Genomic DNA, 49,022 nt, shown 5'->3' with positions numbered 1-49,022 from the left:
TTTGAACGAAGCATTCTTGAACACCTTCCCGATCTCATTTATTACCGTAATTATACAACATTAACGCGGTGTCGTGTTGAAATAAATGAATATAAAAATAGCTGTCGAGACTTTCTCGACAGCCTGAAGCCGCAAGGATTATTCCTTGCGGCTTATTCGTGTTCTAAGAATGAAACATCGAACAAACTCTAAGAAGTCTGCCGTTGGTTTCATTACGGTTCATGACATACACTAGCGATGTATTCACTATCAATCGGCTCTATTACTTCGAAGTAATAACGATATCAAGGCGGATATGCCGCAGATTACGCCTGCCGCAAGGAATGCACTATGGTAACCAGCTAGCTGTGCCACTACGGCAGTACTCCCAGATTCTACTTGTAGCGTGGTCACGGTATGAGAGAGTGTCACAAGTATAGCTATACCGAGCGCGCCGCCAAGTTGACGTGCTGTATTTTGCAAACCGGAAGCAAGACCTGTATCCTGTGCCGGAATGCCCGCAAGTACAGCTTGGATGGCGGTCATTAACATCAAGCCTAGTCCAGATCCAACAAGTAAACTTGGAAACAAGAACTCAGAAATATAGTCTGGATGAGCCGGCAGCCAATTGAACCAGACAAATCCTGCAGCGGCCAAGAGACCACCCAGAAATGGAAGCCTTTTAAAGCCAGCGGCACGAAGTGGCCGGGATATAATCGAAAAAATAGCAAGCATGGCCGCCATAGGCAGCAGCGCTAATCCCGTTTGCAGCGGACTGTATCCGCTGATTTGCTGTAAACTTAGGGATGAAAATAACACGTTGGCTGTTAGAGCTCCGCCAAGTCCAAGTACCATGAAAATGCCAATCCGTACATTCCAGTGGCGGAAAATGCTTAAACGAATTAAAGGCGCAGCTGTGTTCTTTTCAATAGCGATGAACATCAGCAATAGCACAAGCGCACCGGCTAACGAGCACAGTACAACTGGAGATTTCCAACCCCGTTCAAGCGTTTGAGTGATTCCAAAAATAAAGGCCGTCAGAGCAAGCGTAATTGCAGCAGCTCCTGGTATATCCAGCTTGGCAGGAGCATTTTCTTTCGACTGTGGAAGCAGGCAAATGGCAACCATACCGCTGAGCACAACCCCGATTGGAACATTAACAAACATTACCCAACGCCAGTTGATTAAGCTCGTTAGAACACCGCCAATCATTACTCCAAACGCAGATGCAATAGAGGAAGAGGCTGCCCATAACGATATCGCCCGATCTTGCTTGGCACCTCTCGGATATGCAGCAACGATTACGGTTAGTGTAGATGTGGCGAGCACAGAGCCTCCTAGTCCTTGTACAGCACGTGCCGCTAATAACATGGGGCCTGTTGTTGCAAGTCCGCCAGTGAGGCTGGCTAACGTAAATAGGATAAGTCCAGACTGAAGTATTACTCTTCTGCCATAAATGTCGCTGGCACGTGCCGCAAGCAGCATAAAACCGCCTAATGTCAGCAAATAGGCATCAATTACCCATTGCTGTTCAGCAACAGAAAGGCCCAGATCCGTTTGCATGGCCGGCAAAGCAACATTAACAATCGAGCTGTCCATGACGACCATAAAGGCGCATAAACAAGCAACTAATGCGGCAACCCATGCAGGTATGCCTTTTTTCAGTGGTGACGACACGATTGGGGTAGACAAATTCACAGAATTAGATGACATCGAGATCCCTCCATAAAAATATGCTGGTGAATTCAATCAATTAGACATGGTCTGTTCTATATTTTAGAATAGGAATAACGATGTACGATAACGCTAATTGGACAAAAAATAACGAGAAATGGCCAAAAAAAGGGGCGTTGCAAACTGAACTCAGAAGAGGTAGATAAGAGTGATTGGCTGGAAGGGCCTTCATTAATTGCCTTTTGGGGCAATGATGATTCCGACAACCCTTTCCGGCTTGGAACACGTGAATACGATTGGCACAGGCATCGGCGAGGGCAGTTTTTTTGTGTGGAAAGCGGGCTAATCCATGTGCGAACTGCAACCGGTTCCTGGTTGCTGCCTCCCCGCCGTGCAGGGTGGATTCCGCCGGATGTAGCGCATAAGGTCACAGTTAGTGGAGCCATGAGCGGCTGGAGCTTACTGCTTACACCTGAAATCAGCAGAGACTTATCACATACTCCGTGTGTCATCAATGTAAGTGAGCTCATGCGTGCGCTTGTGCAGCGAACGGTGTCGTGGAGGGATCAAGAAATCCTGGAACCTCATCAAGAAAGAATAATCGCGGTTTTGCTCGATGAGATTAAAATCGCTCCTCTTGAGCCATTACATTTGCCCTTACCGGTTGATCCGCGCCTTTTGCGCATAACGGACGCGATCCTGCAGCAGCCCGAAGATAATCGTACGCTTAACGAATGGGCCGTTTGGGCAGCATTATCTCCACGTACATTGCGCCGCTTAATATTGGCAGAAACCGGGTTGACCTTTGCGCAGTGGCGCCAACAGGCTCGTCTCACGCTTGCATTGGAAATGCTGGCGCAAGGGGATTCTGTAGGGATGGTAGCTGATGCGCTTGGCTATGGAACTCCGAGCAGCTTTATTGCGATGTTCCGCCGCGCATTCGGTGATTCTCCATCGCATTATTTGGCGGTCAGACGCGAATTGAAACATAACCTTCCACATACTCCTAATCACTGAATGGGGTATACGGACGGAAAATAACTAGAATTGTATTCTATCTTTATACTTTCCTTAGAATTCGCTGTTACGATGACTTTGCAAACAAAAGAGTAACGAGAATGAATTTCTAAGGAGGAGTATTTTCATCATGCAAGCAGTACAACGATTAAAAGGATTGATAGCTCTAGGTATGGCGTTTACGCTCGTTCTATCCCCGTTCAATGCCTCAGCGGCAGCGCAAAAGAATGACGGAGTGAAGGAAAATATACGGGAGATTACATCGACAACGTCATCGAATTATAAAGATTTAGAGTTTCTGAAGCCGATCTTGAAGGATAAGACGGTCGTCAGTCTCGGTGAGAACTTCCACCGTGTTGCGGAATACAGCAGCATGAAGACAAGATTGATTAAGTATTTGCACGAAGAGCTGGGTTATGACGTGATTGCATTTGAATCCGGACTTGGGGATGCCTTCATGACGAACGAGAATGCCCGCAACTTGACCCCGAAAGAGATGATGCAGCATTCGATATTCCCAATCTGGCACTCCAAGGAGACGCTGAATCTATTCGAATACATCAAGAAACAGCAGGGAACCAAAAACCCGCTCCATCTCGCTGGTTATGACATGCAATTCACTTCGGGCTATCTCACACAGTTTATTGCCGGTTGGATTGCCAAGGTGGACAAGGAACAAGGTCAGCAGTATTTCAACTTCGAGATGCAAGCAATGACGGATTTGTATAAGGTGTTTAATGAATATGGCATGGAAGACGGCCATCCAGAGGCAAAGGCAGCTGTTAAGAAGGTAAAGGAAACGTACGAGCCCAAATACAACGCCTTGATCCAATTCATCCAAGAGCACAAGAAGGAGCTCGCAGCGGCTTATCCAGCCAACCCGCATATGGTGGATATTGCGATCAAGACGCTCGGAGATCGAGTGAAGTTCATCGAGATGGGGATGTATAACACGAAGGAAAGCTATGAATTCCGCGACCGGATTATGGCTGACAACGTCGAATGGCTAATGAAGGTGATGTATCCCGGCAAAAAAGTGATTCTATGGGCACATAACGATCATTTGGCGAAGAATACATCTAAGATTCAGACCAAAGAGCAAGGAAAATGGATCGGCAGCTTCACCAGCATGGGCGAACTGCTCCATAAGAAGCTGAAGGATAAAGCTTATGTAGTCGGGCTCTATATGAACAGCGGCAAGGCAAGCACCATTACGACGCAGAAGCTCTTCGATATAAAGCCAATGCAGAAGGGAAGTCTGGAAGAGTTGATGATGCGTAGCGGGTATAAAATTGCATTTGCCGATCTATCCAAGCAAAAGTCCCCGAAGCAGAGCAACTCATGGATGTTCAAGCCGATCTATGCAGCGGAGGATGGCATGACATCCGAGATTATTGAGCCGATGTCAATGCGATTCGTTCCAAGAGAACAGTTCGACGGTATCATTGTCTTCGATCAAGTGAAGGAACCAACACCAACAACGAAATACTAATCTTATTCCATTGGAGAATTAATCGTTCCCCCTGTCGGTGACACCGCGCGTGTTGCTGCAGGGGGATTTTTGATGTCGGGCTTCGTTCTCAAGCCTCGTTAATCGAAGAAGAAGTAACCAATTAGTTGACTGACCTCATTACACGATAAATATAAATGTACAGTCTATTCTTTAAATATTATCGACATGATCTGCATCTTATCTTTATCTTTCTACATTAATCTATCACTTGTAAAAAGAAGAAATAGACATGAATGTATTCATCTCAATAAGTGAATGACAGAGAAAGGATCGATAACATGAGATCATCACGACACGGCAGAAGTAATAAACGCTTAATTATGAAAACAGGATTTTCAATAGGGATTGTCCTAGCAGTATCTTTTCTAATATTCCTTAATAATGGAAAATTATTCTCTACTGCAGCTGAGAGAGTCAAAGATGTCAGCCAAAATGCTGTACAACAGCAAAATAAGAGACCCTTACAGCCAACAAAACACAAAAAGCTAGACGGTAAACCGAAGGGAAAGGTAGTCTACCTCACTTTTGACGATGGGCCAAGTTCATTAACGGGGCAATTTCTAGATGTATTGCAAGAGCACAATGTAAAAGCAACCTTTTTCATGCAAGGAAGTAATCTAAAAAATACGGGGTACCAAGATAATGTCAAAAGAGCCGTAGAAGAAGGTCATTATGTTGGAGCCCATAGTATGACGCATGATGCTATCAAATTATATGACAATAAACAATTTGTCCCCGAAATGCTAGAAACATTACATTTGATCCGCAATATTACCGGTACGAATCCGAAATTGACACGTCCTCCATATGGCTCTGCACCAGGCTTAAAAGGAGAACAAATTCGTGATCAAATCGCAGATGCAGGTATTAAAATATGGGACTGGACGATTGACTCGTATGATTGGAAGTTAAAAGATAACCCAAGTAAGATTGTCGAAAATGTAAAAAAACAAACGACGGAGGATTTGGAAGTTGTCCTTATGCACGAGAAGCAGCAAACCTTACAGGTGCTGCCGGAAATCATTGAATTTTATAAAGAAAAGGGATATGAGTTCGCAGTATACCATGACGAAGAACATTTTCGTCTTAACTTCCAAAAGGATGACCGTTTATAACATCCACGTGTAGGTAATGATATTTATGCATGGAGTCCCCCTTAAAAAGGGGGAATTTTTCATATAATGAGGGATAATCATGGTAAAATCAATTTTAATTGTGGAAGACGAACAAATTTTACGAGAAATTATGAAAGACTACTTTCTTAACGAAGGATATATCGTTTTGGAAGCCGGCGACGGGAGAGAAGCATTATCAATCTTTCAGGAAAATGAAGTGAATCTGCTTATTCTTGATATTATGCTGCCAGAAATAGATGGCTGGTCTGTATGTCAACGGATTCGCAAAACATCGAGTGTCCCTATTATTATGCTTACCGCCCGCGTGGATGAAGAAGATACACTGCTTGGTTTCGAACTGGGAGCAGATGACTACGTGACTAAGCCCTACAGTCCTAAAATTTTGTTGGCGCGAGCAAAGAGACTGCTGGAAAACCGGCATATGCAAGAACCAGAAAGTTCAATCATCTCCAGCAGCGGCATTACGGTCTCCCTGTCTTCTCGTACGGTTACGGTAGATGGAATCCACATCAACTTAACACATACGGAATTCGAAATATTAACATACTTAATGAATCATAAAGGAATGATTATGACGCGCGAACAATTGATAACAAAAATATGGGGCTATGACTTCGCAGGCGACGATCGGACGGTCAACAGCCATATTCGCAACCTTCGCCACAAATTAGGGGACAAATCCAAATGCATCGTTACGGTTGTTCGCTCCGGATATAAATTTGAGGAATTGTTATGAAGAGAGGCATTGTTTTCAAATTATTTGTATTAACAACAGCATTATGTGTGTTGATTCTTGCTACCATCTTTATTGGTCAGACCGTATTTTTCAAGCTATATTACGTCCATCAAAAGGTAGAAAATGTTCAAGCGAGCCTTCATGCATTTGCTAAACAATATGTAAACCGTGACGACGCCGTAGCGATCGAAAGGCTGGAACAAGAGTTCTACCGTGAGCACAATACTTGGGTGACTGTATTGGATCAATTCGGAAATGTAAAGGAGAGCGCTGAGAATTCAATCGAAATAAAGATAAGAGATAGATCATATGAAACATTTGCAGGCAAATCCATTACGATCCCTTTATACAGCTTTGTAAACATTGAGGATATCCGTCAGGGGAACGAATTTCTACGTGCAGGGAATGATGTCATTATTCAAGCACTTAGGAAGGGATCGAACATCGTTCCTTATCGAATCAGCATATTAAACACCGGAGTTACGTGGGAAAATAATCAGATTGCAAAAAAGGAACACGAGATCCTGCCATCCAATAATAGAGCAGAAGAATGGAATGATGAGAGGTTTCCTTCCCTTTACCTATTTGGATCGATTGCGAAAACGACACTTCCAACAAAAAATGAAGCTTCGCGGTTCATTTATACGAACCACTTATTTTTGGATAGAATCAAAGCGTTTCAAGCGGAATTGTTGTTAAATAATGAGGAAGAGGCAGCCGCCACTTTAGAGACAACGTACGAGGAAAATGATATCAAATATAAACAGTTTGTTACTCCCATAAAAGACAAAGACGGCAAGCCCGCTTTTATTTTTGCAACGGCCTCCCTGCAGCCAGTCGATGAAGCAATACGGATGATTCAGGATTATTATGTATATCTCATCGTATTTGTCTTGGTGCTTATACTGTTGACTTCGTTCTATTATTCCAAGGGTATTGCAAGGCCTCTATTGCAAATCAATCATATGACAAAGAAAATAGCGGATCTGGACTTTTCTGAAAAGATTCCCATCACGTCCAAAGATGAGATCGGGGATCTGTCCCGGAATATCAATGAATTATCGGATACCTTGCATTCCTATATCCAGAAGCTCCAGCAGGATATTGAAAAAGAAAAACAGTTGGAGTTTACGCGAAAGGAATTTATCTCAGGGGTGTCGCATGAATTGAAAACCCCACTGAGTGTCATCCAGAGCTGTCTGTCGATTTTGAAAGATGGCGTGGCCAACCATAAGCGGGATTATTACTTTGCTGCCATGGAAAATGAAGTGAAGCGGATGGATCTTCTCATCGTAGACATGCTGGAATTAGCAAAATATGAATCGGGTACTTACAAAATGATGCTGGACACCTTCCGAATTGATGCCGTCATCGAGCAATCATGCGAAAAGCTGCATGCCGAAATTGCAAACAAGCAATTGAGTCTAAATGTATCACTTGCTCAGATTGAAGTCGTGGCCAATAAGCTTCGAATCGAGCAGGTTATTGTTAACTTTATCAACAATGCTATTCGTTACACTTCAGAGGGATATTCCATTAATATTTCCATGATTGAGGAGCAGGAAATCGTTAAGGTATGCATCGAGAATACAGGCGTCCATATTCCGCCAGCACAGATCGAAAAAATATGGGATCGCTTTTATCGTGGGGAAGCTTCCCGTCATCGTGCTACTGGAGGAACGGGCCTCGGACTCGCCATTTCCAAAAAGATTCTGGAACTGCACGATGTTCCTTATGGTGCAAGGAATACGCCGAATGGCGTCCTCTTCTTTTTTCACTTGAAGAAAGCAACTTATAAATGAGCCTCTACCAAGATTATCACGCCGATGTTGATGAAATTTGTTCCGAAAGAGCAGTTCGACGGTATCCATAACGAACTGATTGCAAAGGCTGCTAAAGTTACAATGAATGCTCTCCAGTGATACCTTTGCTGTCCATTCCCTTATAAAAGGCTATCTATTATGGTGGCACCTCATCGTATCAGACTAAAAACGCACAGCGCCGACAAAGGCGCTGTGTTTTTATTTTCACATGGTTCCTGTCGAACATACATTTCTAGAGTAGGATCAAATCCGTCTTAGATAATACAGCTCGGTTCCGTGTTCCCGGACTATTCAGCATATGCCATGCTGTGTATTGTTCAGCATACGGATTGGCAGCAGACATTCCGTCGACTGGAACTACAACATTAAATCCACGGAATGCAGCAGCAGTAGCTGTGTGTAGAACCGCTCCATTTGCCGCATAACCCGTTACAATAACCGTTCGAATATGATTCCTCTGCAAAATCTGCTCTAACTCCGTGTTATAGAATTTATCTACGTTTGATTTCACGATCGGCTCGTTCATCGCCGGGCGCAGTAGTTGAGTAATGTCTGATGCATTTCCTGTATGTGTAAGACTATAGACAACCAACATCCCTGCTTTGCGTGCTTCCGTCAATAAGTAATTAATTCTAGGAATGGATGCAACACAGCGTGGATTGTTACATATCGAATCCTCCATATCCAAGATGAGGAGTGCGGTACTTGTCGGATCAATGGAGACCGCTTTTAACTCTGGGGCTGGTGGGGGAATCACCTCACTCCATTCGTCGATGATCGTATGATCAGTTCGCCAATTGCCGCATAAGGGACAACGATACCTCATAATAACCCTCCAAGATGCTTCTTTCCATTAGCCTATGTAACTGATTAGAAAATGTGTAGGACGTAAATAAGGTGAGCCCATAACCAAATCAAATGGCTATATTTTTTTTGCATCGTTACTATGCAGTATATGTATTTCACGATTGGAACGATGGTTAATAAAATAAAGGAAACCGCAGTATGCAGCGGCACAATTGTCGGAGGGATACGATATGAATAACACCGAATTTGGTCAAGTCCAGAACCGGCACCAAGCACTGGGGTTATCAGATCAGCAGGTTCTTGACATGTATCAGCATATGGTTTTGGCGCGAAAAATAGATGAACGGATGTGGCTGCTCAATCGCGCGGGAAAGATCCCTTTTCTCGTTTCATGCCAAGGTCATGAAGCAGCTCAGGTAGGGGCGGCATATGCGCTGGATCCAACGAGAGATTTTCTGTGTCCCTATTATCGGGACATGGGTATGGTCGTTGCTTTCGGGCTGACAGCACGGGAATTAATGCTTTCCGCTTTCGCTAAGTCAGAAGATCCAACGAGCGGCGGACGCCAAATGCCAGGTCATTACGGGAGCAAAAGCCGGAATATTCTTTCGGGCTCTAGTGTCGTGTCGAGCCAAATTCCGCACGCAGTTGGAATCGCTTTATCTGGAAAAATGCAAGGAAAAAGGCTAGTTGCATTTTCGGCCTTCGGGGACGGCGGCAGCAACCAAGGGGAGTTTCACGAAGCGGCTAACTATGCTGGGGTGCACAAGCTGCCTGTCATTTTCATGTGTGAGAACAACAAGTACGCCATATCGGTTCCGTTCTCCAAGCAGGCGGCATGCGAAAGCATCGCGGACCGGGCAAAGGGATATGGGTTTCCCGGCATCAGTGTGGATGGAAATGATCTATTAGAAGTATACAAAGTCACGAAAGAGGCGGCCGATCGGGCAAGAAGAGGTGAAGGGCCAACGCTTATCGAGGCGGTGCTCTATCGTTTAGTCCCGCATTCAAGCGACGATGATGATCGAACCTACCGTTCCCGTGAAGAAGTGGAAGAAGCCAAGAAGCGGGATCCGCTCATAACCTTCAGCAATTATCTGAAAGCATCGGGGCTATTAGATGAACATAAAGACATGGAGATCCATGAACGGTTACGCATGGAGGTCGATGAGGCCACGGAATATGCGGAGAATGCCCCGGATTCAGCCCCGGAAGATGCCCTTAAGCACGTTTATGCAGAATAGGGGGAGTGAGGAGAAATGGCCGTAATTTCTTATCTTGAAGCAGTGTCCCAAGCTCTTCGAGAGGAAATGCAGCGAGATAGCAGGGTATTTGTATTAGGAGAAGACGTCGGAGTGCGTGGGGGCGTATTTCGGGTTACACAGGGATTTCAAGAGGAATTCGGGGAACAACGGGTTATCGACACACCGCTATCGGAAGCAGCCATTGCAGGTGTATCGATTGGTGCAGCCGCTCATGGAATGAGGCCTGTTGCAGAAATTCAGTTCGCCGAGTATATCATGCCTGCCGTCAACCAAATTGTGAATGAAGCAGCCAAAATGAGATACCGCTCCAATGGAGATTGGAACTGTCCCTTGGTCATCCGTGCCCCTTATGGCGGAGGAGTTCGCGGAGCCCTCTATCATTCGCAAAGCGTAGAAGCGATGTTTTGCTGTATTCCTGGTCTAAAAGTGGTCACGCCTTCCACGCCGTATGATGCCAAAGGCCTGCTAAAGGCGGCCATCCGCGATGAAGATCCTGTTCTTTTCTTCGAACATAAGCGATGCTATCGCTCGATCAAGGGAGAAGTGCCAGACTCGGATTATACGGTACCGATCGGGAAGGCGGATATTAAGCAGCAAGGGGAAGACATCACGGTTATTTCTTACGGACTTTCCTTGCATTTTGCGATAAAAGCGGCAGAGCAGCTTTCTAAAGATGGATACAGCGCTCACATTCTGGATTTACGTACCCTCTATCCTCTGGACAAGGAAGCTATTGTAGAGGCTGCTCGCAAAACCGGCAAAGTGCTCATTGTTCATGAAGACAACAAAGAGGGCGGCGTTGGAGCTGAAGTAGCTGCTGTCATCGCAGAAGAATGCCTTTATGAATTGGACGCGCCAATCAAACGTCTCTGCAGTCCGGATGTCCCCGCTATGCCTTACAGCTTGCCAATGGAAAAGTTCTTCATGCTCAACCCGGATAAAGTATATCAGGCCATGAAAGAATTAGCCGAATTGTGATCCAACGGGAGGAGAATATGGCTAAGAAAATCGTCATGCCCCAGTTAGGCGAAAGCGTAACGGAAGGAACCATCTCCAAGTGGCTCGTCAACGTCGGGGATAAAGTCAATAAATACGATCCTGTATGTGAAGTGCTTACAGATAAAGTGAATGCGGAGGTTCCTTCTTCATTTAGCGGCACGATAACCGAAATTGTCGTTCAAGAAGATGAAACGGTAGCAGTAGGAACGCTGCTCTGCTGTATTGAGGAGGAAAAACAAACAGGCACGCCGATTGAGTCCAAACCAGTTGCCGCCGCCCAAAACGAGGAGACCGATGATTCAACCATGCAATCAGCCAAGCAGCAGCGCTATTCGCCGGCCGTACTCAAACTGGCGCAAGACTACAACCTGGATCTTTCCTGTATAGAGGGTTCGGGCACTGCGGGACGCATCACCCGAAGAGACATCTTGCAAATCGTCCAAGAAAAGAAACAGTCTGAAGACTCCCCAGCTCAGCAAATCGAATCTCCATCTCAGTCATTATCACAAGCGGCAGCATCAGTTCCCGATATTGCGTTTCCGTCCGAATCAATTGATGCCTTATCTGCTGACCATTCTACCATTCATCAAGCCGACGAGAAGATCCCAGTTACCGGCATCCGCAAAACCATAGCCAAGCGAATGGTACAAAGCAAGCAGGAAATTCCGCACGCATGGCTTATGGTGGAATGTGATGTCACGAATTTGGTTAGTTATCGCAGCCAGATTAAAGAGGAGTTTAAGAAAAAAGAAGGACTCCAGCTCACTTATTTGCCATTCTTTATCAAGTCGGTAGCGGAGACTCTAAAGGAATTCCCTATTTTAAATTCGCAGTGGACAGACAATCACATCATCGCCAAAAAAGCGATTCATATCTCGATTGCCGTTGCCACCGAGAATGCCTTATTCGTTCCTGTCATTAAGGACGCCGACCAAAAAAGCATTTTCGGTCTTGCCAAAGCAATAGACGAAATGGTCACGAAAACGAGAGAAGGCAAATTAACGCAGGCGGATCTAACTGGCGGAACGTTTACCGTGAATAACACAGGCTCCTTCGGCTCCGTGCTTTCAGCCCCGATCATCAATCCACCGCAGGTAGCCATTTTAAGTATGGAAGCCATCGTCAAACGTCCGGTCGTCATTAATAACATGATTGCCGTTCACGATATGATGAACATTTGTCTTTCTTTGGATCACCGGGTTTTGGACGGTCTTGTGTGCGGTCGCTTCTTGAAGAGAGTCAAGCAAAAGATTGAAAGCTACGGCACGGACATCGGACTATATTAAAAGGGAGCGATGAATTCATGCATTTTGATTTAACCGAGGAACAAGCGTTGATCAAAAAAATGATGCGCGATTTTTCGGAGGGCGAGGTTGCCCCGGGCGCGGATGAACGGGATCGTACGAAGCAATTTCCGGCGGATGTTTTCGATAAATTAACGAAGCTGGGCGTCATGGGCCTGCCTTTTCCCGAACAATATGGCGGCGGCGGAGCGGATACCATTAGCTTCGCTATCACTGTAGAAGAATTAAGCCGGGTCTGTGCTTCCACGGGCATTACCTATTCAGCCCATATTTCTTTAGGCGGGGCACCCATCCATTTATTCGGAACACATGAGCAAAAGGAAAAATACTTAACCCCTTTATGTACAGGAGAATACATGGGCGCGTTCGGGCTGACGGAACCAAATGCAGGATCGGATGCAGGCGGAACCCAGACAAAAGCGAATCTGCATGGAGATAAGTGGATCATTTCCGGCTCCAAATGCTTTATTACCAATGCAAGCTATGCCAAAAACTTGTCCCTCACAGCCGTTACGGATCGCACCAAAGGGACGAATGGAATCAGTGCATTTATCGTGTCTACAGATGCGCCAGGATTTACGGTCATTAACAATTATGAAAAAATGGGGCTGCATTCATCAAATACAACGGAATTAATTTTACAAGATGTAACCGTTCCCAAAGAAAATCTTCTAGGGAAAGAAGGGCATGGATACAAGCAATTTTTAGCTACGCTTGACGGAGGCCGAATCGGTATCGGTGCGATGGCGGTCGGAATTGCCCAAGGGGCTTACGAAAAATCGCTTCAATATGCCAAAGAAAGAAAACAATTCAGCCAAAGCTTATCCTCCTTTCAAGCGATCCAATTCAAGCTGGCCGACATGGCCATGCATATTGAACTCGCACGCACGATCGTGTATAAAGCGGCATGGCTTAAAGATAAAGGCAGGAAGTTCAAGAAGGAAGCGGCGATGGCCAAATTATTTGCTTCGGAAATATGCATGAAGGCGTGTGATCAAGCCGTACAAATCCATGGCGGTTATGGATATATGAAGGAATACCAGGTTGAACGATTCTTTCGGGATGCCAAGCTGCTTGAGATTGGAGAAGGAACTTCAGAAGTGCAACGAATGGTCATTGCACGCCAGATCGGTTGTTAAAGGGGATTGGTTCTATGTTCAAAAAGATTCTAATCGCCAACCGAGGCGAAATTGCGGCTCGAGTGATCCGCACTTGCAAAGCGCTGGGCATTGCCACCGTCAGCATCTACTCGAAAGTGGATAAGGAAGCTCCGCATGTCAAACTGGCAGATGAGGCCTACGAGGTAGGAAATCCAAAAGTTACAGATAGCTATTTAAAAATCGACAAGATTTTAGAAATCGCCCATCTTGCTAAAGCGGATGCGATTCACCCCGGATACGGGTTACTTTCGGAAAATGCGGAATTTGCACGCCGTTGCGAGGAAGCGGGTATTGTATTCATCGGTCCATCATCAGATGTCATTGCCCGCATGGGCAGTAAAATTGAAGCCCGAAACAGCATGGAACAGGCAGGCGTGCCTGTTGTTCCCGGCATTTCCTGTGCATTAGTGGATGCGGAAGAAGCAGCACAGGCAGCCAGCCGAATCGGCTATCCGGTTATGCTGAAAGCCTCAGCCGGTGGTGGCGGGATCGGGATGCAGATCGTGAACAACGAAGCGGAGATGAAACAAGCATTTGAAGGGAACCAGAAACGTGCCTCTAATTTCTTCGGAGATGGGGCCATGTATCTAGAGAAGGTTGTAGAAAATCCTCGGCATATCGAAATTCAGATTTTAGCGGACGCCCAGGGAAATACCGTCTACTTATGGGAGCGGGAATGTTCGATACAACGGCGCCATCAAAAAGTCGTGGAAGAAGCTCCTTCAACCTTTTTAGATGAACTCACACGAGAAAAAATGGGAGAAGCGGCGGTTAGGGCGGCTAAATCGATCGGATACCGGAATGCTGGAACCATCGAATTTTTAGTCGACGAGCATAAAAATTTCTACTTTCTTGAAATGAATACTCGTCTGCAGGTGGAGCATACGATCACAGAAGAGATTACCGGCTTGGACTTGGTTGCGGGGCAGCTGCGAATTGCAGCAGGTCATTCCTTGAACTTCGGTCAATCTGATGTGAAACGCGAAGGCCATGCGATAGAAGTACGGATTTATGCAGAAGATCCGAAGACGTTCTTCCCATCCCCTGGAATCATTACGAAGTTCGCTATCCCTGAAGGAGACGGAATTCGTCATGAGCTGGCTGTACATGATGGTTCTGTCGTTACGCCCTTCTATGATCCGATGATTGCAAAGCTCATCGTCACAGGGAAGGATCGCAATGAAGCGATTGACCGACTTCAACAGGCGCTGGCCGATTATCAGGTTGAAGGCATCAAGACCAACATTCCAATGCTGCAAGAAGTCATCGCGCATCCAGCATTCCGTTCAGGCGAGACAACAACAGGCTTTGTTGCGAAATATGTACTGGAGCAAACATAACTTGATCGGATAAGGCCTCGGCGAGTTACCGTAAGGCTATTCGTAAAAAAGGAGGTTATTCAGATGAGCAAAATCGTGGCGGTTATGGCGGGGAATGTATACAAGATTCTTGTCAAGCCTGGGGATCAAGTCGAGGCAGGACAAAATGTAGTCGTGTTGGAATCGATGAAAATGGAGATCTCCATTACGTCTGGTACCGGAGGAACGGTAAACAAGGTCAACGTGAGCGAAGGCGACTTTGTTGATGAAGGAGATTTGTTGATCGAGCTGGATTAAACGGATGCTGGGGGTTGGGGAAGATGAACTGGCCGGCGAGAGTAACGATCAAAGAGGTTGGTCCAAGGGACGGACTGCAAAATGAGAAGGTTTTCGTTGCAACAGAAGATAAAATCGCTTGGATCAACCAATTGTCCAATACCGGAATTACATCCTTAGAAATCACTTCATTTGTGAATCCGAAGTGGATTCCAGCACTGGCAGATGCCGCTGAAGTTGCCAAAGGGATTGAACGGATGCCTGGCATTACGTATTCGGCACTCGTTCCGAATCGGCAGGGCCTAGAGCGAGCACTTGAGACCGATGTAGATGAAGTGGCCGTCTTTATGTCTGCCAGTGAGACCCACAATCAAAGAAATATCAACAAGTCAATAAACGCTACGTTTCCCATTTTGCATGAAGTCGTGCAAGCAGCTCATTCCGCTGGAAGATCAGTCCGCGGTTACGTGTCAACGGTTTTTGGCTGCCCCTATGAAGGGCCCATCTCTATCGATGAGGTCATCCGTGTATCGGAAACGTTGTTCGAAATGGGGATTGGCGAATTATCTCTAGGGGATACGATTGGCATTGCAAATCCGAAGCAGGTAGAAGATGCATTGGAAATGCTGCTCAAGCGTTTTGATGCCGAGAAACTGGCTCTGCATTTCCACGATACGCGTGGAACGGCGCTGGCGAATATTCTGGCGTCCATGAACATGGGGATCACAACATTCGATGCCTCTGTCGGAGGGTTGGGCGGATGCCCGTATGCACCTGGAGCCTCCGGCAATGTCGCTTCGGAGGACTTGTTATTCATGCTGGATTCAATGGGAATTCAGACGGGGATAAATCAGGAAAAGCTTCTCTCCGCGGCGCGTTATATTCAGGAGAAGATCGGAAGAACCTTGCCGAGTCGGAATCTTCAGGTCAGCAGCTCGAACGGATGAGCAGGTACATGATGCAGGTGCATGATTCGGTACTAGGAAGGAGGGGCGATCATGGAAAAAGCCGTACTGGTCTCCAATATGGGAAATGGAATTGTGCTCATCACGTTGAACCGTCCGGAAGCTGCCAATGCGTTATCAATCAAGATGCTCGAACAATTGCGTGATGCGGCAGATGCATGTAAATTGGATCGGGCTGTTCGCTGTATTATCATCACAGGCGCTGGAGAGAAAGCCTTTTGTGCAGGTGCTGATTTAAAAGAACGCGCAGGGATGGACATGAGCCAAGTACGTAGAACGGTATCTTTCATTCGAGAGACCATCAATGATGTAGAAGCCTTGCCCCAGCCGGTCATTGCCGCGGTGAACGGAGCTGCTATGGGCGGGGGAATGGAATTGGCCTTGGCCTGTGACATTCGGATTGCTTCCACAACAGCCGCATTCGCCCTTGCAGAGACTTCACTTGGAATTATTCCCGGCGCAGGAGGAACACAGCGGCTGCCGAGGCTGATCGGGAAGGGGCGGGCGAAGGAGCTCATTTTCACGGCAAGAAAAATCGACGCTGAAGAAGCAAGGAACATCGGACTGGCAGAGGCTGTGGCACCGCCTGAATTCCTGATAGATAAGGCCTTGGAAATAGCAGGCCGTATTGTTCGAAATGCTCCTATCGCTGTGACTCAGGCCAAATTCGCCATCGATAAGGGATTGGAAGTGGAGCTGAACACTGGACTTGCGATTGAGCAGCATGCATATGAAGCCACAATTCCGACAAAGGATCGCTTGGAAGGACTGCAGGCGTTCAAAGATAAACGTCCTCCCATATTTAAGGGCGAGTAACAAGCATATCGCAGATAAGGAGGAATAGGGGATGTCTATCGAATTCAATCCAGAGGAGCTGCAGAAACGTGTTTCACGAATCCTCGAAGGAGGGGATCCGTCTTATCATCAAAAGAATGCGGAAAAAGGGAAGTTATTTGTTCGCGACCGACTAAAGCTACTGTTTGATCCAGGTTTCGAGCTGGAGGATGCGCTGTTCGCCAACTGCGCCGCAGAAGATCTTCCGGCGGATGGCGTCGTTACGGCGATTGGGAAAATGAACGGAAGAATCGTATGCGTAATGGCCAATGATTCTACTGTAAAAGCCGGATCGTGGGGATCGCGTACGGTAGAGAAGATCATTCGAATCCAAGAGACAGCTGAGAAAATGAGAGTGCCGTTAATTTACCTCGTGGATTCCGCAGGTGCCCGCATTACAGATCAGGTCGAGATGTTTCCTGGCAGGCGCGGAGCAGGACGTATTTTTTACAATCAGGTCAAGTTGTCGGGCAAAATCCCCCAAATCTGCCTGCTGTTCGGCCCTTCGGCTGCGGGTGGAGCCTACATTCCAGCATTTTGTGATATCGTGATTATGGTAGATGGAAATGCATCCATGTATCTCGGTTCCCCGCGGATGGCGGAGATGGTAATCGGAGAAAAGGTTACGCTAGAAGAGATGGGCGGTGCGCACATGCACTGTTCGATTTCAGGGTGTGGGGATGTGCTGGCGAAGAATGAAGAAGAAGCCATTTTGATGGCGCGGCAATATCTCTCTTACTTTCCCTCCCATTTTTCCGAACAACCGCCGGTTGCGAAACCAGTGGCACCACCATTCTTTGAGAAATCATTGGAAGAGCTCATCCCGACCAATCAGAATGCCCCGTTCAATATGGTTGATCTGATTGACCGTATTATCGACGAGGGATCATTTTTTGAGATGAAGAAGCTGTTTGCCGGTGAACTTATTACAGGATTGGCACGAATGAATGGAAAACCGGTCGGGATCATGGCCAATCAGCCACGGGTGAAGGGTGGCGTGCTGTTCCTCGATTCAGCGGATAAGGCAGCCAGATTTATAACCCTCTGCGACGCATTTCATATCCCGCTTCTATTCCTTGCCGACGTCCCTGGTTTTATGATCGGCACAAAGGTGGAGCGGGCAGGAATTATCCGCCATGGGGCGAAAATGATTTCAGCGATGTCCGAAGCAACCGTGCCTAAAATTTCAGTAATCGTTCGCAAAGCGTACGGAGCGGGTCTTTACGCGATGGCTGGTCCAGCATTTGAACCGGATTGTTGCCTCGCACTGCCTACGGCTCAAATCGCGGTAATGGGGCCAGAGGCCGCAGTCAATGCCGTCTATGCCAATAAAATTGCTCAATTGCCTGAAAGCGAGAGGGCTGCTTTTATCGAACAAAAGCGTGAAGAATATAAGCAGGACATTGATATTTACCGACTAGCCTCCGAAATGATTATTGACGGAATTATTCCCGCCAATTCGCTGCGTACCGAGTTAGTGAACCGTTTTTCGGCTTATTCATCAAAGGCTGTCGTCTTCTCAGAGCGCAAGCACCCGGTATATCCGGTTTAATCCATTGGCATATTTGAACAGCACTAAGCGTTTAACGGCGCGAAGTGCTGTTTTTGGCATGTTAGGCATATCATGATCTTGAGCCAAGGGATGAATGGTTTGGATACCACTTTGCCTGTAGGGGAAGGAGGAAGATCCGGATCACATGGATATTAAACAACTTCATTATTTTGCAGAAGTAGCCAAGCATAAAAATTTTACAAAAGCTTCGCAGGTGTTGTATGTTTCTCAGCCGTCCATCAGCAAGATGATCAAGAGTCTCGAGGATGAATTGGGCGTTATGTTGCTTGACCGTTCCGACAGGGAAGTTGTACTCACCGATACAGGAAGGCTGGTTAACGAGAAAGCTTTAAAAATTTTGCAGATGCTAGAGGATTTATCTTCTTCCGTAAATGAGCTGGTTCACGTGCAAAGAGGAAAAGTGACAATGGGGATCATGCCTACAATTAGCGCATTGCTTTTCCCAAAAATCATTTCTGGATTCAAGAAGAGCTATCCCAAGATTGAGATTCAAATGGTAGAATACAGCGCGAAACAAGTAAAGATGCAGATGGAGCAAGGAAATATCGATTTTGGGGTCACGGTGCTGCCGGTGAACACACAGCTGTATCGAACGGTTTCCTTGTTAACGGAAGAACTGGTTGTCATCGTGAGCAATCATCACTGGCTATCTGGAAGGAAATCCGTCAGCTTAACCGAATTGCAGAATGAGCCCTTCATTCTGTTCACCAAGGAATTTGCCCTTCATGACGTAGTTGAGCAAGCATGCTTGCAGGCTGGGTTCGAACCCAAGGTGGCTCATTTGACCTCTCTATGGGATTTCTGCTGCGAGATGGTAGCTTCGCAACTAGGAATATCATTGATTCCCCGATCGATGGCGAACCGATTGCACCATCTTGCCATTCATGCCGTTACCGTGTCCCAACCGGAAATCGCTTGGGAGCTGGCTCTCATTTATCCTCGGGATAAATATCTTTCTTATGCATCCCGCGCGTTTATCTCCTATATCAAGGCCAATCCGCCGAATCAACCGGAACTATGACAGTGGCTGGTTCCATCCTCAATAGGGATCATGGAAAAAACTGGCGATCAACGAATGACTGAAGAAATTGGATGAAGCGGAGTCCAAAACCTATTAAGGTTTTAGACTCTTTATTGGAGAAGCATTTATTTCACTTTTTTGCAATTTTGAATACCAAGAACTGCATTCGCCGGACAATAGCGAGTTGTGCCTGTAATGATAGGAACCAATCCAATTAATCCCCACCATTTTCTGTAATAAAGTCCCGTAAAGATGATTGCAGCACCAACCGAAATTCGAATTGCTTGTTCCGTTTTTCCAACATTACAGTTCACGTACTTTACACCTCCATAAGCTACTATCAATTTGCTCATACACCATTTAGAGTTGCCGCATAATTATGGTTTGAAATTGGGCACATTCTCATGCGTGGAATTGATTGGCTAATCTTATACACACTCTCCTAATGTGATGCTTAGGGGAGTGTTTTATTTTACTCCTTCAAAAAAAAGGATTTACTTGGTAATTTATTGTTTCATATACAATACTAGGATCTACAAGTAAAATCCTATAATATGGAAGAATTATTCTGAATAATCGAATTAAACTCAAAAATATTTTATTCCTGTCATAAAAGTTATGAAGTTTCGTATTATTTCTTAATAAAAATATAAAAAATTCATACCAAATTACCGATAAAAAAATTAATGTAGTACATTAGTACTACAATTTTACATAAAGAGGGGTAATTGTATGAAGAAAAAAACAAACTATGTGAAAGGAAGGAAAGTACTCGTAAGTCTGTTAGTGAGTTTGCAAGTGTTCACTTTTGCGAGTATTTCCTCCGCTGCTCCAAACGAATCCAATGATATTGATCTTGGAATCGCAGGCCTGAACTATAATCGCAATGAGGTTTTGGCTGTACAAGGGGATCAAATCAGTAGTTTTGTTCCCAAAGAAGGCATTCAGTCCAACGGTAAATTCATCGTGGTTGAACGGGACAAAAAATCACTTACAACGTCACCCGTAGATATTTCAATCATTGATTCGATCACGAATCGCACTTATCCAGGCGCAATACAGCTTGCAAATAAGGATTTTGCGGATAATCAGCCTAGTCTGGTTATGGCTGCGAGAAAGCCAATGGATATTAGCATCGATCTGCCTGGATTGAAGAACGAGAACACAATTTCCGTTCAAAATCCAAATTACGGCAGCGTATCTAGTGCCATTGATCAGCTCGTATCGATTTGGGGAGAAAAGTATTCCAGCACGCATACACTGCCAGCTAGATTACAGTATGCTGAATCCATGGTTTACAGCCAAAACCAAATTTCCAGTGCACTGAATGTGAACGCGAAAGTGCTTAACGGAACGCTTGGAATCGACTTTAATGCGGTCGCAAACGGCGAGAAAAAAGTGATGGTTGCTGCTTATAAGCAAATCTTTTATACCGTAAGTGCAGGACTGCCCAACAATCCATCGGACCTGTTTGATGACAGTGTGTCGTTTGCCGAGTTAGTCCGCAAAGGGGTAAGCAACGAGACTCCACCGTTGATGGTATCAAACGTAGCTTATGGCCGTACCATTTACGTCAAATTGGAGACGACCTCCAAGAGCAATGATGTACAAACGGCATTTAAATTATTGCTCAATAATCCTAGCATTCAGGCTAGCGGACAGTACAAAGATATTTATGAAAACAGTTCGTTTACTGCCGTTGTATTAGGTGGCGACGCGCAAACCCATAACCAAGTTGTCACGAAAGACTTCAATGTTATCCAAAGCGTAATCAAGGACAATGCAGAATTCAGCAGTAAGAACCCAGCTTACCCGATTTCATATACAAGTGTCTTCTTGAAAGACAATTCCATCGCTGCCGTTCACAACAATACCGAGTATATCGAGACGAAAACGACGGAATATACGAAGGGTAAAATTAAGCTTGATCATAGTGGTGCATATGTAGCTCAGTTTGAAGTATATTGGGACGAGTTTTCATATGATGAAAATGGACAAGAAATCGTGACTCGTAAAAGTTGGGATGGAAATTGGCGCGATAGAACTGCTCATTTCTCAACAGAAATCCCACTTCCGCCTAATGCCAAGAACATAAGAATTTATGCAAGAGAATGCACAGGTCTTGCTTGGGAATGGTGGAGAACAGTTGTTGATGAATATAACGTTCCGTTAGCTAGCGATATTAATGTTTCGATTTGGGGAACAACGTTATATCCGAAATCATCCATTACTCACTAATTAATATGAATACATGAACATCTCCCCATTCATTTGGGGAGATGTTTTTTGCTCTAGCATGTTTTTGTTTATCCTCATTTATGATAAGATTTGCACTAATTACATCAGTAGTGAGAAAATTTACGGGGGTTATACAAAATTTCTTTGTACTATTTGTATACTATGATAAACTTGATCCCGAATACAATTTCAAGTAACGATCCAAGCGAGGGCATGGGAATCCTTGCGAACAATGTCAGCGAACCGTAATGTCTAGGAGTGATGATAATGGCGCGTGTTTTATTTATAAATGGGGGATCAGAGGGACATATCGTTCCCACGATTGGAGTCGTACAGGAGCTTATCTCACGGGGAGAAGAGGTCGTATACTTCTGCATAGAAGCATTCCGAGAGCGATTGGAGAAGACAGGCGCTATCGTACGAACATTTGATGATCAGAAATTCATCAAAGCCTTTATTTCAGGTGGACGAAATTATGTACTTGAACGAATCAACGGCTTGCTGCTTACGGCAGATGTCGTCATACCAAGCGTACTTGAACAGATCAAGGGAGAGCAATTCGATTACATCATTCACGATTCCATGTTTGGTTGTGGACGAATCATAGCTCAAATGCTGAAACTGCCTGCAATCAATTCCTGTACGTCTTTTGCACAGTCAAAGGCATCCTTCGATAGCATGATGGAACAGTTCCATGCAAGTGTACCTGCAGAGATCGCAAAGCCTATCCATGGTACATTTGTAAGCCTGATGGACAAGGTGAAGGAAACCTATCAAGTGGAGATTCATTCTCCTTTCGAAGTATTTTGTAATCCAGCACCACTTACCATCGTGTATACGACTAGGGAGTTCCAACCTGAAGGAGAAACATTTGATCATTCCTTTCAATTTGTTGGGCCATCCATCTCTTTACGGGTCAGCCAAACGGACTTCGACCTTACGGCAATCGAAGGAAGAAGCCTCATTTACATTTCCCTCGGTACTGTCTTTAACCAAGCGATTGATTTCTATAAGCTCTGTATGGATGCTTTGGGAGACACGGAACATACGATTGTCATGTCGATCGGTGATAAAGTCCAAATTTCAGATTTAGGTAGGATCCCTGCAAACTTCATCGTAAAAAACGTTGTGCCACAAACCGATCTATTGCCACACACGAAATTATTTATTACACATGGTGGCATGAATAGTGCTCATGAAGGTCTCTATTACGGAGTTCCGCTCATTGTTATCCCGCAAAGCGCGGATCAGCCAGTCATTGCCAAGCAAATCTCCAGAGTTGGAGCGGGTGTTACATTACGTATGGATGACTTGACTGCAGAGCAAATCCGCGAAGCCGCAGACCATGTGTTAAGCCACGCATCTTACAAGACAGCCGCTATAAACATGCAACAATCCTTCCGCGAATCGGGTGGGTATGTTCAAGCTGTTGATAAGATATTAGAATTTATTAGCCAACATTAGTCTATGTAAGGCTCATGATTGATTCCCCGTATACACGAATCGATCATGAGTCATTTTTATTTATTGGAATCTATCGACCTTTATACGTAACATCCTTCGTTAACATGTGCTACTAGCTTGGTGGCGAAGGTATGCCTTGAAAATTATGGTGGGTTTTTCAATTCAAATTTGCATCAGAAATCATGTCTTTGGATTGAAAAAGGGGACGCCAATATGGTAATGAAAGGTAATTGACGTGATAGCGTTTTCATTACATCGACTTTTATAGCCTGTCTTTTGAAGTACATGAGATGAACATAACATCAGAGCAGCTAATGTGGTATATCATTGAGAAGTATTTCACATAATAATGGAAAAGAAGTGAATTGTTAAAGTCGGCTGGTGTTCAATTAAGAAATAGTTCATGGATTTGATCGAATCCAGTCGATAATAGATCTAAGATGCCAGTTCAAACATCTGTAATTGCGGAATATGCAATGTGCGGATTAGCACGCTAACAGACGACACATTAATCAGTAATAATAAATCAACTGTGCAATCATTGAAGTCAGAGTAATAATGAACAAATAAAATGAAATGCACGCAGTAATGAGCATTTGATAATATGGTGAGATTATGTGATTTAGCTGCAGATGCATGCCAATTTGGAGAGACTCCTTTTAAACCTATACTACTGTTTCACAAAACCCGTATTTTGTACACATGTCACTAATTCGGTTTAATCCCTTTCAGCCTTTGGTTTATCATTTATTTGTCGGATGACAAGAACTTTGGGACATTCCTATTCCCTAATACAAAAATCAGCTACAAAATTCCTTGAAGTTATTATTGCACTTATCAGTCCCATACGTAAACCATGAGCAAATGTATTTATCTATGATATTTACTTATACGCCACCCTGTTCTACACGCTGGGAAATCACTTGTACACCTGTACCTTACTTTTTGTTGCTTTCAGCTCAAGAGCATAATCCCATTTTCCTTTGATCATTTCTTTACTGTCAGGAATCGTAACCCCTTCCACGTTCCATGTAAGTTTTACAGTGTCGGGTTTCTTTTGATGGTAGGCTGCTCCCATTATTAGTCCGACGTATCTCTTCGGCCCTATCTTCGTAATTTTATCGCTGACGACCATCCCCTCCGCGTCCTGAATATCTAAAACTCCATGAATAATTGAGGCATCTCCTAAATCTTGATTACTATCTAATGAATAGGTTAATGATACTGTCTCGCCATTGAAAATCGCCTCATTAATAGTGAACGCTATGCCTTGGCTCTCTTGCGACATATTGATCTCATTCGAAAATTCTTTGTAATCATGGTAAACCCCAGTTCCAATTATTCTAAAAATATCTCTGATTATAGAGATATTGTTCGCATAAGCTGGGAACGCAGCTCCCAATGCTGCCGTTGATATGCAAGCTACAATCACAGCGGCCGTAATGCCCTTGATCCAAGTTCGTTTCTTTCGTTCGATTTCACTAACCCTAATCTCCTCGAATTCCTTGTCATCGATATCTACATCGTTCAATAGTTCATAAATAGCATGACGAATATTTTGAAATCCAGAAGATTTGGCAAAGCACTGTTTTACCCTGTTCGATCAGGTTATTGAGATGCTTGACGGTCAATGTTTTGTACGCACATAAAAGCCTTTCATTTTTGATAAATTAGATATTCATATTCTGACCCAACACATGAATATGAATAGAATCTTAATAAAAACTTAAGATAAAATTTCTGTTTTCTTTAAATATTTATTCTATAATTTATTGCACAAATATGAAAAATCTCTTTAAAAGAAGATACAGTTTTCTGTAGCGTTTATATCGGGATTTAAAGAAAAATAAACACGATATATTCACTTAGTATAGTCATCTTTATTAACAACAAAATCTACGGTTTATTAGGAGAACAATTTATGAGTAAAAGAATAAAAGAATTAGATTCTATAAGAGGTTTAGCCGCTATTGCAGTGGTATTTGGGCACTTTTGTTTAATGCTACCATCATTGCCTAATTCTATTAAATTCTCCCCTCTTAGGTTTTTATGGGCTGGTGGAGAAGCTGTAATCATTTTTTATGTACTTAGTGGTTATGTACTATCTATGGCACTTTATCATTCAAAAACAAATTATTGGGGATATTTAATTAAGCGATTTGTACGAATCTATATCCCTTATTATGTCTGGATTTTCATCACCTTCGCTTTATTCGTTTTATTTTCGCCGTATGAGGTGATGGGATTACGAGATTGGTTCTATGATAAGTGGCAGGGTTCTATAACAAAATTAGATATTATCAATCATATTGTACTTCTAAACAATTTTTTTACAGACAATTACAACCCGGTGATCTGGTCATTGGCTCAAGAAATGCGTATATCTATCGTGTTCCCCTTGCTGTTCCTTCTTTTTTATAAACAGAGTTGGAAGAAAACGATACTGTTTGCCATGAGCTTTTCTTTAATTAGTATTTTCCTTAATATGTTGAATATTGGGAAAGCTGAGGGATTTTATAATGGTTACGCCGATACACTGCATTTCACGTCAATGTTTATGGTTGGAATGCTACTTTTTAAACATCAGGAAGAACTTACTCAATTATATAAAAATATGAAAAGTATAAATAGAAAACTACTTATCGCATTAGGGGTCTTTCTGTATTTATACTCCATTTTGATTTATGGGCTTTCTCAAAATGATACTACTTTCTTATTAAAAGATTGGGGTGTCGTAATTGGTGTTAGTATAATAATCATTATGGCAATTAATAACCTAAAGGTAAAAGCTATTTTAAATAAGGGTGTATTTGTATACTTGGGGGAAATTTCATATAGTATCTATTTATGCCATTTTCCAATCACGATGGTACTGTTTAAACTTTTGTATGCTAAGATACCTACCCTTTTTCTGCTTATCTTATGTATTACAACGACAATACTTTGTTCTATATTATCATATCATTTAATTGAAAAGAAATGTATCAATTGGGCAAAACAAAGAACAACAAAGTTCAAAAAAAAGGTGTGATACTTGCAGCATCTGAAATTGTTGTTAAATGATTATGTGAACTGGTACAATAAACACCGGATTCACGGAACACTAAGCTATATGAGACCAGTTGATTACAGAAAATTAGCCCTTAAAAAAGTTGTCTAGTATAGTGTTGACAATCCACATGCGGATCAAGAAAAATGGTTAATGTAGAATGCTTACAGTAGTCACAATAACCGTATCTGCGGTTATCAGAAAAACAAGACTATATTACTTTGTTGCGAAGTCAAATTTTATAACGAATGGAAGAAAGAGCAAAGGAGTAGCATTCGCTACTCCTTTTTGTTTTAACTAGAGTCGTTCAATAAGTTCCCCACTCGTCATCGACTACAAGCACCCGAATTTCTGACATATTGCTCACCCGCTTCTTCAATCCTAATTCAAGTGTTATTCATCCTCGATTATGGTGTTAGTTCCCTTATGATTGCAATGTCTGTGTGCATGAACTTTATATCTGGATTTTAGATCCTGTTTGTGTAGAAACCATGTTGAAATCATGGAGTATAAAGTCTTGCATCTCGGCTATTCGTAATTATTTTCCACTTCCCTAAATAACAAGTCGAGAATTTTCTCAACCGCTTTACGGTTCTTTCCCTTGTATGGATAGCAGTGGATATGAATGGCTGGCTTAAAGTTGATCTCAATGATACTGTAATTGGAATCGGATGCTTCAGATGTAATATCATCAATCATCATATCCACGACTTCGGTTTAATGACGATAGCTTTGTCACGGTACATCTCATAGGCAGCCAACGCCTCTTACTGACTACGGAACGCCTCCCCATTTGGTACGCGAATACCATGCTGAAATAAATTATCCAGAACCCGTGCCATCCATGTAGGATCTGCTTCCCAATAAAATGTTTCGTCTGCCGGTAAATCAACATCGAGCTGAATTTCTTTTTCCTCAAATACAGGATACCACGCAGCAACAGATGCCCTTACCAAACGCCCAATATCTGTTGAAACGGGCCCAAAAGGATGTCTTCCTGAGGTAAGCAATGTATAGGTAAGTAAATCATCCATTAGATCTCCGACTCTGGTAATCGTATGGTTGATCTCTGTTAACGAGTTTTGTCCTTCTAAACTCATGGATTCTTTGTTTAATTTGGTGACATGTCCTCTCAAAATGGTAAGTGGCGTTCGTAAGTCGTGAGATAAATTCGCAATGAGTCGATGTCGTAACAATTCCTCTTCATATGCTTGTTTACGACTGTCTTCAAGCTGCTGAATCATCCAATTAAAGGAACTTCCTAACTGGTCTATCTCATCCATACGATCCGCTTGAACAGATATGGGTTTCGGAAATGAGTTATTTTTAGCAGAAGATGACATGACTTCTTGTAAGCGGGCGAGACGTTTGCGAAGTCTCAAGAAGAACAACCAAGATAATATAACAAATGCGACAATAATAAAACCAAACAATAGTAAGGTAACGTAAAATAGATGTAACGTATTTAGATCTTTTTCATGGATATTAGAAAACCCAACAAACGCACTCAAGAAAATAAGCACAATGGGCGGAAGAAAGATAAATAGAAAATGTACTTTTAGAAAACGACGAAATAATGATCTATTCTGTTTCATAGTTTCACCCGATAGCCTATTCCCTTCAACGTTTCAATAATCTCTGGAGAATCGGGATGACGTTCCAGCTTTTGACGCAGTCGATGGATATGTACCATTATTGTTTTATCACCAGTGATATAAGTTTCTTGCCAAATTGCTTCATAGATTTGTTCTTTTGGTAGAACTTGATTGGGGTGGCGTAAGAAGAACATTAAAATTTGATGTTGTTTTCCAGTCAATATAATTTCTTCGCCTGTGCGTTTGTCATATACCATTTGGACTTCCGGATCTACTTCAATATGATCTCCTAATGAAATGCGTTCGGAATGTGTTCCACCTCTTCGACGGATTAATACTTCTAATCTTGCAACCAATTCATCCGTATGGAATGGTTTCGTTACATAGTCATCAGCAAATTGCAAACCATCTACCTTGTCATCTATCGATGTTCGAGCAGATAACAGCAAAATAGGAACAGCAGGATCTGCTTTCTTTAATCGTTTTCCCACCGTAAATCCGTCTAACCCGGGTAACATGATATCCAAAATAACTACTTCATGCTGATGTACTTCTTTTTCGGCTCCTTCACCAGAAAGGAGCCACTGAACTGAAAATCCTCGCTGTTCCAATTCTTCTTTTACCCAACTGCCTATTTTCTCATTATCTTCAATATATAATACGTTTCTTTTCAAGTAACATCCCTCTCTCTAAATTGGGTTCGCCATTAGACAGAATAACAATAACACAATCTAAAAAAAATGAATTCCAGTTAAGACAATTTTAACGTTCGTTAATAGAGTTTCATAAAAAAGAGGCCCGTCTAAAGTACTATCACCATGCGTTACATCATTAAACAACGTGCCTCTAAATTAATTTTAAGTTCGGATACTGTAGCGCAGTTATCACTTCTAACAGTTAAGGATCGTATTTCGCCCTACTTGTAATAAGGTTCACCTCAAAGGGGCTATCGGCGAAAAATAAGAAGGAGTTTGTCGCGGCGTGACAGCTCCTAGAAATCCAATTGGTTAACAACTTGCGCCCTACTTTGAAAATGTGCTAAGTAAAGACGGCCATACGGAAATTTTCTCACGGCAGGATGGACATAATGTTTCCCCCGCTAAATAATACAGATGCCTAACCAATGTTTGCTCCCCGATCGCTTCCGCCCGCTCCGCTAATGTTCGTAATTCTTCATCTGCAAATGACGTGACCGGGACGATCACATGGGATTCCTGATCAGTGTGAAAGACGGGATCTTGTTCATAGGCTTGAAGTATTTCGATTTCTACAGAATGATCTACATGAGGCCAGATGAATACATCATTTTCGCAGGCCGGACACACGGCCACATACTCATCACCGTTAATAAAAGTCATCAGCATATCGGCAAGCATATACGAACCTCGATAAGCGGCATCCGCAGCAAGAAAAAAACGTTTCTCCGTCTCATCGATGGAATGACGGGCCGTGTAGTTGAATACTTCCTTTGTAAGCGCCTTGAGTTTTCCAATGGCCTCTACATATTCACGATACAATTCAGTACAGGCAGATCTGCCTACATCTTCAGCCAGTTCAGCCCAAGCTTCCGGAAATGGTTCCTTATCGTGCCCATCACGGCTTGCCTCGATTATACCGCAATTTACAAACAGCTCTTTGCGCACTTCCGCATCAGATGTAGAACATGCTATTTGTGCCAAAAACGGCATCGCTGCATATGTAGCCGTATATATCGAATTTTGATGGTACAAGTACTCTTGGAAGATTTCATCAAAAATCTCCTGACTATAATGCTGCATTAGCTGCTGCAATGACACAGATAGGTTTTCTGCAGAACTGTACGGTCCAGTCAGCTTTCCCCATACATCGCTATTCCACGTAAGCAAGCTTGCCCTCCGTTCCTAATTGCCAACTTCTACCCTTTCCCTTATTGTATCACATAAAAATCACGGAATCAGTGCCCAACATCCAGCGCCTCTATCTCCTTTAGTTTTAGAAGATTACAGATTCCTTTCTCATCTTCAGCATAAGGGTACAAGCCGTAGCCGATATTTCCATCACCTCGACGATGAAATTGCCGTACATCGATGAGATTATCTTTCTGGGTGATATAGAGTGACAATGTTGGATGCTCCATATGCGCTTTTATTTGCAAGACGATTTTCTCGAATTGCTTCTGTCTGCTGTTATCTTCTAAACGGTTAAAAAACCATGTAAGGGGTGTGGTGCTTTTTGAAAAGTTCAAGCTCCCAATCTTTTTCCACAAGCTTATTGTTAAGTACCTTATTATTATTTATGATAATTTCTATTGGTATCATCTCTACTTCAGATGCAGGTGTGAAGCATACTGAAACTGGAAATCCATTATTTATCGCATCAGACAGTCAAACGGGTACAGTTAAAATCTAATATACTCTTTGAAAAAAGGGACTCCGTCCCTTTTTTTGTCCTTCAAGGGGTTTACATGCAACTGTATAAGTGTGCAGGCTTCGGTAGCATGCTCAACAAAATGTGTTTAATCAACTATCGTGACTTGTTAGCGTAATCTATACATACTTCCAATCACTGTTGTTTAGCTCAAAACTTGCGATAGAACTATGGAGTGCCTCTTCGATTGATCCCATATCAAAATCTTGATAGACTTCCCAGTTCTTATCGCATAGGAATAGATAATAATTATTGGAATTGTCGTATTTCGCAAGTGCTAATCCTGTAATGATTATTTCCTTAGAAGAGCCATTATCTTCTTCATATAGCATTTTTGCGATTGGACGGTTCACATCATTATCCACATACATTATCACCTTCGCACCGTCCAAATGAGCAGGTACAATCATTGAATACCTCCCCTACCGTTTGCTCCCTGGTTTCATTGAACAACGTGTCCCGTTAGTTTAATGGAATTTTTTTGATTGAAGAACAGTGCCTCTTTAACAATACCTCGTTTTACAATAACAAGTTAATCTTGCACTTCGATAACAAATACGTAGCTTGAACTACCTTCAGAAATTCTCTTTTCTTTATCTTTTAGCCAAGTTGCAGAAAGAGAATAGTAATAAGCACCTTTTTCTCCAGGAGCTTGAAAGGAGTTTTCACTTATTGTTACTTGAGAATGTGCGCCATTATGGAATTTGGAAAGGTTTGTCTCAGTCGGCTGTTTTCCTTCAAACCTAAACTTAATAGTTGAATTCGCAATTACTGTTTCTTTTTCCTTATCCCTAAGCATTTCTTCTGGACTTATATAATCGGCACAAGTGTTTCCCCAACAGTATGAGCTTTGATACACCTGAATGGATTCTCCATTAACGATGACTTCTGGCTGAGGAGGAGTATTACCCAATTGTGGTTCGGAAAGGCCTTCATCTGAGCTGCAAGCACTCAATAACAATACAATCGGCAGTATTTTTCGAAGCATCGAACCCCTCCCTTTTTAGCGTAGACGTAAAATGATTACATTATGTTACACTTGTTTTCACATGGACTCAATGAAAACAAGGGGATCCATTGGCCGTGCAATCGTATGAATATTGCCGCGATCTCTTAGCCTATCGCTCCCGAACCCATAATAAAAATCCCACCAGGTTCTTTACGATGGGATTTTTATCTTTTCACAACAGGAATCCTGCCCTTTAATAACATAAGAAATACGATTCCTTATAATGAAGAATCAACTATTTTTGATGAATTTAATCATTTAGTAACTTTATCAACCCTATTTGTCCATATATAGCCCTGATATCCTGCTGGAATTTTTTCGAGGCTTTCTTTTGTATCAAATCCTTCTGACCATTTACCATTTCCCTCTACGATTACGACTCGCGTGTTGACAGATTCCATTCTATCAATAAATTTATTTGGCCAACCCCATAAGAACTTCGCATAATTTAAAGGCAAATGAAGCTCCATATTATGCAATTCTTTCGGAATATATCCCGTCCAACCTAATAATTCGTATTTTAAAAGTGCGTTTTTCATCATTGTTTTCGTCAGCAATTTCAACTCTGCATGTTTTGAACGTAAATAATCAAACCCTTCGCTGTCTCCATCACCATAAACTGTTATTTTATCTAATTGATTCTTAGACATTTTACTTAAATAAGAATTCCACAATACTTTTGTTGTTTCCATATCTCCATCTTTGTCATGAATTAAAAACTCTTTATTAGGAAAAGCTGCAAACACATCATCTAAGCTTGGCATCATACCAATGCCTTTGCCACGAAACGGATAGCTCTCACCATTATCAGCCGTATATCTATAGCCGACATCTAGTTTCTTTAATTCGTTCATTTTATAATCTTTGACTTCACCTTTACCATTTGTTCTATACTCTAAAGTAAAATCATGAAAAACAGCTAATTGATGATCCTTCGTTAACTGAATATCTAATTCCACTACGTCAGCACCATTATCAAATGCTGCATAGAAGGAATTGTATTTTCTAAATAAGGGTGCTCAGGCGGATAAATGATTTCAGCTGTATTCGTATCATACTCTACCTGTGAAATATCAAAGGTTTGAGCCAACCCTCTATGAGCTAGAATCTTATAATTTGTATCTTTCGAGTAAAATAGACTCGTATTATTCATCCAAACCATAACAACCAAAAGGGTTATCCCCAAAATGATATATGTCTTTTTATTTTTTATTTTTTTCATTGCTTATCCTTTCCTTCTTTTTCTTTTCTTACTTTAAAATGAATTTACAATGTTATACCCTTTTTACTAAGAGTATTAGAACCTTTAATACAGTTCAATGTATAAAAATGTAATCTAGATAACGATTATCTGGAAAATCAAATCTTAAAAAATCCGCTAATAGCGACTTTAAATGGGATCATGTTCTTGTCCCCGACAAGCAGGTGTCAAAGTGGCATCATCAGATAGTTGAGATGAATTTTTACATTGCTGATAAGTCTGATTGAACTAATCTAAGCTCTTTAACTATAAATATCACTTACATATATAAAAAACTTCTCATCTATTCAATCGCAGATGAGAAGTTTTAGATGTGATACATACCTTTACTGGAGATTTAAAAGTGTAAGCATGTCCAGTGGATGTCTGAACTTATACTTTGCTGGAATAGAATCCCCTTGCTTACATCCCCACAAAGCTAGTCCAAAGTCAACACCAGCGTCTCTGGCACATTCAGAATCATAAATGGTATCGCCGATGTATATGGATGCCCCAGGTTTCGCCCCCGAGATATCCAGAAACTTTAGTAATGGTTCGGGATTAGGCTTGTGCAATGTTGTATCATCTGCACATATTACGTATTGCATATATTGATCAAGACCAAACGGAACAAAATCGTCGACAAATTCTTGTTTCGTCTTGGATGTGACTACCCCGGTAGAAATAGAATGTTCTTTCAGACTCGCAAGCAACTGTTGAATACCTTCGTAAACATGGATTGTATGTTTATAATCCCCCATAAACTCATTCCAACAATGATTTGCATATTCGATGTCATTATCCTTAATGCCCAGTCGTTTCAAGGAGACAGAACCTGGTATCCCTAGCACAAAAGCAAGTTCTGAGAAGTCAACTTCCCGATCATAGTTAATCTTTAGCAGCTTCTGCAAGGATCTCAACACCGCTTGTTCTGTATTTATTAATGTTCCATCAATATCAAAAATAATTGTTGTATACATGGTTATCATCCTCCTTTAGCATATTTAAAAAGAACTCCTATTTGTATGCTAAAGTATGAAATCCATTTCAGGTCAATAGCTAAATTGATTCCGAAAGCATCTAACTTTTTTAAAAGACATATAGGTTCGTTAATATGTTAAAAATAAGGAAAACCTCCATCGCCACCGTAAGGAGAAATGTGGCCGAGGAGGTTTTTAACGTTAATTGTAGCCCAGATAGGCAACGACGGTGAAGTCACCTGGTGAGCTTAAGACAAGTCTATACTGTCCGTCGGGTTGATTCGAAGCCAAAGTAATCTTGAGACGTGCATATTGACCAGCCGGAATGGTATTCGTCGAATTACTCCCTACCAGCACATCTCCGGTCGGGGTAACTCGGTACAGATTTAAATTAACTCCGAGGCTGATCTGCCCGTTGTTTATGAAGTTGCCTTGAACACCTTCCATAGCATTTTGGGATGAGGCGTACGGATCCGCAATAATTCCTTTATCCTACTCCCCATTTCTAGTCTGTATATTTAACACTGGTAGTATTGTAGAATCATTGCATGAAATTCACTCGATCGAATCGACCATCAACAATAAGCCCGACGCTCTTTGCAAGCGGCGGGCTTCCTGCTATTCTAAAGCCTGCGTTTACGGTTGCAGTTGCCAGAGTGCGGGCACGTTGCTCGGCTCCCAACCCGGCAAGGAGGTATGGTTCTGGATGCATTTGTACACCTTGCCGTTATAGGATACAAGCGCATTGACCACATAAGCGGTATTTGGAGCCCATGGCGTTGCACTCGGACCGTCGGCCGTTGACACCGTCACAGCATTGCTGTTGCCAGATTCGTTGTTCGACGGGTCGTAAGCGCGGACCGTAAACGTATATTGCGTGTTCGGCGACAAACCGGTAACGACCTTCTCTGTTGCCGTTCCAGTGACAGTAGCGATCACCGTGTTGCCGTTGTAAATCCGGTAACCAGCGATACCGGAATCATCTGTGGATGCATTCCACATCAACGTCACTGACGTCGACGTCGGGGTGCCCATCACATGGAGGCCGGTCGGATTGGTCGGCGGCGTCACGTCTACCGGTAATTTCGTGGTCGTAAACTGGACACTATTGCTGAGCGGTGACCGATTACCGGAAGCGTCGAACGCCTTCACAGCTAGATTATAAGTCGTGCCTGCCAATAGATTGGTGAGATTGGCGCTCGTCTGATTGGCAGGAACCGTGGCGATGACATTGACGCCGTTGTACACCTCATAACCCGTGACGGCAATGTTGTCTGTCGAGGCCCCCCAAGTCAGTGTAGCCGTCGTTGTGCCTACGTTGCTGACTGCCAAATTAGTCGGCGCCGTAGGTGCAACGCTGTCGCCGGGACCGAATTGGGCATCGATGACGATGTACCAGGCATTTTGGGTATCCGCGATATCCCACACTCCGAGAATTACATGGTAACCGTCTCTTTGCGGCACATTGCAGGTTTGGGTTAACGTGGCCGGCGGCTGCTGGCCATTCCCGTTAATCGTGCAGAACGGAGTCAGATCAAACTGGGCGCGGGTCAACGGTGCATTGGGATTCCAATCCGGCTTGGTGATGAAATACCGGTAGCTTGTCGTGGCATGACGAGCGGTAAAAATCCAAGTAAAGTTGTTGGTGCCGCTCTTCATGCTCACCTTGTTCCAGCGAGTAGCTGATTGCTGGTCAAGCGGAGCGAAGCCAGCAAGGCCGGCGCTGGCGATTTTGCCGTCAGGGGGTCCGGCAGCAGGAAAACCTTTCGGCCCCTCTAGGCTCTGAGGCTCATAGACGATCGGGCCGCAGTTGGTATTTAATCCGTTTTTACACTGGATCGCGCGGCTGGCCGGATCATTAATATATCCGTGGGCTGACAAGGTCTTCGAAAACGCGAACATACAAGCGAATACGAGCAGCAATCCGCCTCCAATCAGCATTAATCGCTGGATGAAACGGGAATCCAAACGGGTTTGAAACATCATCACATTACCTCCCATGATTTGGTTTGGTCATAATGTGCCTTCGTTTTTCGACACCATCTTTGCCGCGATCTTGTGAGCTGCCTCCTCTCTTGAATAGGATCCTGCCTAAGCTGTGCACAACCGTTAACGTGCGGGCATCCACTCCTTTTTAAACCGATTTATACAAACTCCTTAGAGCTTATATACTCGTACAAAGTCATGAAAAACAATACCTAATCACATCGTGAGGAGCGTAGACAAGCGGGTTGGAAATCTTCGTGGAAAGGGGGAATTACGCGTGAGCAACTCTGCTCTACTTTATAGAATCAGCTAGTAAACTGCTGATAAATGCTGACTTTCATAGCGCGCAACTATGTTGGGATCAAAACCAAGCAAGTACGCCTATGGATAAAGCTTGCAGGGGATTGGAATCATGTCTCATATGGAGGAATCGATATAGATAAGCATTATAGAGTTTCGTCACAATTGGAGTCATGTTAGCGGAGTATCATGAATTAGCACTTTTCTTTAAAGGATTTTCCCTCTGAACAATAAGACTTAAATAATACCGCTTTTATTTTTTATGCAGGTATCTAATCGGCTATGAATACAAGTTCTTATCCTTAGCTCGGGACATGAACTTATACCATTAAAACAAAAAGCCGCTCCTGTAAAGTTAAAGATTAGTTCCTCTAATAAGTGTGGAGTGGTTGGAATCATCAAGGTATGTTACAAGGCTAATAGATGTTAGCACAACACGAGGAATCTCCTATATAGGCATCTGCACAATCATATAGTTATTAACCTACATACTGTACATACAGGATATTTGACGTTACGAATAATACGTTATCTTTATAAAGCAAAAGGAGGTATTGTAATGACAAATTTTTATTCTTTTCACGGGATTATCACTATGATTAATGATTTTTTTACAGGGCAAAATGGCGAAGGATGTTATAAATTAATATCTGTAGACAACGAGTTGGGGGAAATCGTAAATTTCGTGGTGTCGCCCAAAACCTATTTTGTAGACCATGTAATGGTGTCAGTGGGAGATCAAGTGACTGGATATTATGACGGTAATGCACCTGCGCCTCTAATTTACCCTCCACAATATCAAGCAATTGTCATAGTAAAAAATAGTCCCTATCAGAATGTAAAAGTAGATTATTTTAATACTGAGTTGGAGAGTAGTGATGGACAATTACGATTAATCATTTCTCCCTATACTCAACTTGTACTAACAAATGGGCAACACTTTTCAGGAACCCCTGTGAACCGAGATCTAATTGTTATTTATGGACCTAGCACACAGAGTATCCCCGCCCAAACTACACCCTATAGAATTGTAGTTTTGTGTTTGGGGGCATTATAGAAAATTCCTGTTTAGATACTTTGCGAAAACAGCCAAATAAAAAACCGCGCATCGCGCGGATCCTATCTAATGGCACGTACCATTTTTAGTCCTAGTTAATAATCGAGATTGTGTTTATTATACGTCTCTCCTATTCTTTCCTACAAACGTAATGATCGATGAAGATAACGGAGAGAACGGCGTTTTATCCCAGTCAGCATATTGATGTTCGACGTGAAAGCCGTGACGGGTTAATAAAGAATGAAGCGTACTCTGATCCGTGAACCGACAAGCAATTCGGGAAGTCGTTCGCTTATCCCCCCCAATTACGATTCGTGACCCAATGCATGATTTGCTGGCTAGCATCGTAACATGCCATTCCCTCCTTTCATTATTTCATCAAGTACTCTAAAATTTGACTCACATTAGACTCCACACTGTTTATGTGCGTATGTATCGTGATTTCTGGGTGCACCGGCGCTTCATAGACATCAGAAATACCCGTAAATGCTGTTATCTCACCTTTTATTGCTTTTGCATATAAGCCCTTTACATCTCTGCGCACACAATCCTCTAAGGGACAATGCACATACACTTCAACGTATGGCTCCAGCTCTGCTCGCGCATAGTCTCGCATTTCCAAGTAGGGTGCAATCATGGAGATGATCGTCGTAACACCATTGCGGTTCAGCAGCTTGCTAATATAGACGGCACGACGAATATTCTCCATTCGATCTTCTCTACTGAATCCAAGCTCTCGTCCTACCATTTGTCTAAGTTCATCGCCGTCCAAGCATTCAACCCTAACGCCTCTTACTTGAAGAGCTGCTGACAAAGCTAACGCCGTTGTCGTTTTACCAGAGCTCGGAATCCCTGTTAACCATATTGCCGTTCCTACCAATGCATAGTTCCCCTTTATGCTAATATTGCGATTCGTTCGAGTGCACGTTCTCCGTAAATAGAATCGAACGACTGCTCCTCCATATGGATATAGCCTATATAACAATCACATTGCCTCATACGACACGAGCGTTCTTTAGAGATTCCATCAAGCCCATCTTTATACAAATTTCCGATTACTTGACGATCCTTATAGCAACGCTTTACGCGCCCGTCTCCTTGGACATAAAACACACTTTTTCCGGCACGGCACGGCTTGTCCATACTGTCGTAATCCCTGGCATTAAGGATAAAATAGGGATCCATATCGGTCAAAAATGCTGTATCCTCGGCAGAATAGTATGCCGGTTTATCTTTGTAGGCGTTCACCCACATATAAATATCAACAGGCAGTGCCTTCCTTAAGGAAGAAATGGAGTTGAACGCACTCTTCACACCGACACAGCCTACACTGAACGGTATTTTTTGTTCATAAAGCTTGCCGCATTGCTGTAAAAATCGTTCTTCCTTCGTCTGCCCAGGATGGTACGTTACCCAGAATGCAGCCGAAACCGGATTCAACTCGCGCGTCCAATCGAGCTTAGCGGATAAGTTGGTTTGTATAGCGACCTTATGAACGTGCTGCATGTGGGACAGCTTAACCATCGCTTCCCTGTACCAACTATGCGTAAGCCCTTCACCATATGGGTTGAAAAAAACGGACAACTGATGCCCGCTTCCTTCTTGCTTCCTTACCCAATCGACAAAGGTCTGCACTTGCAGCCGATCCTTCGCCAATGTCTCTGGACTATCCGTGTTCTTGCTAAAAGGACAGTAAGGACAGTCATAATTGCATGAGCTCAAGCTCCCGCGAAAATAAATCGTCGCTTTCATAACAGTACACAGCTTTCCATACGTGCCCGAATATCCGGGGAAATGAACCAATCTCCTATGGAATCGGAGTACATAAGCCCTTCATCCGTCAGCCGAAGCACCTCATGCTCGATAACAGCAAGATCCGTATGCACAAGCAGATTCAACTCGGGATAATCGACGAGAGATGACGTTCCGAACCGCTCCACGTAGCTGCTCAATGCCAAGCCTTCCGTATGAAGCAGCGCTTTTAGTATAAAGCGTCGCTGCTGGTCATCCTTGCTTAATACAATGCCATAATCTGCATGGGTGTAGTCGGCTGAAGCCACGTAGTCGGCAATGATGCTTGATGTAGCTGAACGACCTACACTGTATCGCGAGGAGTAATGGGCCGTTCTTGTGTAAGAGCGTGCGCCACAGCCAAGTCCAATCATGCCCTCCTCCTGACAACCATACGGAAGCAATGATTTTTTCGAAATCGCATCTGCTTTGGCAAATCTGCGCATCGAGTACTGGGTATATCCATGTGCAAGCAAGCGATCCCGCGCTGCACGATAGAAGCTTACCCTCTGATCCTCGCCACTCTGCCTTATCTGCTCTGGCTTTACAATCGTGTGCTCGCGAGTATATAGCGGATAAATAAATAACTCCTCTGGGTCATAAGACAACGCCTTATCCAGCGAATAAATCCATGAATCATGGGTTTGACCGGGAAGGCCATAAATCAAATCCAGATTTAGGATCGGAAATTGGTATAACTTGAGCTGCTTCAGAGCTCTTTCGACTTCCTGCGGCTTTTGGGGACGATAGATCGCGTCCGCTTCAAATTCTACGAAGCTTTGAATGCCCATACTGACCCGATCCACCTGCCTGCTTTTTAAAATATTCAAGCGTTCGGTGGTTATCGTTTCGGGAGATGTCTCTACCGAGATGGAAGCTTGGGCTGGATTCATGCCCATCACATTTTGAGCAATATGAAACAACCGATCCAGCTGGTCAGGCTCGAGTAAAGTCGGCGTACCGCCTCCAATAGCAAATCTAGCAATCGGCTTATTCGGAATAAGTGGAGCCCATTGTGCAGCTTGTCTCTCCAATGCATCCACATAATTGGTATGTACGTCGGCTCTCTTGTCAGGCAACGTGAATAAATTGCAAAATCCGCAGCGTGCTCCACAAAACGGGATATGCATATATAAAAAGAGTGAATCTGCCTTTTCTCGGCTCCACAGTTCGGAAAGCGGCAGCTTCCTCTCCAATTCTCGATAGGAGGTTTTGTGTGGATAAGCATATAAATAAGACCGGTAAGGCTCTGATGTGAGGTTTTCCTTCCAACTGCGCAGAGCCTCTGAATTCTGGATGATATCCGTGTAATTAGGGTAGACCGTATGGCTCATCATGTTTCCTCCTCTCACCTTACAAAATAAATTCGCGATAAGGCACGTTCCACACGACCTCATGCGCTAGCCTATGGCCGTTGTAGCCATCTTCACCGAAGGCGGTTCCATGATCAGAGAACGCCATGCAAAATACAGGTCGTTCCCGTTCTCTGAATGCCTGAAATAATCGACCAAGCTCACCGTCAACATATCGAAGTGCTGCGCGCTGTGTCTCTAATGAGTCTTTCTTTGCTCCTGGTACAAAATAATGATTGGGCCCATGAATCGCTGATACGTTCATAAATAGAAACAGGCGTTCCGTCTGATTCGAATTATGCAGGAGCTTGATGGCATGGTTCACCTGATGCTCTGTCGAGCGTTGATTTGTAACCCCAAAGGTCATCCGCCAATAGCTTTCTTGGAAGTAGCTTGGAAGAACTTTGGCTAGCGGAACCTTTTTGGTAAAGAAGATAACTCCGCCTATACAAATCGTACGGTAGCCCACAGCTTGCAATCCAGATACGATATCCGTTGTATCAAATTGCCATGTATACGGATGTGTCTTTAATCCCGTATTTTTCGAATGAAACAATCGTACATGCTCTGCCTTATTTGTCGTAGCCGGAGTTGGCAGAAATCCGCCAAAGAAAGCATGATGAGCAGCATAAGTGAAGCTGCCTGGTGTATGTCGCTTTTCCCAATGCCCGGTCCCGCACAAATTCGGACAGTTTGCTTCCTCCAACACAGCGGCGTCATATCGCAGTGTATCCAGCGTAATCATCAGAATATCGTGACTGCCTACAATTTCATTCATGTTAAACATCGTGGTGATCCTCTTCCATTTTAGATAGTCGTAGAGAGTGTAGCCATTCTCATTTCCCATTCATAGGGATCATGTCCTTCATAATGACTATGGTACAGTAAATCTCCGAACGGATTAACATCCAATACATAAGGTCTATAGGAACCGCTGCTCAATAACACATCTATGCCTGCGACAGTAGAACGTGGAAATACCGATAGCGTTTGTTCAGCGCATTGTCGTACGGCAGCTTGAAGATTGTCAGACAAGCCGATTTCATCCAAGCTCATTCGATCACTATCAAGATGCAGATTCGTTATAGGTGTTCTGCTTACCCTTGCAATACTATGACACGCTTTACCTTCTACGACAAGTTGCCGGATATCAAAGGTGCGATCCCGATAAGACGCTTTCGGAATCCATTGCTCTACATGAGCGCCTTGTTCCAATAACCAGTTGATGATTTGGCGAATGACTTGGCGTTCTTTATAGTTCACCAGCTTTTTTACGTTATAAAATATAGGAGGTCTACGTAGATAGTTCTCCACACCTATCGTAGTCACGGCCGATTCTGCACCTGTAATGGGGTTTACCTGATATGCGATCACACCACATGCGCCGGAACCCGTTGCTAGCTTAATAAATAAACGATATATGCGCTCTTTTGCCATAACATCCCGAAGTATATTGTAATCCGGTATGTCTTCCGGTGCAGCTAATCTTCTAGGTACCGGTAATCCAGCCGATGATAAGATCTGGTGAGTATACCTTTTATCGAACATTGCGGCTATATCCTCGGGAGCATTCATCCAACGTGGCGTATTCCACAGCTGTGCTGCCTCCCTGTCCAGTTGAGATAACAGCTTGCAATACCCACGAAACCACTGGGAAGGATGATACAGCTCTCCCTTATTTTCCTCCAACCCTTTGGCCATCCTTACCGAGATAGGCTGAACAACGCACTTGTTATATCTAAGCCATCGCTCGTCTATATGGGTGTTGGCCGAATCAGGGGCGCCAAGTGCAATAAGCTCACGTTCCACTTCAAAATGTTCCCCGGGCGCGTCAAGCCGCAGCAATGGAGGTTCATCCAACGTTTGCCCCAAGCTCTGTGCAACCGAACTCAAGGATGCATTTCCCTGCAACACATCTAAATAATTCAAAACAAGAGCTGGGGGCAACCCCAGCCGAGTTCTTGCTGCTTGTAGTCCGGTTGTTCTTCTATTGCCGGAATTGCCAATGATAATCATCGATTTCATCGTTATTCCGTCAATGAAGGATAGCGATAATCCTCGTCTTCATCAGAATCCTGTTGATCACTGATATCTACATTGAGGCCTGACTGCTTCCAACGATTCATCATTGCATCTGACATGTAATGATAGCTTAAATCAAGCGACTTCAGTTTCAATATCTTTTCACTATTGATAAGAGCTTCCGCTCCCTTATCTGTCAACGTCCCCATAGAAAGATCCAACGTATGTAGTTGATCAAGAATCGGTGCATCGGCTACTGCAATAGCGATTTCGTCTTGAATTTCACTGTCTTTGAGCCCAAGATAGGAAAGCTGAGGGAACTTTCCAGGTTCAATCAACTGGAGCACATCCGCGAGACTTCCGTCAAATCCATACTCCTCTACCCCTAAATAAAGCTCCAGCTTCTTCAAATTTTTGAAACTGCCTTCACTTATGCTAGTAATGACGTCTGTTCCAAGCCCGCCGCAAATAATAGTAAGCTCCTCTAGTTTGTCGTGGTGAGCCGGAATAAGACTAAGACCTGTGCTCCCTTTAATGGTGAGTGATCGAAGCTCAGGATAAGCAGATAGAATCGGCCCTAGGTTAGATTGATTAATCCAAGAAACCTCGCATTCTTCAGAGGACATATCGCCAATAAATAAGCTCCGCAGCTGCGGAAAGCGGTCTTTTAACCGAACAAGAGCTTCGACAACTACACTGGAATCATCCTCATAGGCGCCGCCCCAGTCACCGATTATGAGACTTTCAAGCTGCAAGCTCTCATCCTTGCCTGCAAGCTCCTCTATTAAATCTACGATTTTGACACCATCCTCGTATTGATCATAATCGACAGATAGTTTACATTCGGACATAACATTACCTCCTGAAAATGAATACTAACTTGTTCATTATAATAGCCACACTTGTAAGTATCAAATGTTTCCAATCCATAAATATCCCCTAAAGTAATTGCCTTGCGGAAGGGATCCGACAAGCCGTATCTCTTTCTGTGAAAGCCAAAATTGCATATAACTAATTCCTTATGTTCTTGTCAAATGAAAATGACATGAAGTTGATGACATAAAGCAAAAAAACCGCATTTTGCGCGGTTAATCTAAGCCTTTCAAATTCAAATCATGTTCAGACACTAAGATAGGACTCTATAGAGTTTTTCATATGATTTACGAGTGCTATTACCTCGCTGAAATCTGCTCATTTTATTTGTAATTTATCTTGTTGCATACATCATGAGCATCCTCCCATTTTCTTTTGCAAGAGCAATATAAATGACACCGCCAAAAGATCCCGGAGGAAGAGTTCCCTCGATAATCCAAGCTTCTGCAATAGGGTTATAGCTGATAGCAAAGGGTGTTTCCTCCAAAAAACGGGGATAATGCTCTGCTAAATAGGGGAAGATTGCCGTTGCAACTGCATGTACATCTGTAAGCTCACCAAAAGCAGTTTCATCTCCAAACCGATTATCCTGGAGAAGAGTGTCGCGATCGGCGAAATAGAGCTCAAACCTGCCATATAAATTCTCATCATCCAAATCACGTTCTACAAATCCATATTCAATAACTTTTTCCTTTTGATAAACATTGCTTTTACTCTTTTTCTTATAGTCAGCCCGTACGGTGATTTGATTAACTCGAAGCCGGTCGCGTTCTTGCTCCTGCTCAGCTATTATTTGCTCCAAAGCATCCATAAAGCTCATTTTGATTCACCCTCTGTTCCCATTGAACTCCTTTTCAAAAGCATGAATGCACTTGCCCTCTTTGGAAGTGTCCAAGACTGCAAAACGAATTTCCGAAAATAGGTATCCTAAGCCTTCATCCTTCAGCAGCTCCCGCCACCATCCTGCTACCTTCACCGGGTCATTCCGGAAAACACCGCAGCCGTAGGCACCCAAAATGAGGTTCTTATCGCCTTTTTGGGCGAATATGGCTAAGGCCAGTCGCATCCGGTCTTTCATCATACATTCCGCTTTCCGGGGATCCTCTCCCTTAAGCAGAACCTGCCCATAATTCACGGCGGGCAGAGTCAATACTGAAGCTGTCACCGGCCGCTCTATAAGATCGAACCGCTGGTTACGGAAAAACACTACGTCCGGGGAATAGATGGCGTGATTCGTATACATCATCGATTTACAGGCCCGATTAGCCTTATAATAACGTTCATTGCGCAGCTGTGTTTCATATAATCCGCTGGAGGCCGCCAGGCTTTCTTCCTGAGCCATCGCCCCGTTTAAAAATCCACCTCCGGGATTTTTTGCGCTAGCAAAGTTTAACACGCCGACGCGCCCTTTCCCTAGCTCCGCAAAATCCAAGATCGACTTTACTGTGGTCTTGTTGGCGACAGAATAAACGGGTTCTTGCGGCAACTTAGGCAGCTCGTCATTTCCCCGTACCAGTGTCTCTCCCTGTTCCGGTGTAATCAGCTCGCTATTTGCCTCGGATTGCTTTTGTGCAGTGGCGAATTCTACCCGCCGCCCCTTATATTCATAGAAGCCTTGCCGCTGTATTCGTAATGTTTCCTCAGCAATTTCTTTTCGTTTCATTTCATTCCCTCTTCTTTCATCAATAACAAATCCGGTAGATGTTAATCTCGTAGTAATTCGTCTCTCACTTCGGTCAGCACAAATCCGAGTAGGTTCCTACCACGCCATATTAGTGGATTCTCCACATCCGGATTGGACTGTCCCATGCCGATTCCCCAAATGCGATCCCGTGGGCTGGCTTCAACGAGAATACGGTTTTTCGTTGACTTGAGATATTCGCCAAGCTTCGGATTCTGCGAAAATTTGGCCAAATTGCCTCTTTTAACGATGCCATAGCATTCGTTGTCCCAAATATCCTTGTCGAAGTTTCTAACTGCACGCCCGTAGGCTTTCATCTCCTTAGGATGCTTAGCTTTAAGAATCGCGTCCAACATTTCGCCATCTTCAAAAAGTCTTGCTTTCTCGGACATCATAAACTGCTCGACACAGGAATACTCGTGTCCCTCTACCACGAAAGGGCTCATCCACCATTGGCTAAAACAGCTTTTGTCAACCCCGCCGTCTTTTGGCGGTGTATGGCCCCAGAAGAAGACAAACTTGAACGTTTTACCTGCAATATATGCTTTTCTTAACTGCTCGATATTGTATATCATCATCGATATTCCTCCAAATTTCTTCGAAACAAGCGGGAAGGACGGTGTCCCGCATTTTCAGTATAATGATCGGTCTCCGCTACAAGATGCGCCACTTTACGCCGGAAGGCGGCTTTCAATAATTCTTTGTCCAAGATCACCTCGTAAACCTGCTGCAGCTCCGTCAAAGTAAAGAGGTGCGGCATCAAGTGCAGCGCAATGCCGGTATAATTCACTTTTCCCCGCAGTCGCTCAATAGCGCAGGCGATAATCTTCGCATGATCAAAAGCCAATCCGTGATTTGATACGATGGAGTAAGAGGTCGACGACGAGGCCGGCTTTGACGTCATCGTCCATTCCACAACTGCCGTAAGCTCTTCCTCTTCGCTGCTTAGCTTGAGCTCGTATTCCATTGTTTTCACAAACCCATCCTCAATAAACTCTTTACGCTCACGTAGGAGCCGATAGGTTGCCTTGAACCAGGCTGCGCCGACAGCGTCATCCCCTGCTTTCAGCTGTACCTGATCGCTGTTAATTAAGGCCATGTAGCTGCAGCTCATCACCCATGTGCGGGGATCCCTACCAACATCGCTGAAGGTGTACAACTGCTCCAAATATACGTCATCCACACCCGTTTCCTCGCGCAGCTCCCTCACCGCCGCCTGCTCCGTCATCTCATTCGGCCGGACGAATCCGCCTGGAAGCGCCCAACTGCCCAAGAATGGATGACCACCGCGGCGAATGAGCAATATACGCAGCTCTTTTTCCGGAAGTTTGCGGTAGCTGTCCACCTCCGTTTTCGTTACTGTGAAAATAACCACGTCCGCCGCCACCGAAGGCCGTTCGTAATCCCCGGCACGGTACTGCTCGAAAAATTCACTTTCCGTAAGTCCATCGCGATCCAACAAATTCAAGCGTCTTTACCTCCATTGTTATTTATTCTAGCCGTGCAGCTCTTCGAAATGAGTTCCTCAACATCAATTTATAGTTAGTAACATTTTAATAATATCACTTTGTTAATATCAAATATAGCAAAATAGAAAGAGAGATGCAAGAAGAAACGTGATGAGGAAAGGCATTTGTTACGACAATGCCTCAATCACAAAGAAAGCTAAAGAAGCTGCCGCCAGTAGAGTACCGACGACAGCTTGCTTCTTAGGTATTTTTTCTATGTTCTCTAAATGGGGTCCTGACCAACCCCCGGGCGGCTCTTTTACCTTTAACAGTTGCTTCATTTAGCAGCTGTTTCATTTCATGTAGCGATATTCCAGGAGATTCTTCAAATTCGAGATTTTCTGCAGCAGCTTCTCCCCGACATTGGTTTCCCTCACCAGTTTCCGTTCCAGTTCTTTGTCCACCAGTCTTTTTACAGACAATACGTCCGTTCCGTTACATAACACATCTTCTTTTGAATTAAATTTCTTATGCGCGACGAGCTGCATGCCAAAGGAATTATACAACAAGGTATATCCGGCGATACCCGTTGTGGATTGATAGGCTTTGGAAAAACCGCCGTCAATGACGACCATTTTCCCATTTGCTTTAACAGGGTTCTCTCCACTAATTTCTTTAACCGGAGTATGCCCGTTAATGATATGTCCATGATCCGGATTCAAATCAAACTCTTGCAGGATTTTCCGGCAGATCTCCTCATTTTCCCGCAAATGGTAGTAAGGGTTCTTCCTCTCCTTATGGGTATCTTTATCTTGGATAAAGTACCGCTCAAAGGTGGTCATTTCTCTCTTTCCAAAGAGCGAGGAACATTTCCCTGTCCAGATGTACCATACCATATCCGTAGCCAGATCATCCGTCTCTTCCGGATTCGCAAAGGCGTAACGCAAATAATATTCAAAAACATCGATCAGCTGACGACCCGAATAGGTCTTGTCTTCAATCTGCATTTCTTCCATGTTTCCTTCTTCATTCAAAGGAATGCAGCCGTGGATCAACAAATTCCCGTTGTATTTTAAATAAAGGCTGCCCTTCTTCATAAGGAAATTCATATGTCTGGCCAGCTTTTCGGAATGCTGAACGGAGAACAGCAGCTTCTCCATCACCTGTTGTTCTTCCTCCAGCAATTGTTCAGGCTGCTGCGGATTTACGGTAGCGAAACAGGTGTTTTCCAGCGGGTACGTTTTTCCGCCGATCTTGATTTCATTTTTGTCGTAATCGATCTGCTCAAGCAAAAGCCTTTCAGACATATGAAAGTAAGGACGTCTCTTGATAATCGGGATTTCAAGCTTAAACTGGATCATGGCAATGGCTTGATGGATTTTAGTAATCTGTAGGATTTCCTGCTCCGATACGTTATGGCCTTGCTGCAGCTTCGGTCTGAAGGCTAGGTTGTCATCATAGTATTTCTCCGCCAAGTTCAGCAATGGGCGAAGATTGATTCCGTATACGTCTTCGATGATGTCCAAATTGTCGTATCTGGCGCAGATCCGGATAATATTCGCAAGGCAGACCAGAGAACCCGCATAGGCGCCTATCCACAGGACATCATGGTTCCCCCATTGAATGTCTACAGAATGGTGGTTGATAAGCGTATCCATAATTTTATCGGGGTCCGGCCCGCGGTCATAGATATCTCCGACCACATGAAGATGGTCAACCACTAGGCGCTGGGTCGTATAAGCAAGGCCGATAATCAGCTTATCCGCCTGACCCAAGGAGATAATCTGCCGGTATATTTCCTCATAATAAGGATCCTTATTGTTGGTAGAATCCGTCTTGTATAGAAGCTCTTCTATAATATATACGAACTGCTCCGGCAGAGCTTTACGCAATTTCGAGCGCGTATATTTGGAGGAGGCATAAGAAATGAGCTTAAGCATTTGTTCAATCGTTTGTCTATACCACCGGTTCAAGGCTTGTTGATTGCACAGGTCTCCTTTAACAAGCTGTATTTTTTCTTCCGGATAATAAACTAACGCCGCAAAATCATTGATTTCTTTATCCGTCCAAACCTCTTGGAACAATTCTTTGATTTTCTCTTTTACGGTACCAGAACCGTTTCTGAGTACATGCTGAAAAGCCTGGAACTCCCCATGCAAGTCACTGACAAAATGTTCAGTTCCCTTGGGGAGATTGGAGATCGCTTTAAGATTGATGATTTCTGTTACGACTTTTTCTTCCGTATCATATTTCTGGGCCAATAAATCTAGAAACTGCGCATCCAATACAGTTGTCCTCCTTCAGGGAAACGGTGATGTCTAGCTGGGCGTACTTAGAAGCCCCACGGCGATGAGTTGTCCCCTCGAAATAGCTCATCCAAAGGCCGAGCCATTCCATAAGGGCATTTGTACCAACATACCACTATGTTTTCCCTAAATCAAAGACAAATATGAAGACTTCCCTGATAATAGGGCTTTTATGAACTTGAAGGTGCTAGAAGGAATCAGGCCCGAGATCGCGACGAGCCCCATCAACGAGAAGATCAATGACATCTTTCCAAGTGTGAAGGGATTGCGACGGGACATGTTGGGTGATATATATCGCTAAATACAGATCCAATTGCATGATTGTTATAATAGAGAAAACGCCTGCCAAAATATATAGAACAAATATTTTATCCTGAAAGATGACTCCATAGCCTTTCCATTGTTCTTTTATCGAAGTTGAAACTGCATGTAATGAAACCTTTTGGCTGGTACCCGGCATACTTTCACGAATTCTCAGAAAGATTGCAACCGTATAGAACAGCATGACGATTGTACAAGTCCATAGCAGTTCACTTCGGTATTGAAAGAAAAAAAATGCCCCCAATGCGGGTCCTAATACAGCACCAATATTATGAGCTGTCGTAAATGTGGCGAACACCTGCCGTCGAGCCTTATCGGAAATAAGATCCGCTAAACTCCCTCCAACCATGCTGCCAAGTATGCTAATGAGGGGCGGGATCGACATTAACATCCCTGCTGTCTGTTTACCTAACGCTTCGCTAAAGTAGACCGTAATAAAAGGGAAGTACATCCAAAACAATAAATTGAACAGTCCCTCGCCGATTAGGCGAATTTTCAAATTC

Annotated in this window: 44 protein-coding genes and 1 pseudogene (1 of these 45 only partly in view); 20 read left to right on the top strand and 25 right to left on the bottom strand. The window is 43.6% G+C overall.

Features of this window, described 5'->3' with window-relative positions:
• Positions 1-249 precede the first annotated feature (249 nt).
• On the bottom strand, positions 250-1,692 hold the full coding sequence (locus M3661_RS13145) for an MFS transporter (RefSeq protein WP_251485654.1): 1,443 nt from the start codon (positions 1,690-1,692) through the stop codon (positions 250-252).
• A 312-nt stretch (positions 1,693-2,004) separates the two neighbouring features.
• On the opposite strand from M3661_RS13145, the gene M3661_RS13140 reads away from it, so the two are divergent.
• The 5 genes from M3661_RS13140 to M3661_RS13120 all read left to right on the top strand — a co-directional run bounded on the left by M3661_RS13140 (position 2,005) and on the right by M3661_RS13120 (position 7,857).
• Positions 2,005-2,670 carry an AraC family transcriptional regulator gene (locus tag M3661_RS13140; protein ID WP_251485652.1) on the top strand — a complete coding sequence of 222 codons (666 nt, stop codon included), beginning with the start codon at positions 2,005-2,007 and terminating at the stop codon, positions 2,668-2,670.
• 130 nt (positions 2,671-2,800) lie between these two features.
• Entirely contained in the window at positions 2,801-4,162 is a 1,362-nt protein-coding gene (locus M3661_RS13135; RefSeq protein WP_251485650.1) for an erythromycin esterase family protein, read from the top strand.
• A gap of 299 nt (positions 4,163-4,461) precedes the next feature.
• Complete coding sequence (locus M3661_RS13130) at positions 4,462-5,298, top strand: polysaccharide deacetylase family protein (protein ID WP_251485649.1); 837 nt, start codon at positions 4,462-4,464, stop codon at positions 5,296-5,298.
• Positions 5,299-5,377: 79 nt separating this feature from the next.
• Positions 5,378-6,055, top strand: a complete 678-nt coding sequence (locus M3661_RS13125) for a response regulator transcription factor (protein WP_065293327.1) — start codon at positions 5,378-5,380, stop codon at positions 6,053-6,055.
• The gene (locus M3661_RS13120; RefSeq protein WP_251485647.1) at positions 6,052-7,857 is read left to right on the top strand and encodes a sensor histidine kinase; all 1,806 of its coding nucleotides are present in this window, start codon (positions 6,052-6,054) and stop codon (positions 7,855-7,857) included. Before M3661_RS13125 ends, M3661_RS13120 begins: the two co-directional genes overlap by 4 nt.
• A 253-nt stretch (positions 7,858-8,110) precedes the next feature.
• Here the strand turns inward: M3661_RS13120 and M3661_RS13115 are convergent, their stop codons facing one another.
• On the bottom strand, positions 8,111-8,704 hold the full coding sequence (locus M3661_RS13115) for a cysteine hydrolase family protein (protein ID WP_251485645.1): 594 nt from the start codon (positions 8,702-8,704) through the stop codon (positions 8,111-8,113).
• 211 nt (positions 8,705-8,915) lie between these two features.
• Between M3661_RS13115 and M3661_RS13110 the strand changes: the two genes are divergently transcribed.
• The 10 genes from M3661_RS13110 to M3661_RS13065 all read left to right on the top strand — a co-directional run bounded on the left by M3661_RS13110 (position 8,916) and on the right by M3661_RS13065 (position 19,401).
• A complete protein-coding gene (locus M3661_RS13110) occupies positions 8,916-9,929 on the top strand; it encodes a thiamine pyrophosphate-dependent dehydrogenase E1 component subunit alpha (protein ID WP_251485643.1) in 1,014 nt (337 codons plus the stop codon).
• A gap of 15 nt (positions 9,930-9,944) precedes the next feature.
• Positions 9,945-10,928 carry an alpha-ketoacid dehydrogenase subunit beta gene (locus tag M3661_RS13105; RefSeq protein ID WP_065293323.1) on the top strand — a complete coding sequence of 328 codons (984 nt, stop codon included), beginning with the start codon at positions 9,945-9,947 and terminating at the stop codon, positions 10,926-10,928.
• 17 nt (positions 10,929-10,945) lie between these two features.
• Positions 10,946-12,235, top strand: coding sequence for a dihydrolipoamide acetyltransferase family protein (locus tag M3661_RS13100; protein WP_251485639.1), 1,290 nt, complete (start codon positions 10,946-10,948; stop codon positions 12,233-12,235).
• Positions 12,236-12,252: 17 nt separating this feature from the next.
• Positions 12,253-13,392 (top strand): acyl-CoA dehydrogenase family protein, encoded by a 1,140-nt coding sequence (locus tag M3661_RS13095; protein ID WP_251485635.1) that lies wholly within the window; start codon positions 12,253-12,255, stop codon positions 13,390-13,392.
• Between the two features lie 14 nt (positions 13,393-13,406).
• On the top strand, positions 13,407-14,753 hold the full coding sequence (locus M3661_RS13090) for an acetyl-CoA carboxylase biotin carboxylase subunit (protein WP_251485631.1): 1,347 nt from the start codon (positions 13,407-13,409) through the stop codon (positions 14,751-14,753).
• Between the two features lie 63 nt (positions 14,754-14,816).
• A complete protein-coding gene (locus tag M3661_RS13085; protein WP_021262912.1) occupies positions 14,817-15,029 on the top strand; it encodes an acetyl-CoA carboxylase biotin carboxyl carrier protein subunit in 213 nt (70 codons plus the stop codon).
• Between the two features lie 23 nt (positions 15,030-15,052).
• Positions 15,053-15,955 (top strand): hydroxymethylglutaryl-CoA lyase, encoded by a 903-nt coding sequence (locus M3661_RS13080; RefSeq protein WP_251485629.1) that lies wholly within the window; start codon positions 15,053-15,055, stop codon positions 15,953-15,955.
• 51 nt (positions 15,956-16,006) lie between these two features.
• Positions 16,007-16,789, top strand: coding sequence for an enoyl-CoA hydratase (locus M3661_RS13075; protein ID WP_251485628.1), 783 nt, complete (start codon positions 16,007-16,009; stop codon positions 16,787-16,789).
• 31 nt (positions 16,790-16,820) lie between these two features.
• On the top strand, positions 16,821-18,359 hold the full coding sequence (locus M3661_RS13070) for an acyl-CoA carboxylase subunit beta (protein WP_251485625.1): 1,539 nt from the start codon (positions 16,821-16,823) through the stop codon (positions 18,357-18,359).
• 145 nt (positions 18,360-18,504) lie between these two features.
• Positions 18,505-19,401, top strand: coding sequence for a LysR family transcriptional regulator (locus M3661_RS13065; RefSeq protein WP_251485623.1), 897 nt, complete (start codon positions 18,505-18,507; stop codon positions 19,399-19,401).
• A gap of 125 nt (positions 19,402-19,526) precedes the next feature.
• Here the strand turns inward: M3661_RS13065 and M3661_RS13060 are convergent, their stop codons facing one another.
• Positions 19,527-19,715 (bottom strand): YgaP family membrane protein, encoded by a 189-nt coding sequence (locus M3661_RS13060; protein ID WP_021262917.1) that lies wholly within the window; start codon positions 19,713-19,715, stop codon positions 19,527-19,529.
• Between the two features lie 418 nt (positions 19,716-20,133).
• Between M3661_RS13060 and alv the strand changes: the two genes are divergently transcribed.
• Positions 20,134-21,639 carry a cholesterol-dependent cytolysin alveolysin gene (gene alv / locus M3661_RS13055; protein ID WP_251485621.1) on the top strand — a complete coding sequence of 502 codons (1,506 nt, stop codon included), beginning with the start codon at positions 20,134-20,136 and terminating at the stop codon, positions 21,637-21,639.
• A gap of 267 nt (positions 21,640-21,906) precedes the next feature.
• Positions 21,907-23,103, top strand: a complete 1,197-nt coding sequence (locus tag M3661_RS13050; protein WP_251485619.1) for a macrolide family glycosyltransferase — start codon at positions 21,907-21,909, stop codon at positions 23,101-23,103.
• Between the two features lie 919 nt (positions 23,104-24,022).
• On the opposite strand, the gene M3661_RS13045 is transcribed toward M3661_RS13050, so the two are convergent.
• A complete protein-coding gene (locus tag M3661_RS13045) occupies positions 24,023-24,634 on the bottom strand; it encodes a DUF4179 domain-containing protein (RefSeq protein WP_251485617.1) in 612 nt (203 codons plus the stop codon).
• A gap of 390 nt (positions 24,635-25,024) precedes the next feature.
• Here M3661_RS13045 and M3661_RS13040 point away from each other — a divergent pair, with 390 nt between their 5' ends.
• Both M3661_RS13040 and M3661_RS30755 read left to right on the top strand, forming a co-directional pair.
• Positions 25,025-26,134 carry an acyltransferase family protein gene (locus M3661_RS13040; protein WP_251485607.1) on the top strand — a complete coding sequence of 370 codons (1,110 nt, stop codon included), beginning with the start codon at positions 25,025-25,027 and terminating at the stop codon, positions 26,132-26,134.
• Positions 26,135-26,137: 3 nt separating this feature from the next.
• A complete protein-coding gene (locus M3661_RS30755) occupies positions 26,138-26,263 on the top strand; it encodes an IS3 family transposase (RefSeq protein ID WP_083189664.1) in 126 nt (41 codons plus the stop codon).
• A 656-nt stretch (positions 26,264-26,919) separates the two neighbouring features.
• Here M3661_RS30755 and M3661_RS13035 read toward each other — a convergent pair.
• The 9 genes and pseudogenes from M3661_RS13035 to M3661_RS12995 all read right to left on the bottom strand — a co-directional run bounded on the left by M3661_RS13035 (position 26,920) and on the right by M3661_RS12995 (position 35,365).
• Positions 26,920-27,747 carry a HAMP domain-containing sensor histidine kinase gene (locus M3661_RS13035; protein ID WP_251485606.1) on the bottom strand — a complete coding sequence of 276 codons (828 nt, stop codon included), beginning with the start codon at positions 27,745-27,747 and terminating at the stop codon, positions 26,920-26,922.
• Positions 27,744-28,421 (bottom strand): response regulator transcription factor, encoded by a 678-nt coding sequence (locus M3661_RS13030; RefSeq protein ID WP_251485604.1) that lies wholly within the window; start codon positions 28,419-28,421, stop codon positions 27,744-27,746. Before M3661_RS13030 ends, M3661_RS13035 begins: the two co-directional genes overlap by 4 nt.
• Before the next feature lie 348 nt (positions 28,422-28,769).
• A complete protein-coding gene (locus M3661_RS13025) occupies positions 28,770-29,612 on the bottom strand; it encodes a hypothetical protein (protein ID WP_251485601.1) in 843 nt (280 codons plus the stop codon).
• A 68-nt stretch (positions 29,613-29,680) separates the two neighbouring features.
• Complete coding sequence (locus tag M3661_RS13020; protein WP_251485598.1) at positions 29,681-29,971, bottom strand: hypothetical protein; 291 nt, start codon at positions 29,969-29,971, stop codon at positions 29,681-29,683.
• Positions 29,972-30,272: 301 nt separating this feature from the next.
• Entirely contained in the window at positions 30,273-30,563 is a 291-nt protein-coding gene (locus M3661_RS13015) for a hypothetical protein (protein WP_251485597.1), read from the bottom strand.
• Positions 30,564-30,685: 122 nt separating this feature from the next.
• Positions 30,686-31,141: a hypothetical protein gene (locus M3661_RS13010; protein WP_251485594.1), complete on the bottom strand. Its 456-nt coding sequence runs from the start codon at positions 31,139-31,141 to the stop codon at positions 30,686-30,688.
• A gap of 275 nt (positions 31,142-31,416) precedes the next feature.
• A pseudogene (locus M3661_RS13005) lies at positions 31,417-32,384 on the bottom strand (glycerophosphodiester phosphodiesterase family protein).
• A gap of 365 nt (positions 32,385-32,749) precedes the next feature.
• Positions 32,750-33,382: an HAD family hydrolase gene (locus M3661_RS13000; RefSeq protein ID WP_251485591.1), complete on the bottom strand. Its 633-nt coding sequence runs from the start codon at positions 33,380-33,382 to the stop codon at positions 32,750-32,752.
• 636 nt (positions 33,383-34,018) lie between these two features.
• Positions 34,019-35,365, bottom strand: coding sequence for a lytic polysaccharide monooxygenase (locus M3661_RS12995; RefSeq protein ID WP_251485683.1), 1,347 nt, complete (start codon positions 35,363-35,365; stop codon positions 34,019-34,021).
• A gap of 862 nt (positions 35,366-36,227) precedes the next feature.
• On the opposite strand from M3661_RS12995, the gene M3661_RS12990 reads away from it, so the two are divergent.
• Positions 36,228-36,725 carry a hypothetical protein gene (locus M3661_RS12990; RefSeq protein WP_251485588.1) on the top strand — a complete coding sequence of 166 codons (498 nt, stop codon included), beginning with the start codon at positions 36,228-36,230 and terminating at the stop codon, positions 36,723-36,725.
• A gap of 370 nt (positions 36,726-37,095) precedes the next feature.
• Here M3661_RS12990 and cysC read toward each other — a convergent pair whose 3' ends face one another.
• From cysC to M3661_RS12930, 12 genes are all read right to left on the bottom strand, one after another.
• Positions 37,096-37,605 carry an adenylyl-sulfate kinase gene (gene cysC, locus M3661_RS12985; RefSeq protein ID WP_251485584.1) on the bottom strand — a complete coding sequence of 170 codons (510 nt, stop codon included), beginning with the start codon at positions 37,603-37,605 and terminating at the stop codon, positions 37,096-37,098.
• Between the two features lie 14 nt (positions 37,606-37,619).
• A complete protein-coding gene (locus M3661_RS12980) occupies positions 37,620-38,477 on the bottom strand; it encodes an STM4011 family radical SAM protein (RefSeq protein ID WP_251485582.1) in 858 nt (285 codons plus the stop codon).
• Positions 38,474-39,850 carry an STM4012 family radical SAM protein gene (locus tag M3661_RS12975; RefSeq protein ID WP_251485681.1) on the bottom strand — a complete coding sequence of 459 codons (1,377 nt, stop codon included), beginning with the start codon at positions 39,848-39,850 and terminating at the stop codon, positions 38,474-38,476. Before M3661_RS12975 ends, M3661_RS12980 begins: the two co-directional genes overlap by 4 nt.
• Before the next feature lie 19 nt (positions 39,851-39,869).
• Entirely contained in the window at positions 39,870-40,655 is a 786-nt protein-coding gene (locus tag M3661_RS12970; RefSeq protein WP_065293054.1) for an STM4013/SEN3800 family hydrolase, read from the bottom strand.
• A 20-nt stretch (positions 40,656-40,675) separates the two neighbouring features.
• A complete protein-coding gene (locus M3661_RS12965; protein WP_251485579.1) occupies positions 40,676-41,893 on the bottom strand; it encodes an STM4014 family protein in 1,218 nt (405 codons plus the stop codon).
• A 2-nt stretch (positions 41,894-41,895) separates the two neighbouring features.
• A complete protein-coding gene (locus M3661_RS12960; RefSeq protein WP_065293056.1) occupies positions 41,896-42,741 on the bottom strand; it encodes an STM4015 family protein in 846 nt (281 codons plus the stop codon).
• Between the two features lie 356 nt (positions 42,742-43,097).
• Positions 43,098-43,583 (bottom strand): NTF2 fold immunity protein, encoded by a 486-nt coding sequence (locus M3661_RS12955; protein ID WP_065293057.1) that lies wholly within the window; start codon positions 43,581-43,583, stop codon positions 43,098-43,100.
• A 6-nt stretch (positions 43,584-43,589) separates the two neighbouring features.
• Positions 43,590-44,426 (bottom strand): TIGR02452 family protein, encoded by an 837-nt coding sequence (locus M3661_RS12950; RefSeq protein WP_065293058.1) that lies wholly within the window; start codon positions 44,424-44,426, stop codon positions 43,590-43,592.
• 41 nt (positions 44,427-44,467) lie between these two features.
• Complete coding sequence (locus M3661_RS12945; protein ID WP_065293071.1) at positions 44,468-45,019, bottom strand: riboflavin biosynthesis intermediates N-glycosidase; 552 nt, start codon at positions 45,017-45,019, stop codon at positions 44,468-44,470.
• Positions 45,019-45,912, bottom strand: coding sequence for an NrtR DNA-binding winged helix domain-containing protein (locus M3661_RS12940; protein WP_251485576.1), 894 nt, complete (start codon positions 45,910-45,912; stop codon positions 45,019-45,021). Before M3661_RS12940 ends, M3661_RS12945 begins: the two co-directional genes overlap by 1 nt.
• Positions 45,913-46,245: 333 nt before the next feature.
• On the bottom strand, positions 46,246-48,177 hold the full coding sequence (locus tag M3661_RS12935) for a fructose-bisphosphatase class III (protein WP_065293060.1): 1,932 nt from the start codon (positions 48,175-48,177) through the stop codon (positions 46,246-46,248).
• A 208-nt stretch (positions 48,178-48,385) separates the two neighbouring features.
• Positions 48,386-49,022 carry the 3' portion of an MFS transporter gene (locus tag M3661_RS12930; RefSeq protein WP_251485573.1) on the bottom strand. The gene runs 23 nt beyond the window's last position, so only the last 637 of its 660 coding nucleotides appear in the window; its start codon lies beyond the right edge, outside the window — the gene reads right to left on this strand; it ends in the stop codon at positions 48,386-48,388.

Source organism: Paenibacillus sp. MER 180 (assembly GCF_023713665.1).
Classification (GTDB): domain Bacteria; phylum Bacillota; class Bacilli; order Paenibacillales; family Paenibacillaceae; genus Paenibacillus_B; species Paenibacillus_B suaedae.
Note: the sequence above shows the minus strand (reverse complement) of the source record. Positions and strands in the feature narration are given on the sequence as shown.

Coding starts and splice junctions, on each gene's coding strand:
- M3661_RS13105 (WP_065293323.1), top strand. CDS start 9,945: ATGGCCGTAATTTCTTATCTTGAAGCAGTGTCCCAAGCTCTTCGAGAG.
- M3661_RS12970 (WP_065293054.1), bottom strand. CDS start 40,655: ATGTTTAACATGAATGAAATTGTAGGCAGTCACGATATTCTGATGATT.
- M3661_RS13120 (WP_251485647.1), top strand. CDS start 6,052: ATGAAGAGAGGCATTGTTTTCAAATTATTTGTATTAACAACAGCATTA.
- M3661_RS12955 (WP_065293057.1), bottom strand. CDS start 43,583: ATGAGCTTTATGGATGCTTTGGAGCAAATAATAGCTGAGCAGGAGCAA.
- M3661_RS12995 (WP_251485683.1), bottom strand. CDS start 35,365: ATGTTTCAAACCCGTTTGGATTCCCGTTTCATCCAGCGATTAATGCTG.
- M3661_RS13115 (WP_251485645.1), bottom strand. CDS start 8,704: ATGAGGTATCGTTGTCCCTTATGCGGCAATTGGCGAACTGATCATACG.
- M3661_RS13135 (WP_251485650.1), top strand. CDS start 2,801: ATGCAAGCAGTACAACGATTAAAAGGATTGATAGCTCTAGGTATGGCG.
- M3661_RS13070 (WP_251485625.1), top strand. CDS start 16,821: ATGTCTATCGAATTCAATCCAGAGGAGCTGCAGAAACGTGTTTCACGA.
- M3661_RS13015 (WP_251485597.1), bottom strand. CDS start 30,563: ATGATTGTACCTGCTCATTTGGACGGTGCGAAGGTGATAATGTATGTG.
- M3661_RS13040 (WP_251485607.1), top strand. CDS start 25,025: ATGAGTAAAAGAATAAAAGAATTAGATTCTATAAGAGGTTTAGCCGCT.
- M3661_RS13065 (WP_251485623.1), top strand. CDS start 18,505: ATGGATATTAAACAACTTCATTATTTTGCAGAAGTAGCCAAGCATAAA.
- M3661_RS13000 (WP_251485591.1), bottom strand. CDS start 33,382: ATGTATACAACAATTATTTTTGATATTGATGGAACATTAATAAATACA.
- M3661_RS13125 (WP_065293327.1), top strand. CDS start 5,378: ATGGTAAAATCAATTTTAATTGTGGAAGACGAACAAATTTTACGAGAA.
- M3661_RS13110 (WP_251485643.1), top strand. CDS start 8,916: ATGAATAACACCGAATTTGGTCAAGTCCAGAACCGGCACCAAGCACTG.
- M3661_RS13035 (WP_251485606.1), bottom strand. CDS start 27,747: ATGAAACAGAATAGATCATTATTTCGTCGTTTTCTAAAAGTACATTTT.
- M3661_RS12980 (WP_251485582.1), bottom strand. CDS start 38,477: ATGAAAGCGACGATTTATTTTCGCGGGAGCTTGAGCTCATGCAATTAT.
- alv (WP_251485621.1), top strand. CDS start 20,134: ATGAAGAAAAAAACAAACTATGTGAAAGGAAGGAAAGTACTCGTAAGT.
- M3661_RS13050 (WP_251485619.1), top strand. CDS start 21,907: ATGGCGCGTGTTTTATTTATAAATGGGGGATCAGAGGGACATATCGTT.
- M3661_RS13090 (WP_251485631.1), top strand. CDS start 13,407: ATGTTCAAAAAGATTCTAATCGCCAACCGAGGCGAAATTGCGGCTCGA.
- M3661_RS13075 (WP_251485628.1), top strand. CDS start 16,007: ATGGAAAAAGCCGTACTGGTCTCCAATATGGGAAATGGAATTGTGCTC.
- M3661_RS12990 (WP_251485588.1), top strand. CDS start 36,228: ATGACAAATTTTTATTCTTTTCACGGGATTATCACTATGATTAATGAT.
- M3661_RS13100 (WP_251485639.1), top strand. CDS start 10,946: ATGGCTAAGAAAATCGTCATGCCCCAGTTAGGCGAAAGCGTAACGGAA.
- M3661_RS12975 (WP_251485681.1), bottom strand. CDS start 39,850: ATGAGCCATACGGTCTACCCTAATTACACGGATATCATCCAGAATTCA.
- M3661_RS12945 (WP_065293071.1), bottom strand. CDS start 45,019: ATGATATACAATATCGAGCAGTTAAGAAAAGCATATATTGCAGGTAAA.
- M3661_RS13095 (WP_251485635.1), top strand. CDS start 12,253: ATGCATTTTGATTTAACCGAGGAACAAGCGTTGATCAAAAAAATGATG.
- M3661_RS13080 (WP_251485629.1), top strand. CDS start 15,053: ATGAACTGGCCGGCGAGAGTAACGATCAAAGAGGTTGGTCCAAGGGAC.
- M3661_RS12960 (WP_065293056.1), bottom strand. CDS start 42,741: ATGTCCGAATGTAAACTATCTGTCGATTATGATCAATACGAGGATGGT.
- M3661_RS13130 (WP_251485649.1), top strand. CDS start 4,462: ATGAGATCATCACGACACGGCAGAAGTAATAAACGCTTAATTATGAAA.
- M3661_RS12965 (WP_251485579.1), bottom strand. CDS start 41,893: ATGAAATCGATGATTATCATTGGCAATTCCGGCAATAGAAGAACAACC.
- M3661_RS13010 (WP_251485594.1), bottom strand. CDS start 31,141: ATGCTTCGAAAAATACTGCCGATTGTATTGTTATTGAGTGCTTGCAGC.
- M3661_RS13145 (WP_251485654.1), bottom strand. CDS start 1,692: ATGTCATCTAATTCTGTGAATTTGTCTACCCCAATCGTGTCGTCACCA.
- M3661_RS12950 (WP_065293058.1), bottom strand. CDS start 44,426: ATGAAACGAAAAGAAATTGCTGAGGAAACATTACGAATACAGCGGCAA.
- M3661_RS13085 (WP_021262912.1), top strand. CDS start 14,817: ATGAGCAAAATCGTGGCGGTTATGGCGGGGAATGTATACAAGATTCTT.